This window comes from Paraclostridium sp. (genome assembly GCF_051657365.1).
GTDB lineage: Bacteria > Bacillota > Clostridia > Peptostreptococcales > Peptostreptococcaceae > Paraclostridium.
Map to the genome: position 1 here is coordinate 1 of NZ_JBOFKN010000153.1, position 57,671 is coordinate 57,671.

Genomic DNA, 57,671 nt, shown 5'->3' on the forward strand with positions numbered 1-57,671 from the left:
AAATCCAAAGGGCATTCTTAGTACAATTAGAACTGTAACTAGTATTGATATTAATGTAAGTTTAGTTTTTGATTTATATTTGTAAGTATAGCCCCTTTTTTTCATTAATACTAAAAAACAAGTTATAAATATAGCCATATTTATCATTCCTAAAACGCAAAAATAATCTAACATAACTTGTCCTCTATTAAGTCGAAAAATCTATCTTTTGTATCTTTAAATCTATATCTGCTTATAGGTATTTCCTCACTATTTACAAGTATTGCAACATATTGTTTTATACTTTTTATATGCTCTAGGTTAACTAAAAAACTCTTGTGACATCTAAAAAATCTACTACAATCTATCTCCTTTTCAATATTGTTCATTGTCCCCTTTGTTTTATAAACTTCATTTAAGGTATGTATAGTTATAGTTTCTTTTTGCACTTCTATATAGGTTATTTCATTTACATCTAATTTAATTTGATTACCTTCTTCTTTTACTATAATATATTTATTTTTTATATATACTTCTTTTACACAGTTTATTATATTTGATTTTAAATTTTCATATTTTACTGGTTTTATTAAATATCTATAAGCATTTACCTCATAACCGTCTAGTGCATATTCTATTAATGATGTAATAAATATAATTTCTACTTTTTCATCTATCGTTCTAATTTTTCTTGCAGTGTCCATTCCATTGATTTGTCCCATTTGTATATCTAATAAAAGTATATCAATATCTTTTGGGTAACTTTCAAGTAACTCTTCTCCTGAATTAAATACTTCCATTTTATATTGAACAGATAATCCTTCAAATATTTGATCTATATATGTTTTCAACAACTCTTGTTGTTCTTTTTCATCTTCACATACTACTATTTTTATCAACTCATTCCACCTCATACCCTATTATATTGCTTAAATTCTCATTTTTTGATTTTTACATCTACAATTATAACAAATTTCCAAAGTATATGCGATATTTGATTTATATAGATTAGAATAGATTATATAGATAAATTTTTTAGTGTTACCAAATAACGTAACCTATAACTTATTTACGAATTAGACATATATTATAGCTTATATTGCCTAATTTAGCACTTTATACAGATATTCATCAACTTCGACAACACTACGTTCAAAGTATTGAATTCACTACATATAAGCGTTACCGAATCCTGTTGTCGTAAGTGTTGCCCTAATTTTTCCGGTAACACCTACTTACCTCTTATAAAGCCTATTTAAACGTTATAATGTTTAAATTAAAAAACACATCAACAAAATTGTCAATGTGTTTTTTAATTTAATAATCTTATTCTCTTAACAATTATAACTTTCATCTTCATTATTTATTTTAGATATTAATCTAAAACAAGTTATTCCTGCAATTACAATCCCAAATCCTCCTATAATTCCAATAGGCATAGGTCCTATAAATGGATTAGGATTATCAATAGATATAAACATAATACCTACAGCTGAAAACCCATTTATCATTGCATGACCTATAACTGCAGGTATGCAACTTTTAGTTTTAATTGTTACATATGAAAATAATGATCCTAAGCATACACAAAATATTGTCATTGCAAATATTCCACCCCATGGGGCTGTTATATACCCAAGTCCATAGTTGTGTCCCATTGCAATCATAGGAGCATGCCATATTCCCCATATAACCCCAGTGATTAAAGTTGCTTTAACTAAAGAATATTTTTTTGAAAGATTAGGTAGTAAATATCCTCTCCATCCAAGTTCCTCTCCCAAACATGGTATGAAATTTACTACAGGTGCAATGAATATAGAAGTAATTATTTGTACTATTAGCATAAGTTTTATCTGGCTATTGGTAGGAACTGATTTTCCAAGACCTATTAGTTGATTCTTTGTGCTATTTATCATATTACTCATACTTCCATCAAATTGAGATGGGAATATTAAATAGTATATTACAACCCCAACTACAATTAGTAAAACTGGTACAAGCCATGCAATTATATAGTATTTTATATTTCCTTTTAAGTTAGGTTTTATCCATACATCTTTAAATTTTTCTTTTGAAATTAATGTAGTTATTATTGTAGCTATAGCTGGCATAAACATACATCCAACTATCACCAAACTTGCATATTGGTTTTGATACCCCCCATTTAACATTAACCCAAACGCCATAATCCAAGTTAATAAAAAAGTTATTCCAATAAAAGTATTCACTTTTTTCATAATCATCCCCCTAATTTTAGTAATATCTGTTATATTTAAACTATAACAGATGATAATTTTCAGCGCAATATATTATATTTTTTTATATTATGTTTATTCATAAGTTTTACCATTTTATTTAAATAAATTAAAGGCAAGTTAATATAATTAACCTGCCCTGTATATTAAAACTTATATATTAAAATCTTCATCTTCAAGCTCTTCATATACTCCTTTTTGATATCCATTTCCCTTAGTTGAGAAAAAATCATGTGATTTAGTTTCTGTACTTAATCCATTTAATACAATAGGATTTATATCCCCAACTTTATAATAAGATTCAAATCCTAAATTCTCTAAAGATCTATTTGCATTATACTGTAAAAAAGTTATAACTTCATCTTCAAGCCCACTACCTTCATAAATCTTTTTAGTATACTCTATTTCATTTTCCATAAGCTCTTCAAATATTTCATACATCTTAACTTTCAACTTAAATTTCTCATTTTCCTCGAACCCTTGATATATTTCTTGAGCTAAAAGCCCTATATATTTTCCATGTAATGATTCATCTCTAAGTATAAGCGATATTATCTCTCCACTTGCTACCATTTTGCCTTGCCCCGATAAGTATAATGGATAGAAAAATCCTGAGTAAAATAAAAAACTTTCTAAAAATACACTAGTGACCATCGACAAATATAGACTTCTTTGATCTTTAGTATTTTCATATTGAGAAAGTATTAAATCAGCTTTTTTTTGTAGTGTAGATTCAGTTTCTATCCACTTAAATAACTCATCAATTTGAGAATTAGATAACAATGTCATAAATATAGAGGAGTAGCTCTTTGCATGTATCTCTTCCATAGTTCCCATGAAAGATAGTACTGCTTTTCTTTGAAGATTATCAGTTAAACTCATCATAGATGGAACTCCGTTATTACCTTGTTTTGTATCAAGTAATGTAAGTCCTGCTAATACCTTTTTGTATAATTCTTTTTCATCATTAGTTAAATCATTCCAAGTTTTTAAATCCTTGGACACAGATATTTCTTCTGGTAACCAAAATTGCTTTACATTTTGTTCCCAAAAAGCCTGTGTAAAACCATCATCTTCCACATTCCAGTTAACTGCCTTATGTATTGTTTTTAAATTAAATGTCATAAAATCTCCCTCCTAAACTGAACACATTAAACATTCATTATTGTCTCTAGTCATTTTTGTTCTTGTATAATATAAACTTTTCAAACCTTTCTTATATGCATATATATAATATCTTGCTATATCTCTAGTTGTCTTATCATCTGTAACAAATAATGTAGTTGATATACCTTGGTCAACATGTTCTTGGACTGTTGCTACTATATCTATAACATTTTTCATATCCATCCTATATGCAGATTGATAGTAAATCATATTTTCATTGGTTAAAAATGGCATAGGGTATATGGTAGTAGAATCTCCATAAGTTCTAACTTCAACAGGTTCCATAATAGGCATTATACTTGATGTTGCATTTTGTACATAACTTATACTTTGTGTAGGTGCTATTGCTGTTAAATATGCATTATAGATTCCATTTTCTTTAACTTTATCAAGTAGTTCAGCCCAATCTTTAGTAGTTGGTATAAATATGTCTTCAAATAATTTAGATACTTTTTCTGTTTTTGGTAAATAAGATTTTATATAATATTTTGAAAGCACACTACTGTTTTTACCTTTAGCATATTCAGACTTTTCAAATCCTTCAAACCTAGTATTTTTCTCTATAGCTATTTCCATAGATGCTTTAATCGCATAATATCTAATCATGGCAAAGAACACATTAGAAAAATCTATTGCTTCTTCAGATGTATATAAAATATTTTCTCTTACTAAATATCCATGTAAGTTCATAGCTCCAAGACCAATTGCATGAGATGATTTATTCCCATTTTTTATAGTAGGTACTTCCTTAATATCTGTTTTTTCAGATACAAAAGATAAAGCTCTTATAGCTGTATTTACTGTACCTTCTATATCTTTATTATCCATAACATTAGCGATATTTAATGACCCAAGATTACAACTTATATCTTGTCCCCATATGTTTTCACCGCCATAACCTTTTATATCCGATGGTGTTTGGTATTGGAAAATTTCACAGCAAAGATTTGACATTTTAATTGTTCCAACATCTTTTAAACTATGTTCTTTATTCACTGTATCTATAAATACTACATATGGATAACCACTTTCTTGTTGCATCTGTGCTATTTTAGTTAACATTTGTCTAGGATTTATTTCTTTTTTCAATATATCTTTATCAGATGCTAACTTATCGTACCACTCGTCCATTTTTATATCATCCAAATGAACTTTATATTTTTTATAAATTGAGTGTGGATAAAATGCATAAGCTTTTTTATTTTTTTCTGCTAATTCCATAAATTTGTCTGGTATTATAGCTCCTAGAGATAAGGATGCTAATCTTATTTTTTCATCTGCATTTATTTTTTTAGTATCCATTAAAAGTTCAAAATCTGGGTGGAACACACTTAAATAAACTGCTCCTGCTCCTTGTCTAGCTCCCATTTGGTTAAAGTATGTGAATGACTGTTCTAACATTTTAGCTACTCCAACTATTCCACCAGCAGCACCCTCTATATCTTTTATAGGTTCTCCACTAGCTCTTAGCTTTGATAAATTTAATGCTACTCCTCCACCTATTTTTGATAAATGATTTGAAGATGATACAGCATAAGATATGCCTTCTGTACTATCTTCTACTGATAATAAAAAGCAAGAAACCATCTCTCCAGCTCGTTCTCTACCTGCATTTAAAAAAGTTGGCGTGGCTGGTTGAAACTCTTGTTTTATTAATTTTTCGGCTAAGTTTGTTGCTATTTTTTCATCTCCATTAGCTAATGTTAAAGATACTATTAAAACCTTATCGTTGTAGTTTTCTAATATCTCTTCTGAATCATTAGTTTTTAGCGCATAGTTTTGATAAAACTTATTTGCACTCATATATGATTTAAAATTAAAGTTTTCTTTTTCTATAGATTTATAAGTTTTATTTATAAAATCCATAGAGTATTTATCTATTACTTCTTTTGAATAATATTTATTTTCTATTAAGTAATTTAATCTTTCTTCTATGTTATTAAACTCTTTAATTCTAGGGTTTATATATTCTTCTATATAACTTTTAAGTGCTTCTTTGTCTTTTTCTAGCTGATATTTTCCTTGGTTGTCCTTTATTATCACTTGGTTGTTGAGTTTTATATACTTCATTTTTTCCCACCTTTTCAAAATAAATAAATAATTCTTTCAAATAAAAAATACAATATATAGTTATTGTTTCACTTCCATCGTACTACATATTGTATATACACCATTTTTTTATTCTTTAATCGTTTATTATTCATCTTATTTTTTTAAAGCTAATATATTCAGTTATTGCAAGGTTTTTAGTTTTCTAAAAATTTCAAATAAATATTTAATGTTTACAATAGTCATTTATTGTAGTATAATAAATATCAGTGGGAACTTATGCTCAGACATAAGTATACGCTAGCCCATAAAAGCATCTATCTTTTGATAGATGCTTTTTTAGTTATATAAAATAAAATAAATATTTTTGTTTACAATAGTCATTTATTGTAGTATAGTAAATATCAGTGGAAGCTTATGCTCAGACATAAGTATACGCTAGCCCATAAAAGCATCTATCTCTTGATAGATGCTTTTTTAGTTAACTAAATAAATTAAGTATTTACTTAATAGTCTAAATGCTACAAATGCCCCATAAAACGTTATAAATATTAATTGTGCTAATATGTGATTATCATATATCTAGCTAATCCTGATAGCTTTTATAGCCTTGTAGTCATTAATACCCTAGTTTTAAATATATAAAAAATACCCTACTTATTAAAATTACCAGTAGGGTATCAATTGTATCATTATTTAATTTTCATTACTAATCCTTCTATATCCATCATTCTATCTAAATAATACCACTTACATTGAGTTCCAAGATTTGCATACTTATCTTTTTTATCATAATTAGGGGCTTTTTTATTATAGAATTTAAATTCTTTTTTACCATCTTTGTTAGTTATAGTTTCATATCTTAACCCATCTATAAACTTAGATTCTAAATATCCATATACTTGAACTCTATTTATATCGTATATATTTTTAACTAAGTACTTTTTAACAGGACGTTTTTTATCTTCTACCTGTAAATTTAAATGTACTCCTACATAATAATTTGCTTTATTTTTTGAATCAAATTCATTCTGATCTATTATAAGTCTATTGTGTATATCTTTATCTACACATGTTTTTACTCCGATTTTTTTATTTTTTAAAATTTCAGGCTTCACACCTCTATATTTAAAATAATTTAAAGCTCCACACTCACCTATTTTATTTGCAAATATTATTTGTTCACCTATTTGTTTTTGTAGATTTTCATCTTTTATAGATGTTGGGACTAGTTTTTTATAATCATTAGATTCTTCTACACATTTTTTTGCATAATCTCTACATTCTGCAACTTGTTCTTCTGTAACATTTACAGACTTAGTTACTAATCTATCGAATTTATGTTTTATATTAATATTTTTTACATTTATTAGGTATTTGCTCTTTGCATTTATATATGTCACTTTTATTTCTCCTTAAACTTTATTCTTAAAATTTCCACATAGTAATACATTACATTAAAATAGTTTTATTTTCAAGAACTATGTTCATTTATGATATTATATTTATATAATAAAAATTTACTTTTTAGGAGGTATTTTATGGCTTATTTATTAGTTTTTTTAATGTTATTATCCTTAGTAGTTCTTTTATACTTCACCTACAGACCTTATAAAAATTTTAGAGGTATTTTTAAAATTATAACTAGTTTGCTATTTATATCTATAGCTGTAAGTGGGTATATAGAATCTAATAATAATTTCACTTATTTTATTTTTATATTCATAGGTCTTGTATTTTCCCTTTTAGGAGATGTATTTCTCATATTTGAAAAAGGTAATGACGCTTCTATGAGCAAAGCTTTTGTATATGGTCTTTTAAGCTTTAGTATGGCTCATATATTTTTTTCAATAGCCTTTATATATCTTAGTTATTTCAGTATTTATAATATATTATTCACATTATTACTATCAATTATATCTCTAATTGTTTTAAAATCTATTAAATCTTTTGACTTTAAAGGTGCTTTTTTTTATGTAGCTTTTTATTCAATTGTAATTAGTTTTATGTTTATTCAATCTTTAACTCTATATTATTATATTGGCTCTTCAAATCCTTATACAATTTGGATTATGATTGGAGCATTATTATTTGTTTTATCAGATTTAATATTGGCATTTGATTATTTTCATATAAATTGCCCTAAGTTTATGCCCGTTCTTAATCTTTTAGTTTACTATATAGCACAATTACTTTTAGCTTTAAGTGTTCTTTATATATAGAAAAAGCTTCTTTGGATCTATTATTTCCAAAGAAGCTTTTTCTATTTTATACATGAATTAATTTGTTAACCTCAGTGTAATATACACCTACATTTGGTAAACTTCTTTGATTCAATTTCTTTAATCTTAAGTTCATACGTAATTTAAAGTGTACAATCCCTAATCCACAAATATATAATATAACTATTATTAAATTTTCTATATATATTAATTTATCATTAGTTTGCATACTTTCTGTGTGTATCTTGGGTAAACTAAAAAATGAATCATATTCTTGTTTTTTTTCATAATTATTTATTGAAATTTCTTTCACTTCATTTTCTATGTTTTCATCTATACTTGCACTTGATTGCCAATTATTATAATTGTATCCATTTACATAATACTTCACATTTCCATCATCCGTTTCTAATTGAGAATATAGTTTGTCATTTACTACTATAACATATAGCCCCACACCTTTTGGAAGTACTTTACCTTCAGCTATACCCTTTACCTTTAAATCGTATAACCCTACTCCAAATTCTGTAAACTTATTTATTTTTTTTCTATATTTTTCATCATCAAATCTAGGTATTATTAACGTTTCATTTTTATTTAATTTCACAGTTTTTAAATTTAATTCTTTTGATATTTTATTGTACTGAGAGTTTTTTATTACATATTTACCTTCATTATTTATATTTAACATTTCAAATGTAGTCTTTTTATAATCATATCCACCTTGATTTAAATTACTCTCTATAACTTCTATTTGTTGATTTTTAACAGAATTATAACTTGACGACATATAATTTATTACAAATGGATAGTCAGAGCTTTTAACTTCCACTCTATCAGTTATTATCCTAAATATTATAATTATAGAAGCTGTAGTTGCGAATAAAATAGTAATAGTTAAAAATAATAATTTTGAATTTTCTTTTATCTTTAAAATGCTATTATCTTCATAATTCTTTGATATATTATTTATTTTTAATATTTCCATATTTATCTCCAACCTTTCTTTTTATTATGTAATAATAATATCTTAGTTAGAGTTTTTTTTGTATTTATATAAATTACATTAAAATTACTATTTTGTAAGGTAGAATTTCGCATATAAAAAAGCTTATTTAGAAAATGTTATAAGTTTTCTAAATAAGCTTTTTTATATTTTTTAATTGTCACTTAATTTTTTTATATACCACATATCACAAGCATAATGTTTCGTTTCAATTAATGGTTTTTCTAATTTTTCAAATCCATGTTTTGTATAAAATTTATTAGCAGCGATCATATTTTCAAAAGTTTCAAGATAACATAATTTATAATACTTTTTTGCAAACTCCATACATAAATCTAGAAGTTCAGTTGCTACACCACTACCTCGGAATTCTTTAAATGAGTACATTTTTTGAAGTTCACATACATCAGAAACTCCTTCTAATTGTCCTATCCCACATCCTGCTACTATTTTATCATTATGTTCTACTACCCAGTACCTAGTTTTTTCACTTTGATATAATTGGTAAAATCTCCCCAAGTCTGGGTCACTCCACGCACATCCTTGTTTATTGGCTCCAAACTCTATTAAACAAGTTCTAATTAAATATTCTACTTGCTCATTATCTTGTTCTTCTATCTCTCTTATTAACATAATTCCCCCTGAAATTTTTAATTATCTATATTTCAAAGAATTCTTTAGAATATACTACTATTCCTTCTCCATCTTTAAGACTATTTTTTACTTAAAATTTCAAATAGTGATTTTACACAAAAGTCGATTTCCTCTTTAAAACCAAACTTAGAATATTATTGTTATCTACCAATAAAAAATATTACATAAAGTATATTAATCACAACTTACTCTATTATTTTTTTTCCATCCACTATGTGAATAACTCTATCAGCTTTTTTAGCAATATTTTCATCATGCGTTATCATAATAAGTGTTTGATTAAACTGCTTACTAGACATTTTCAAAAGATCCATTACTTCTTCAGTAGTTTTACTATCTAGATTTCCAGTTGGTTCATCGGCTAAAATTATACTTGGCTTTGTAGCTAAAGCTCGTCCTATTGCAACCCTCTGCTGTTGTCCTCCTGATAATTGACTTGGAAGATGATTTTTTCTTTCATCAAGTCCTAAAGTATTTATAAGTTCATCTATATAATTTTCATCTATGTTTTCTTCACCTATCATTAATGGTAGCTCTATATTCTCTTTAACATTAAGTATAGGAATTAAATTAAATTGTTGAAATACAAACCCAACCTCTGTTCTTCTATACTCTGCAAGTTGCTTATCTGATAAAGTACTTATATCTATACCATTTACATTTATAGTACCATTAGTAGCTCTTTCTAGTCCTCCTAGCAAATGAAGCATTGTAGATTTTCCACTGCCACTAGGACCTATTATTGAAATAAATTCTCCTTTATTTATATTAATATTTATATTTTTTAACGCCTCTACTTTTGTATCTTTGTTTCCATATACTTTACATAAATTTTTAGTTTCTAATATAACCATCTTATCCATCCCTTATATTTATATTTATTAATCTAAATTACTTATGTTCTCAACAATACTAGTATTTTTAATTTTATTAGCCTTAAAGTAAGTTACTGAAATAATCAAAATTAAATTGATTAATATGACTATCCCGTAATCTACAAAGTTTATATTGAATTTGATTCCTATCAAACTTATATTTAGGTGTTTATACATTCCTATTTGTAAAAAGGTAGACATTATTACTATTACAACACTTGATATAATCCAATATAAAACACCTTCAAATACTATCATTTTCTTTAAGTCTATTTCATTTAAACCAACTGCTCTTAACATACCAAATTCATTAATTCTAGATACTATATTGTTATTTACATTATTGATCAAATTGATTATAACTATAGTAAATATAATTAATGTTATACCTATACTATATACTTTGCTTTTTTCATAAAGAGCTCTTGTATTTTCTCTTTCTTGAACTAAATTTCTAAGTACTATATTTTTACCTTTAGATGTTATTTTAGATATTTCTTTCTCTAACTTTTTATCACTATATCCATCTTTCATATCTACATTTATAGTGTAATAATCATCTATTCCTGTAGCTTTTTTAAACGTATTTTCACTTACTATTACATTTGAGCTAGGTTCACTTCTTTCAAATGCATCAGACATGTAATTATATGAAATTATAGCCCCTACCTTGAATGTTTTATATATATACTTTTCATTTTTATCTTCTAATTTATAATACTTATCATCTAATGTTTTATTTTCTCTAAACTTTACAGTTACTTTATCTCCCGGTTTTATATTTAAAACACTTTTCCCCTCAGGTAATGCACTCATACTATCTTCATTAGTTTGGGGCACATATAAAACAGCTATATCTTCTTCGTTCATTTTTTTTTTATCTATGTTTCCATCTATCACATAATTTTTTAATTTATTTAATGCAGCATCATTATATCCTCTAAAGCTATTTTTTAATAAAAGTTCATTAGTGTTTTTATCTTTACTTAAATATGAATTAAAGTACATATCACTAGCACCTTCATTTAAGTTATCAAAGTATTTTTTATTAGATATATCACTCTCATTTAAAATCAACTTAGATGGCACTAATTGATTAGTCTCTAAATTTTTTACTCCATCTAATTTAGAAATATCTTCCTTATATTTATTAGGTATTCCTTTGCTTTTGTCATCACTATAAACATCCATTTGTAAATCTGAGTTAGAATGCAGTTCCCAATTCATATGATTACCTCTTTTTTCTACAATGGAAAGCTTATAACTCGACAATATGAAAAATATTCCGCATATACTTAAAGATAAAGTTATTATTGTAAATGTCTTTTTATTTCTAAATATATTTTTAAAAGATAAAGCTGCATAAGTCTTCATAAATTTTCTTAAATCAGTAACTGATATAATATTTTTTTTAAGGTTGTTAGTATTAAAATTTTTCTTTATTCCATCTATAATTGATATTTTTTTTATTTGTCGATAAAGTAAATATGATATTAATATCATAATAATCCCAATAAATATTATTGATATGACTATTATCGATATAGGAATTATTATATTTAATTTTACTAATTCTCCATGTAATATTATGTCAGTAGCAATATTTTTAGAAATATTATTAGCTACCATAGCTCCAGCGAATCCTGTTATAACTCCTATAGGAACTGAAATTATATATAATATTCCTAGTTCTTGTATAACCATCTTAAATATATCAAAATTATTAGATCCTACAGCCCTTAATAAACTATATTCTCTAATCCTACTATATATTGAAATATTAAATATTCCATATATAACAAACCCACATACTAAACTGATTAATAATATAAACTGTATATCATCCATGCTTGTTGTATTTTTTATATTTTCTAAACCTAGCATATCATCTTGTATATGTACATTTTCTTTTGGAATACCTATTTCCTTAGAAATTTTATTTATTTCACTCTCTATATTTATACCTTTTTTAAATTCTACATTTGCAAATAATACATCAGTATTATTTATATCTGACTTTATATATAAATTTCTTCTACCATTAAGCTTGTTTACAGCTATATCGTTTAATATTCCTACTAATTTAAAAGTTTCAACACTATATCCCTTATTTCCATTTTCAACTTTTAATGTAATTTGTTGATTTGGTTTTAAGTCAAGTCCTAAAAGATTCAAAACCCATTCTTCTGCTACAATTTCATTTTTATTTTTTGGAAGTCTTCCTTCTTTTACTTTTGAACTACTCAGTATATAGTCATTATTAGCACCCATTATATCAATATTTTGTCTTTCTTCTTTTGATGTTTTTTTGTATAAATACTGTACTCCTACATGTTCTATATTCTTACTTGAACTTAATTTTTCAAGCTGTTTATTATTAATTCCATTAAATAAAACTTGATATGGACCCGTCTTATACTTCATAGATTGTAATTCTATATTATTGTTAGTCTCTCTAAGTGTTCCAATCCCTACAATTAGGCCTATAGAAAATATCATACTTATCATAATTGCTATAGATCTTGACTTATATGCTTTCAAATATTTTTTTACTAGCTTTAAACTCTTCATTATTAAGCCACCCCTTTTGCCCTATACTCATTTATTAATTGATTTAACTTATATAACAAAAACAACTTGCATACTATTTTCTCTGTTTATACAACTTGTTTTTTACCAATTTTATTAATAAAATATAGTGGTTGAAAATAGCAGTCCTGCTATAACTTTTGACCAAATCAGTTTTCTTTTTCCATTTTTAGAACTGAAAACTATAGTTATTGTGTTGCTTTGATAATCATTACTAAATATTGTCGATATAGATACTATTATTAAAACAGCTATCAGTATAAGTTTTACAAAAAATTCAGTGGCTTGTTCCCATCCAAATTTAAAGTAATATTTTGGAGTTTCTTTTTTATCAATCAAACTTTGTATATATTTAATATTTTTATATTCATATGTATTAATTTCGCCTTCTTTTTCCATCCTAGCTATTTCTTTTTTTATATCCTTAACTTTATAATGTTTACCATTTATGATATACTCAGGATTTAAATTTATCCAATAATCATACATAAAAAAAGTAGTTGTTTTTTCAATATTAGTTACATACTCTCCCTCATCATACAACTTGTTTTTTGCCAAATTTATTAATAAGATATAATATTATAGGTATACTAACAATTCCTATTGTAACTATAACATTTAAATATAATGTAGGCTTTCCAAATATATTATATGTGCTTGTGGATCCAAACATCATAATTGGTCCCATTAAGTTTGCTATATTTAACTCCATAAAAATTTTGGTTAGATTATATGTAGGCATAAATCTAGCTAAAAATTCAGGCCCAAGTAGTATAGCAACACTTACCGCAAAAGAAATCATGTTACTTTTACTTATTAAAGATATTAGCATTATTAATAATGTAAATAATATAACCCCTATAAAGCTAACTAGTAATCCCGTAATAAAAAATTCACCTATATTTAGGGTATATGGTGTCCTTACACAATTAGATAAAAAACTCATAGGTACATTCCATCCTTCAAATCCATGCATAGCTAATATTATTACTTGTATTCCATTAACAATTATAAATGTAGATGTAGAAAATAAAAGTCCCGCCACAACCTTAGACCAAGTTAATTTTCTTTGTCCATTTTTAGAACTTAAAACTATAGATGAAGTATTGCTTTGATATTCATTACTAAAAATAGTAGATATAGCAACAATTATTAAAATAGCAATCCATATAGGTTTTATATTAAATTCAGTGGCTTCTCTCCAACCAAACTTAAAATGGTATTTAGGTATTTCTTTTTTATTTTCTAAGTCATATACATATTTAAGCTCTTTATACTTATATGTATTACTTGCTCCATCTTTCTCTAACCTTGACAATTCATTTTTAATATCTTTAACCTTATAAAAACGGCCACCTATCATATGTTCATACTCGCTTTTTAAACCTATAAAATAATCATACATACCATAAGTTATAACTTTTTCTTTATCAGTTATAGTTTCTCTATTATTATATCTTACCCTTGCAGCATTCCCCTTTTCTTCTAATTCTGCTTTACTTTTTTCAGTTATAATAGTTCCTTCATACTGTTGTGCTATTTTTTTTATATTATCGTAGCTTTCAAGCCCTTTTTCCCTTATATCTAAATAATCAGTTATAGTTGATGATATTGATGTTATAATGCATATTAACAACAATACCAATACTGATTTTTTTGAAAATATCTTATATAGCTCAAATTTGATTAACTCTTTCATAATAGCTCCCCCTATAAACTTATACAATCATCAAAGTAATATAAAAACAAATCTTCTAAATTAGGATTTTCATCTATAACTTCAATTCCATCTATAAATGGACTTTCATCTCCTACAATCCTAACTAGAATATGTTCATGATCTCTTATAATATTTGAAACCTTAAATTTACTTTGGACTTTATGTAATAAATCTTCTTTTATTTTTAAACTATGGACTTTCCCTCTAATACTATTTAATATTTCAGCCGGAGTAGCTTTTTCAACCAACTCTCCATTCCTCATTATTAATATTTCATTAGCTATAAACTCAACATCAGATACTATATGTGTTGATAATATTACAATCTTATCTCTTGATATCTCTGCTATTAAGTTTTTAAACCTTATTCTTTCATTGGGATCTAGTCCTGCTGTTGGCTCATCTAATATTAATATTTTAGGATTATTCAAAAGAGCCTGAGCTATTCCTAATCTTTGTTTCATTCCCCCTGAAAACTTACCTATTTTCCTTTTTCTATCCTTTTCTAAGTTTACAAATTTTAAAAGTTCATCAATTTTAACACTAGCTATTTCCTTATCTATTCCTTTTAATGTTGCTACATATTCTAAAAATTTTTGAGCTGTAAAACTTTTATAAAATCCTACATCTTGTGGCAAATATCCTAAAATATCTCTATAGTCTGGACCTAGTTCATCTTTACTTTTTCCATTTAAATAAACCTCTCCACTGGTAGCATTAGATACATCTGCAATAATTCTCAGAAGTGATGTTTTCCCTGCTCCATTAGGTCCTAATAACCCATATATTCCACTAGTTAAAGTTGCATTAAAATCATTTACAGCAACCTTATCCTTAAATGATTTTGTTATATTTTTTAAAGTTAGTTCCATATTTGCTCTCCCTTAAAAATCAAATTTCTTACAATCTATAAATCTTATACTTTTCTTATAAAATACTTTTAATGAAATTCCAGTTAATATCCCAAGTATTACTACTATAGATACCAACTTTAAGTTGCTTACATTTGCAATATTTTTAAAAGTATTACTATCTACCATGTTTGAACATATTATCCATACTCCAGCAGATAATGCTATACTATTCATACTTCTATATACTGATGCTGTTATTAGTGAAACAATAGATATAAAGCAAATTGGAATTAAACTTGTGTTAATTATTTTCAATAAATTAACTTCTGAATATGTATTTGCTAGTATAAAGCTCATAAGCAAACTTATACCTATTGAAGTTATGCCTATTATTGTTAATTTAGCAAATACTATTTCTCTAAAAGAATATCTATAGCTAAGTTCCAGTTCCCAAACTCCTTCTTCTTTTCCTCTCAAAACCTCTACTAATCCTAGTAATACTGGTATAGGAGATATTGTATAGGAAGATAAATATGGATTTAAGTTATACTTCATGGTTCCAATTAAAGCTCCTAAAGTAAGTATTAAGGATGCTATTATATACATTTTATTAAATAGTATAAATTGCATTTTTAATATTTCTACATTTGCATTTATCTTGTTTAATATACAATTTTTTTTACTTTCTATTAAACATTCCCCTGCTTTTTTCGGCATATAACCTCTTAGTGTTTCTATAGTTAAATCAATTTTTTCTTCATCAACTTTTTTTACAATATAATTATCTAAAAAACTTTCTATATCTAATAAATCTTCTTCTAGTAAATTTTCAAATTCATAATCATTTATATTATCATATTTCATGTTGTTTATTTTTGATGGTGTCTTGTTCATAGTTCTCACCTCCAAGTAATTTTTTCAAACTTTTTACTCCATTGAATAATCTTGACTTTATCGTATTTTCATTATGACCTGTAATACTACTTATCTCTTTGATTTTCAAATCATTGTAGTACTTTAGTATTACAGCTTCTCTTTGAAGCTTAGGTAATTGCTCTATAGCATTTTTTATTTTAACTGCTTCTTCTTTTTTAGATAAAATATCTACTACATTAGTTTTATCTTCTATCTCATGACCTGAAATGTCACAACTTGTTCGCCTTTGATTATATGCCTTACTTTTAAAATAATCTTTAGTTGTATTTATAGATATTTTTAAAAGCCAATTTTTAAAATTGCCACTTTCTATTTTATACTTGTCTATATTTTTCATCATCTTTATAAATACATCTTGAGTTATGTCATAAGCAATGTTATAGTCACTAGTATTTCTATATATAAAGTTATGTACCAAATCATAATATCGCTTAACTAATATTTCCATAGCACTTTCATTTCCTTTTAATATTTCTTTTATTAACTTTTCATCTGTCTGAGCCAATTTTATCCCTCCTTTCACTTATATAACGAGTTTTATTTATAAAAGGTTTTATATTTTGTAAAATTTTTCCTATATGATTATATCAAATAAAAAAAATTTATACATAAAAGGCCGATTAACATAAAGTTAAAATTTTATGTTAATCGGCCTAATTTTAATTTTTATTAAATTTAATCTAAGTATCCTGGTATTTCTTTTGCTATTTCTTTTATATATTTTGATTTTAAAACTATAAAGTAGACAAAGTATATTAAAAAGAATATAAATGATACAGCTAGCCCTTTAACTCCAACATTCATACCTTTAGCTGAACTTAACATTATTACACTAAATATGGCATTTAAAAATCCTACTGCATAAGGAATAAAGAACATAGCACCTATTTCAACATTTAAAGATTTTTTCATCTCAGTGTATGATAATCCTATTTTAGATAAATTTTTATATTTCTCTTTATCTGAAATTAAATCTGTATAGAATCTAAAATATAAGAAACTACAAGCACAAATAAAGAATATAATTCCTATAAATGTTCCTATAAATAATAAAGATTTATTTAATTGAACCTCATCTTTATAAACATCTGGCAAATTAGAAAAATACTCATAATACTCACCTTTTGCATAATTATTTTGAGAATTCTTTTTAACTTCATCAGTTATTTTGCTTGATGTTTTAAAACTTGATTCCCAATTATCATAATCATAGCCAATTACGTTATAGTTAACATTAGTTCTATCTTTTTCTAGTTTAGAATAAAGTTTATCATTTACTACTAAAAAAGATTGCATCATTGCTTCATCAGTTATCCTACCTGAAGCAATTCCTTTTACTTTAAGTTCGTTAATTCCAGCATTTATTTTAGTTAATTTTTTCAATCCATCTATATATTTTGTTGTGTAAAATCTTGGTATTATTACTGTTTCATTTTCTTTTACACTTACATTTTTTACTCCTAATTTATTTGCTACCTTATTAAATTCCGAGTTGCTTACTACATATTTTCTACTATCTCCTATTTTTAATATACCAAATGATGTTTTATCGAATTTGTATCCATCTTTAGTTAATGTATCCTCGATAGCTTTAATTTGTTTATTTTCCGATTTATTATTTTCAGATGATGTAAGATTTAGTACAAATGGATACATAGATTTAGTATCTTCTAATTGAGTCGTCACTACTGTAGACAACGCACTTACTGCAACTAATGTTCCTGATAAAAGCATTGTAACTAAAAATAATAATCTTGAATTATCTTTAACCTTATAAACTAAATTACTTATCCATAATATATGAGTTTTATTCATATAATAACTTTTCTTTGATTTCATTATGTTTAATATAAGTATACTAAATTGAGAGAAAAATAAATATGTTCCCACTATTACACTAGCAATTACAATATATTCAGTACCTTCAAACATAGTACCCCCATATCCAATAGCTAGTATAACTATACTTAATAATGCTAATATTTTAGAATTTTTAGGTTCTGATTTTGGCTTTTTACTTCCATTTAAAAGTTCTATTATACTCTTATTTTTTACAATAACTATTGTAAGAGGACTTGCTATACTAAATAATATAGTAAAAACTACAATTGTTATTATTAGTGCCTTTATTGGTAAATACATACCTACAGCATTTACCTCAAATATATTACTTACTAAAGATAAAAATGGTTTTGAAAATATAAATCCTAATATTATTCCTGATATTATAGATAGTCCTCCAATTGTTAAACCTTCTAAAAGCATTAATTTTTTAAATTGTTTATCCGATATTCCTATTATTTTAAGTGTTCCAAATTCTTTAAATCTGCTTTTCATAAAAGTTCCTAATGAATACATTATAAATAGTAAAGATACTAATGTAATTACAATTTCAGTAGTTAAAAGTGAAAAGTATAAGGTTGTTCCTGATTGTATTCCTAAACTAACTACAGTTGGATGAAATAAACTCATTGCAAATGCAAAAAATATCATTATAGATATAGTAGAACTTAAATAATATCCTAAATATGATTTAAAGTTTCTAATTACACTATTATATGCAAATTTCTTAAAATCCACTATCTAGCACCTCCTATTTGAGATAAAACTGATAGTATTTCTTCATAGAATTCTTCTCTTGTTCCTTTTTTATTAAGTTCTTTATATATTTCTCCATCTTTTATAAATATAATCCTATTGCAAAAACTTGCGGTATAAGGTTCATGTGTTACCATAAGCGTTGTCATCTTATTTTCTTGATTTATCTTAGTAAATAAGTCCATAACATCATCAGTTGATTTTGAATCCAAGTTACCAGTAGGTTCATCTGCTAATAATATTGATGGTTTATTTATTATACCTCTTGCTATAGCAGCTCTTTGAGTTTGTCCACCTGATACTTCAAATGTTCTTTTGTTTATTATTGGTTCTATACCTAATTTTTTAGCGATAACCTTTAATCTATCACTCATTTCTTTAACAGATACTCCATCTAATGTTAAAGGAAGAACTATGTTTTCTCCTATGGTTAATGTATCTAATAAATTGAAATTTTGAAATACAAATCCTAACTCATTTCTTCTAAAGTTTGCTAGATCTTGTCCTTTTAAATCATGAGGTTTTTTAGAATTTAATACTACATCTCCGGTACTTGGTTTATCTATTGTAGATATTACATTTAATAAAGTTGACTTACCACTACCACTTGGTCCCATTACTGCAACAAACTCACCCTCTTTTATAGATAAGTTTATGTTTTTTAAAGCTTGATATGAAATTTTACCTTCATAAGTTTTAGATAAATTGTTAATTTTTAATATTTCCATATTTACACGACCTTTCGTTTTTATTATGTATATATAATAACTTAGGTCTTATTTTTTTAGTATTTATTTACATTACATATAAATTACGATTTTGTAAGATAAGAAAAACCTCAAAATGATTATAAAATCAAATTGAGGTTCTTTAATTTAAAATATAATTTATTCTTTAGCCTTTTTCACACAAACTTTTGCAAGTATACTAGTTGGATCTATAAAATTCCCTTCAATACCTAACATTGAAACTCCTACTGGTAATTCTGTACACCCAAGTATTACATTTGATATATTATTTTCTTTAAAATATTCAAATACATTTATTATAGCTTCTTTATCAAAATTAACTTTGCCTTCTTTTATCCCATATATAAAGTCCATTATAACTCTTTGCCCATAATAATTAGGCGTTATAATTTCTATATCATATTTACTAAATATACTTTCATAAACACTAGCCTTTATAGTTCCGGTCGTAGCTAGTAATCCAACTTTATCAATTTTATTTAACTTTATTGATTTAGCTGTTTCTTCTATCATGTTGAGAATATCTATTTTTACATTTAATTTTATAGTTTCATAGAAATAGTGTGCCGTATTACAAGGAATAGCTAAAAAATCTGCCCCAATTTTTTCTAGATTTTTAGCTGATTTTAAAATTTCATTAGTTGGGTCTTCTCCTTTTCCTAATATAAAACTTGTTCTATCTGGTATTTGTGTGTTGTTATCTATTAATATATGAATATGTTCTTTATCACTCTTTGCATTAGTTTCAAGAACTATTTTATTAAATAAATCAATAGTAGCTACTGTTCCCATACCACCTATAATTCCAACTGTTTTCATATATCCCCCCTATTGATTAGCCATTACTCATAAGTTCCAAATATTTTTATTTTTTTATCTTTAACCATTATTTTACCTCTCGCGATAACTGAGTCTATCTCTAAGTTTTTATCTAATAAAACCATATCTGCATCAGAATTTTCTTTTAAAACTCCTTTTTTAGGATAAAGGTCCAATGCTTTTGCTACATTGGTAGTTGCATATTTAAGAGCATCTTCAATGTTCATTTTTTCTTCTATTACCATAGCTTTAAATTCTTTGTATAAAGCATCTACACTAGATACTCCTATCTTAACTAAGTTTCCTTGCTCATCATAATTAGACCAACTACCGTATCCATCCGAACTTATAGTTATATTTTCTATTGGAACTTCTTTTTGTATAGCTTCTTTTATAACTTTTTTTGGACTTAATTCATCGTATATTCCACAAGTTAAATCTATTACTCCACCTTTTTTAGCAAATTCAAAACTTTGTTCAAGTAAACTTTTACTTCTATTTACATGGGTTGGTCTAAAAGTTCTAATTGGTATATCGCTATTTTCTAGAGATTCATTTATTGGATTTAAACCTCTTTTTCCATCTCCCATATGACAAATAAGTATTCCCGCTTTACCACTTATCATTCCAGCAACTCTAACATCTGATGCTACTCTTTGTAACTCTTCATTTGTTAAAGTTGATGATCTATGATCTGATAGTGCTATTTTACACCCTATAATTTCATCTATAAATACTATATCCTTTCTAACAGATTGTGTCAGTGTAACTGTTGGATATTCATAAGACCCTGTATGAGTATAAACACTTAAACCTTCTTCTTTTAAAGCTTTTGCTTTTGACACTAAGTTCTCAACACTTCTTGTGCTTGCATCTGTTCCTAAAAGACCAACTACTGTTGTAATTCCTGACGAGGTTAATTTACTAAGCATTATTTCAGGAACCCTAGTTTTAAAGCTTCCTTCTCCACCACCTCCTGTTATATGAACATGTTGATCTATAAATCCTGGTACTAATATTTTATTACTTCCATCTATTACTGTTACCTTATTATTATTTAAATTTATATCATCTTCTATTAAAGTTATTTTATCTCCACATACAAAAACGTCTTTTTTTCCTATATTATCTGGTGAATATATATATACATTTTTAATTAATATCATAATCTAATTCCCCTCTACATTGAACTTTTATATTTTATTTATTTGCAACTTCTTCTTTATTATCTATTTTAGCTATTCCAAATCCTGTAGCTGCTAATATTATTGCAAATATTATACCTGTATAGTTAAGCACTGCCCATGGTAAGTATTCCATTGTTGATACACCAAGTGTTGAGGCCATATATGCACCTGCTGCTGACCAAGGTACTAATGGCACAATTACAGTTCCTGAATCCTCTAATGTTCTTGATAAGTTTTTAGGAGCTAGCCCTTTTTTAGGGTATACATCTTTAAATAGTTCTCCCGGTATAAGTATTGATAAATATGAACTACCTGTTACGAAAGCTACTGTAAAACAAGATATTATCGTTGCTAGTATTATTCCAAAAGTCGACTTTACCTTTGACATTAAAAGTTCTAATACTACATCTAACATTCCAGATACACTTACTATTCCTGCAAATCCCATAGCGCAGAAAATCAATACTGTTGTGCTTGTTACAGATGCTACTCCACCTCTATTTATCAGCTTTAATACTTCCTCTGCTACAGTTCCTGTATATCCTGTCATGCTTACATCAAATCCACCTACTAGTGCTGTAAATCCATCAACTAAGCTAAATCCTTGTATAACTACGCCTAATACAACTGTAAGTATGCTAGTTCCTAACATCGTTGGTATTGTAGGCCATTTTTTAACTGAACCTATTATTACAAGTACTATTGGTAATAGTAGTATTATGTTAAAATTGAACATTGAATCTAATTGAGTTGTCATTGTTGTTACTAATTCTGGTGTTGCCATATCTGCCCCAGTTGTTTTAAATCCTACAATTAAATATACTATTAGAGAAACTATTGCAGCTGGTACTGTTGTATATAGCATATGTTTTATGTGATCGTATAAATCACTTCCTGCTGCCATTGGAGCTAAGTTTGTAGTATCTGATAAAGGTGATAGTTTATCTCCAAAGAATGCTCCTGCTACTACCGCTCCTGCTGTTGCAGGTAGTGATACTCCAAGTCCTCCTGCAATCCCCATCATTGCAACTCCTATAGTTCCCGCTGCTCCCCAAGATGTTCCTGTAACAAGTGATAATATTGCCGAAGATATAAATGCTGTAACTAATATAAATTTAGGATTTATAAGTTGTACTCCATAATAAATTATCATAGGTACTGTTCCTGCAAACATAAGTGATCCTATTAAAAATCCTACACTCCAAAGTATTAAAGTAGCAGGAAGTGCACTCGCTATCTTATCTATTATAGATTTTTGCATCTCTTCCCATGTATAACCAAGCTTAAGTGCAATCATAGCTGCAAAGAATGCTGATATTACCATTATTGGTTCTATCTTCATTTTGAAATATCCATATCCTATTGCTAATGCTAGTATCATGAAAATTATTGGTATTATAGCTTGTACTACTGTTGGCTTTTTTCTTTCATGTTTAATATTGCTCATATTCTTACCCCCATTATTTTAATTTTTTATCAGTTCATTTTTATATTAACTTTTATAAAGCAATATCCATGCCAAAAAATATGAATAAGTGTTTTTATTTTGAAAATTCTTTAAATTCTATAAATTCCTTTATTTTATTTTGATTTTTTATTATTTTTTATGTTTTTTTATTATTCTTTAATATTTTTATGGATATTACTCTTTCATATTTATACTCAAAAAGGGCTAATACATTTGAGTATTAGCCCTTTTATATCCCATTAACTATTATTTTTATCCCTTTGTCAAGAATTTTTGTCCCTTTTATCCCTTTATTAACCTCTATGTATCCATTTTCTCTTAATTTGTTTAATATTCCTCTTATACGCCCTTCACCTAAATCTATTTCTTCATCCTTTGCTAATTTACATAATGCCCTTCGTCCTATGTTCGAATTTATATATATTTTATTTAGTATCCATATTTCATTTTCAGTTAATTTATTGTTATCGTATATATATTTATCATTAACAAATTCTAGGTTATCTTCATTATCACTATTATATCTAAACTTGTTAATATTTTCATTTTCGCTTTTATTATATATACTATTCTCCTCATTAATATTTCTAAACATATACTTTGGTAAATCTTCCATTTTGATAGCTATATTTTCTTCTTTTATATTAACTAAAAACTCAACTATATTTACAAGTTCTCTTATATTACCAGGCCAGTTATATTTCTTAAGAAAATGTAATACCTCATCTTCTATAAATTCTTTTAAAGACATAAATACTTTTTGCTTTTTTAAATAATATTTAAAAAGTATTTCTATATCATCTTTCCGATTTCTTAGGGTTATAGTATACAACGGCATTACGTTAATTCTATAAAATAAATCTTCTCTAAATCTATTATGCTTTACTTCTTCTACTAAATCTTTATTAGTAGCAGCAATTACTCTAACATCTATAGGAATAGCTTCACAACTTCCTACTTGAGTTACTTCTCTTTCTTGTAGTACTCTTAAAAGTCTAGTTTGAAAGTGATACGGTGCATCTCCTATTTCATCTAAGAATATAGTTCCTTTATGGGCTTTTTTAAATAGACCTACTTTACCACCTTTTTGAGCTCCTGTAAAAGCCCCTTCTTCGTAACCAAATAGTTCACTTTCTAATAAATTTTCAGATAAAGCTGAAAAATTTATAGCTACAAATTGATTATTTTTTCTATCCGATTCATTATGTATAGATTGTGCTAAAATTTCTTTTCCTGTTCCACTCTCGCCTTGTATCAATACTGTTGAATTAGTTTTAGATATTTTTTTTGATAACTTTATCATTTTAGTAACTTTATCATTTTTTCCTATCATATCGTCAAATGTATATTTCACACTAGTTTTATTATATTTTTTCTTTCTTCTGCGCTCTTCATCTAACTTCTCTATTACTGAAGCTGTTTCAAGTATTATCATATATCCCATTAACTCACTTTTAGAATATATTTTTTTTATAGATATAAATATCTCATTGTCATTTATTACAGTTAATTCATCATTTATTCCTGGAAATAATTCATATATATTTTTACCTATTATATCTTCCTTAAATCCTAATGTCTCCATAGAAACTTTATTATAAACTAATACTTCATTATTTGTGTTAGTATAAATAATACCCTCTGCACCATTATCTAATATATCTTTTAGTATCTTCGTTAATTTAATGCTTTTGTTAGAAAGATTTATATATTTTTTGTATTGTCTAACTATTTTTCTATAAAAGTAAGATGATAATAAATCTTGATATTTCTCTAAATCTCCTAAATGTATAATAATTTCCATTATACTTATAATATCTATTTCTCTAGTTCCTATATTTATAATTTTTTTTACTTCTTTAGGAACAAATGCTTCTTCGCCTGGTGTTATTGCTATTTTTTGAATATCATAATTGTCTATACCTGGATAATAAGAATAATATTCTAAGTGTTCTACTCCATGGGCTATAAGTTGTTTTATAGTTATTTCACAAGTATCTTTAGTATCGTTTACTAATAATACACGAGTTCCATTTTCTAAAGTAAATAACTTATCTAGTAATTCATATTGTATAACGCGCTTTACTATAACATATTTTTGTATAACGTTTTCCTTAGATAAATATAAATTTGCAACATCTTCACTTGAAAATACAATCAGGTCAGATTCTGTAAGATTTATTATTTTATCATATATGGAGAAATAATCTATTTCAATATTTTCCTTTAGAACACTTTCAAGTTGTGTCTTCAAGGAAATTCCTGTTTCAGCGCCTAAACTTATTATTGTGATTTTTTTCATATATACCTCTCCCTAATTTGCAAATTCATATTATTGTATAATTAAAATAATATAACAAAAGCCTACCAATGTACATATTTTTAATGTACTTTAATAGGCTTTTATCCTGTTTTTTAAATTTTATAATCCAGATTCTCTAAATTTATCATTCATAAATTCAGTAGCATGATGGAATGTCTTTTTAAATATTACTAAAGCTAAGAATATTACAAAGAATATACCTAACATTGTTAAATCGTGATATACAGCAGGCATACTAGGTCCAGCTATTGCTTCTCTAAATCCATCTATAGCATAAGTAAACGGCCAGAATGGCTGTAGCACTTCAAATATCTTAGGATTTGTTTGTATAGGATATATACCTCCTGCCCCAGCTATTTGGAATACCATTATAACTATAGCAATAGCTTTACCAATATTTCCAAACAATGAAACTAAAGTGAATATTATTGTAGTAAATAATATTGAAGATACTATTGTAAATACAAATAATAAAGGTACACTTACAGGTGCTTGGAATATAAATATATCTCCTATTGCAATTATTAATGATTGTATTAAGGATATAGTCATAAATGTAAGCATTTTTCCAAAGTGCTTTTGAACTAGGTTTGTATGCTCTCCTTGTAACTCTTCACATTCTGTAGTAAGTAGTGATGTTGATAAAAGAGCACCTACCCATATTGCAAGTACTGAGTAAAATGGCATTAGTGCAACTCCAAATATTCCAGCTTTATATAACTCTACTGTTTTCACGTTAACGGGAGATGCTATAAATGATGCTATATCTTTTGAATTTTTATTAAGTGTTGAAATTAATTTATCTAAATTTTTATCGGTTAATACTTTGGTTTTATCAATTAGTTTATCTAAATCTTTTTCAAACTTATCAAGTTCTTTAGATATATTATTTGCTTGTTTTACTGCAACATCACTGCTTGATATACCAAAGTTTGAAAGTGCATTTAACTGTGGCACGATAACATTTATACTATCTAAAACACTGTTCATATCACTCGCACTAGATGTAGTAGCATTTGAAACACTATTTAAAGTATTTGATATATTTGAAGTAAATCCGTTACTTACTAAGTTTAATTTATTATTAAATGAATTTGATAGTTCAGATAATGAATTAAGTTGCTCATTTATCTGATCTTTACTTGCTCCACTTTCAATTAGTGATTTTATGTTATTTAACTTATCACTTTCTGAAGAAAGTATAGATTTTAAAGAATTTAATGAATCTATCATATTTCCTATTTTATCAATACTATGAATATCATTTAATTTTTCAAGTCCCTCTATTAATTTATCTATATTCGTTTGCATAGAAGATATTGAATTTGTAATAGATTCAATAGTTTTTTGAGTTGTATCAGTAGATACTCCATCATTTAAATTTTTTAAATTATTAATTTCATTTTGTAATTTGCTATTTAAATCATTTACAGAAGCCATGCTATTGTTTAAATTTTGTGAGGCATTATCTACACTATTTTGTGCTGATATAACTACATCTTTACTGTTATTTACCACAGACTTAAGATCATTTACTTCATTTGTTATTTGAGGAAGATTCCCTTTTGTATCCTTCAAATATTTTTTAAGAGTATCTGCATGTTTATTTGCTTCTTCTACATAGTTATCAATTTTTTCTAAATTGGTAGCAGTGCTATTTAAAGCATCTTTTAGCTCTATTATTTGTGGTTTATTGTCTTCTAATTTAACTCCTAATGTTGATAAAAATTCAAATGCTTCTTTATTTACATTATCTACGAAATTTGATTTTATTTCTTCTACCAATTTATCTTTAGCCACATCTGTAATTTTTGTAGCTATAGCATTTGCTTTTTCATTAGCCTTATATATTATATTAGGCTTTTGCGGATCTTGTGTTGTAAGTGTTGCTAAGTCTTTTGAAAAATCGCTAGGTATTTCAATTAATGCATAATACTTTCCTTCATTTAATTGATAGTTACCTTGCCATTCATCAACGAACTTCCAACCTATATCATGATTTTTTTTAAGGTTGTCAACTATTTCATTACCTACATTTACAAATTTTCCATCAACTGAAGCTCCTTCATCTTGATTAACTACAGCTACTGGAAGATTTCCTGTATTTACATATGGATTCCAACAGGCTTTTATATTTACCCATGCATATAGCGATGGTATTAAACAAAGCCCACCTATTATTATAAAGGCTGCTGGAATAGTTACTATATGTTTTAAGTCTCTTAGATAAATTTTAAAAACTTTTTTCATATCCTCACCTCTATAATTATTCTGATAATCCAGATTCTTCAAATTCTCTTTCAAATTTTCTAACTGCCTTATTAAGTCTTTCTTTTAAGAAATATCCGATTAATATAGTTGTACATCCAAATATTATTAGGATTACTACATTAAACATAACAGTGCTTAAAAGTGGACCTGCTATTGCTTCCCTTAAATTGCTTAGTGTGTATGTAAACGGGAAAAATGGTTGTAAAATTCTAAATATTAATGGATCTACTTGTATTGGATAAGTTCCTCCAGATCCTGCTATTTGTATAACCATAAGTACTATACCTATAGCCTTACCTATATTTCCAAACAATGATACTAAAGTGTATAAAATAGATGCAAATACAGCTGACGATAGCACTGTTGTAAATATAAACAATCCTAAGCTTTCTGTTTGCACTCCAAGTACAAATTTATCTCCAAGTCCTACTATAAGACCTTGTATCATCGCTAAAAATACAAAAGTTATCATTTTACCAAGATACTTTTCTTTTATTGTTAGTTCCTCAAAACCAGATGCTTCAGTTGTAAGTAATGATGCAAGTACTAATCCTCCAACCCATAAAGCAAGTGTTGTATATATTGGTGCCATTCCTGAACCATAGTTTGCTATTGGATATATTGGTTCTGATTTTAAATTAAATGGATTTGATATATAATTACCCATAAGCTGTGGCTTACTCTGAAGTATGGCTATTATCGAATCTAAATCATTATCATTAACTTTTTTTAATTCTGTGCTTAATAAACTTATAGTACTTTTAAATTCATTTAACTTTGAATCTAAATCTTTAGTCATTTCTGCTGTTAAATTACTTCCTTTTGATGCATATCCTAACATATCATTAACAGCTTGTACTAATCCTTTAGAGCTTTCTACTAATGTAGATGCATCTTTAGTTGAAGTTACTAGACTATCTGCTGTTTTATTAAGTGCAGGTCTAACTTCTGAATCATAAGAATCTATTGAACTATTTACATTATTAGATATCTGACTTGCTGTTGAATTTATAGATTCTAATGTGTCTTTCATTGATTCTGCAGAATTACCTAATTGATTTTTTAAAGAATCTAATTGATCTTGTTCTGTACTAATTCCATCTTTTATTTTATTTAAATCATCAATTAATTTATCAATTTTGTCATTAGGCTTAACTTTATTAAACTCATTTAAATATTTAATAGCTGCATCTATTTGTGTCTTACTATTATTAATTTGACTATCAATTTGAGATATAGCTGTTTTTATCGTATCTGTTGATACAGAATCTGAATTTTTTAAATTACTTACTATATCCTTTATTTGATTATTTTCACTATTGATCTGATTTAAAGTTGATTTAATACCATCAAAAGAATCATTTAAGTTATTTTTTATGTTCTCTATATTTTTACTTGTATTCATATTAGCATTAGAAACAGAATCTATACCACTTGCCACCTGTGGAAGAGTACTTTGTATACTTTTTAGATATTCTGTTAAATTTGTTGAATTATTATTTACACTATCAAGCGCAAATGTTATAAGGTCCATATGTTCATCAAGTGCTATTATAGCTTTTTTAAGTTCTATTATTTTATCTTTACTATCTGCTATGTCTTTTCCATATGTGTTTAGTGATGAGAAAATAGTTTTATTAACTGTAGCTATAAAATTCGAATTAATTTGGTTTACAAGAGTTTCCTCTGCTACCTCTGTTATTTTCCCTGCAACTGGATTTGATTTTGTATTAACCTTATATAAAATAGTTGGTTTTTTTGGTTCTCCAGTTGTAACACTAGTTAAATCTTTCGTAAAATCACTAGGTATTTCTATCATTGCATAATATCGTCCATCTAGTACTCCTTGACTTCCTTGTTTATCATTTACAAATTTCCAACCTATTGATTTATTTTTTCTAAGATCACTTATAACGTCATTTCCTACATTTAATTTTTTACCATCTAAACTAGCCCCTTTATCATTATTTACTATTGCAATTGGAACAGTGCTAGTATTTTCGTAAGGATTCCAACAAGCTTTAATATTTATCCAAGCATAAAGAGATGGTATAAAGCATAACCCTATAATTATAATTAATGCTATAGGGTTTTTAGATAGATTCTTCATATCTCTTTTGAAAACCTTAATCGCCTTTTTCATGTTTACCTCCAGTCATTTCGACATTTTGTTAGAATTCTAAGCATCAACGTATATATTATAACATTTTTTTACATATAAATTAACAAGTATTGTAATTTATTTAATATTAAAATAATTAATATTACTAAATATTTTTTTAAAATAATCTTAATATTCTTACATTAACGCAATTAGTTTACAATTACAGTTTTATGTGTATCATTTTCTTTAATTCCAATAAAAAAACAGACATATTGTCTGTTTTTCATTTTTATCTAATTTTACTTAAACATATATATCCGAAAATTCGATATTCATTCTATTTGAATTATTTAAGTATTTTTCACCAACAATTGCATGCTGATTTTGATTTGATACTAATATATCAGGTAATGTAATTATAAATTCACTACCTTCTCCTAATTTACTTTTCACCTCTATACTTCCATTATGCATCTCTATTATTGATTTAACTAAATTAAGACCTATTCCACTTCCTTCTCTTTCATTTTTAAACTTATTTTTTACTTGTTCAAATCTTCCAAATATGCTTTCTAATTTATTTTCTGGAATCCCTATGCCTTTATCTTTAACACTTATTTTAACTTTATCAGTACAATTTATATTTACTTCTATTTGTCCCCCTGGTTTATTAAACTTTATAGCATTTGATATTAAATTTAACATTACTCTTTCAATATTATCTTGATCAAATCCAATTATTTTTTCTTCTGCATTTGTATCAAATATTATACTCATTTTATTATTTTCAATAAAATGGCTAACAGAATCACAAATTTCTTCAATAAAATTAATTATATTATTATTTGTAGGTAAATAATCAAAATGCCCAGCATCTAATTTAGTAGTATCAATTAAATTGTTAACCAATTTTAACAATCGTTTTCCATTTTGAGAAATTATATTTAAATATGTATTAAAATAATCCATATTAACTTTATCTAAATTATCTATTTTCAAATTAAGTACTTGAAGTGAACTAATTATTAAATTTATAGGAGTTCTAAGCTCATGAGATAAATTTGCAAAGAAATCCATTCTTAGTTTTTCAATTTCCATTTCTAATTTTTTATTCTGAGTAATATCACTAATAACAATTACTTTTTTTAATATGTTGCTATTTCCATCTAATAAAGAAACTACTCTACACCAAAACCATCTATCCTCACTACCACTTTTAATTAATTTAAAATTAAAGCTATATGTATCTTTAAAGTTATAGTCTTTAATATCTCCTTCATATTCAATTTGCACAGATTTATCGTTCCAATTATTTATATCTTCATATAAATCATCTGGTTTTGTTTCAAATATTTTTTCAAATGATGGACTTATATATTGAGCTTTTTTTTCATCTTTTATAATAATGACTTCTTCTATGTTATTTGCTATTTCTAAAAATATCTTTTCATTTTTTTCTATATTTTTTAATAACTCTATTTTATTAGTTATCTCTATTGATATTCCTATAGTGCCTAAATTTACATCATTTCCTTCTTCATTATGTGTCCATTTAGCAGTTTGTAAATATACTTGATTATTTTTATCAACTTCTATAAATTCTTCATATATATGTAATTTATTGCTTTTTAGAACTTTTTCATCATTTTTATTTACTTCCTTAGCAATATTTTGTGGAAATATATCAAAATCAGTTTTTCCAATTATTTCTTCATAAGTTTTATCAAAAAACTTCATAAAATTCTCATTTACATCTACGTAAAATCCATTAATATCCTTTATCCAAGCCATAAATGGAGAGTTTTTTAATATTGAAGACAACTTCATATATTGCTTACTTATTTTATTAAATCTCATACAAAATTCTTCGTTTTCACTATGGTATATTTCTACGTAAAAATATGATCCTACTTTTTTTTCATATATTTCAGTAGTATATTTTTTACTTTCAATTGCTTTTTTTAATAAAACTTTAGTTTTCAATTTTATGTCATCATCTAAAATATATGTTTTATTTGTATCTATATCACTTATTCCAAAAAAACATTCATATGCTTTATTAAAATTTTTTATCTCTACCCCTATATATTCCGACTTATCATCTTTTATAAAATTCAAATGTATAAATGCAAGTGGACTATCCTCTATCATTTCTCTATATATGCAATTCCTCATAATTCCCCCCATTAATTTTATCCCTACTATAATTTTATAATGTGCAACTTACTTTTGCAACTTTTTACCATATTTTATGTAAAATTTTGGTATTTATTTTTATATTTCATAAAAAAAATAAATCTTAACAATAATATTGTTAAGACTTATATATAAATTGTAAATTCAGTACCTTCTCCTACAGTACTTTTAACATTTATTGATCCTTCATGAATAGTAATTATTTTTTTTACTATAGATAGTCCAAGTCCACTACCTTCTACTCTTCTAGATTCTTCAGCTTGATAAAATCTATCAAAAATTTGATTCATTTCTTCTCTATTAATACCTATGCCATAATCTCTTATACTTACTTTAACTTCATTATTAACACGCTTAACTTCTACATCAATATCACAATAATCATTACTAAACTTTATAGCATTGCCTATTAAATTGATCCATACTTGTTCCATCAAATCTTTATCTGCATAAATTTTAACTTTAGATAATTCTACATTAAAATTCAAATTTTTCTTAGTCCATTGACTTTCCATCATAAGTATCACTCTTCTTATTTGTTCATCTAGATAAAAGTTCTCTTTTTTTATAGTGTTTTGTTCATTATCTAAGGAAGTTAATTTAAGTAAGTTCTCACTTAACTTTGATAATCTTCGACTTTCTTCTTCTATTATCTTAGCATACATAACTTTATCTTCTTCACTTAAACAATCACTTTGTAAAAGTGTTGAAAAACCCATTATAGATGTTATAGGTGATTGAATTTCATGTGACACATTAGCTACAAATTCCTGTCTCATAATTTCAGTCTTATCTATTTTTACAATCATAGAATTAAAATTTTCACTAAGATTTGATATTTCATCTTTTCCATTATCATTTATTCTAACACTATAATCTCCTTCTTCAACTTTTTTAGATGCCAAAGTAATATTTTTCACTCTACTTACAATTGTTTTTGCTACTGCACTAAATAAAACTATTCCGGTAAAAATTATAATTATAAAATTTATCTTTAATGGTATGCTTATATCAAAGAAATGATCAATCATATTTAGTGTTATAAATATATAATAATTATTATTTTCAAATTCAAATGGATATCCTACTATTGGCATATTTTTTATAGGTACTTTTCCTAATTCCATAGGTTTAATATATATCTTATTTGAGCTAACAGTATTTATAGCATCTTGGTTAACATCAAAATACTTTTGTTTATCTCCAAAGCTTTTTAAAACTTCCCCATTTTTATATATTTTTATATAGTAAGCAGAAAAAACATCAGTTTTAAGTATATTATCAAAGTTTTCATTTTTCTCTTCTTCATAAAGTAATGATATATCTTTAGCTGTACTTACTAGCCTATTGCTTATATTATTATATATCTTGTCGAAATATAGTCCATAAGTTAATTTAAAACTCAAAAATAAGCCTATAATTATAGTTAATATAAACACAATTACTAACTTAAAATAAATACTTTTTCTCATTTACTTACCTCTAATTTGTATCCTAGCCCTCTTACTGTATTTATTTTAATATTTGAACTTTGTAGTTTTTCTCTAAGCCTTTTTATATGCACGTCTACAGTTCTATCATCACCTTCATAGTCTATTCCCCATAAGTCTTCAATTAGCTCATTTCTTGTAAATATTCGTCCTTCAAAACTACTCATTTTAAATAAAACTTGAAATTCCTTCAAAGCTATAGGAATATCTATATTTTTTAATTTTAGTGTACATTTATCATAATCTAGTTCTATATCTCCAATACTTATAATATTTTTTGAAAATATCTTATATCTTCTTAACATAGCCTTAACTCTAGCTACTAGCTCTAATAAGTCAAAGGGCTTGACAATATAATCGTCAACCCCTAAGTCAAATCCTTTTAATTTATCTTGTGATTCTCCTTTTGCTGTTACCATAAGAATTGGAAAGTCAAAGTTTTTTCTTATATCCTCTGTTAAAGAGTATCCATCTTTTATAGGCATCATAATATCTATAATACTTAAATCTATTTTATTGTCTTCTATAATATTTAACGCTTCTTGTCCATTACTAGCTTCGTAAATATTATAGTTTTCTTTTTTAAGTACCACTGCTATAAGGGTCCTTATATTTTTATCATCATCTACAACAAGAACATTGACCATAAATTAATCCTTTCATAATAAAATCACTCACTTCTTAATGCTTGAATTGGTTGAAGTTTTGAAGCTTTATTAGCTGGAAGTATTCCAAATACTACCCCTACAAATATAGAAAATCCTAGTGCAATTCCTACAACACTCCAAGATATAGCTCCATTTATACCCATTATAGAGTAAATTATTTTAGCTCCTATTATTCCAATTCCTGCTCCTACTACCCCTCCTAATAAACTAACTATTATAGACTCTATTAAAAATTGAATTAATATAGTCTTTCGCTTAGCACCTAGTGCTTTTCTTATACCAATTTCTTTAGTTCTCTCTGTAACTGATACTAACATTATATTCATTATTCCAATTCCTGCAACTACTAAAGATATTCCCGCTATGCTACCTAGAACTATAGTCATAGTACCTTGAATAGATTCCATAGTATCTAATATTGCTTGTTGATTAAATACTGAGTATAAATCTTTATCCCCAAATATATCATATAACTTATCTTCTGTTTTATCTACTATATATTGTGTATCTTCTGAAGATTTAGCACTTATATACATAGCTTCTACTCCAGTATTTTTAAGTAATCTTTGTCCACTTGTTATTGGAACAAATATACTATCTCCCATAGATGTCATCATGGCATTTTCAGATTTCTCCATAACACCTATTACCTTGTATGGGATAGAATTTATGTTAATATACTCACCAATAGGATTCTTGTCTTTAAATAGTGTTTTTGCTATATCATTTCCTAATACAACAACCTTACTATTATAATCTAAGTCTATAGGAAGTATAAATCTCCCCTCACTAATTTTAATGTCTTGAGCTTCTTTATAATTTTCTGTTGTTGCAATAGCCGATACATCTTCATTTTTATTATTAGCTACCACATTTACTTTTCCACTTGTTGTCTGTGCTACATAGTTTACTCCATTTATATTTTCAAATGCTTTACTATCTTTATAATCTAAGATTTTATTTTGTGTATTTGGCATCATATTTACAGTTACAAGGTTTGAACCAAGCCCGCTCATTTGTTCATTTACACTTGCCTGCATTCCTTGAGCTACAGATACTAATAAAGTTATACTGGCAACCCCTATTATTATACCAAGCATTGTAAGTAATGTTCTCATTTTATTAGATACTAGTTGTCTAAATGCCATTTTAAAACTTTCATAAAAGTCCATATACTTCCTCCTTTACTCGTAAAGTCTTCCATCTTTTATACGAATTTTTCTATGCGCTTGGTCTGCTATATCATTATCATGCGTTATCATTATTATTGTTCTACCTTCATTGTTTAAATCTTTTATTATATTTAATATTTCCTCACTAGTTTTACTGTCTAGGGCTCCAGTTGGTTCATCTGCCAAAAGTATTTGAGGATTTGTTGCTATTGCCCTAGCTATTGCTACTCTTTGTTGCTGTCCTCCAGATAATTGATTTGGCATATGACCTTTTCTACTTTCAAGCCCTACTCTTTTTAAGGCTTGTGTTGCTAATTCTCTTCTTTTAGTTACTGATACTCCTTGGTACAATAATGGAAGTTCTACATTTTCTAATGCACTTAATTTATTTAATAAATTAAATTGTTGAAAAATAAATCCTATTTTTTTATTTCTTATTTCACTTAAGTCATCATCATTTAAATCTTTTATATTCTCACTATCGAGCAAATATTTTCCTTCATCTGCTAAGTCAAGACATCCAAGTACATTCATAAATGTTGATTTACCTGACCCTGATGGTCCTACTATTGCTACAAATTCACCTTTTTTTATTTTTAAAGATATATCATCTAGTACAGTTAATTTTTCTTCTGCTAACTGATATCTTTTATATACATGCTCTACATCTATAACATAATCACTCATAACTTTCCTCCAAATTAATTAGACATATTAGATGGCATCATCCCAAATGGAGATTGTGGTAGCTTAACTTCTTTTTCGGGTAACTTTATTTTATCTCCTTCATTTAATCCATCTATTACTTCTATATAGTCTTCATTATGTATTCCTACATTTATATCTTTTTCTTTATCATCATTAGGTAGTACTACATAGTAATCATCTATATTTTCTTTATTAACCGATTCAATTGGAACATATAATATATTTTCTTTTTGTTCTACTAATATACTTGCACTAGCATTCATTCCAGGTTTTATCTTTTGAGTATTAATATTTTTAGTTTCTATATATCCTTCTTTATTATTACTTAATTTCACTTTATACCAATCATCATTTTCTTCAAGTATTTCTACACTATCTCCTTTTATTAGCTTAACTATAGTATCTGAATCATTTGATGTTTTAGCTTTCACATTGACTACATCTTTATTTACTGTTCCTGTTTGATTTGATTTGATTTTTTTATCAGTTATATAACTTTCCTCTATCCACCCTTGTTCATTATCTTTTGTAGCTACTTTATAGTAATCCCCATCTTTATCTAAAATCTCTATCGTATCACCTTTTTCTATCTTTGCTATACTCATATAATCATCTGATTGACCTTTTCTTATTTCCCCATCTTTATTCATTTTACCTACTTCTTTTATAGAGTTTGGCATAGATACATTAATCATAAAGTTAGATACTCCATTTACTACTGTTCCTTGTGGTGCTACCTCGGTTACAGTTCCATAAAATACTTCATCTGGAAAAGGATCTAGCTGTATTTCTACACTTTGATTAGCTTTTACCTTATCTATATCTAACTCGTCTATCTCAACTTGTAAATCTAGATTATCACTATCTTGATTTTTTTGTACAACTGTTCCACTTCCTGACACAGTTACTTTTAAATCTCCTTTTTTAACTTTAGTAGTCTGATTTTTGGCTTCATTTAATATTAATTTTGATTCATCTAATTTTGATTTAACTATAAATCCTCCAATTGCTGTTATTGCTCCTATAATTACTACAACTGTTATTATGATTTTTGTAGGTTTTTTCATTTTATCAGTCCCTTCAATTAGTTTTTATATAAATTTATTGTATTTTTAAATTATGAACTGTATATGAACAAAAAATACTTTTCTATTCTTAAACTATAAAAAAGATGAATCCTATAAATATAGGACTCATCTTTTAACATTTCGTATTTATTTTTTATTTAAATCTAATTTTGGATATATTAAGCTTAATATTATAGCAATTATAATACCTAATAACATCCCAAAATACATCATTGAAAAAAATGCAATTGAAGTTATAATACAAAAATTATCAGCTTCTTTTTCAATTTTATTTAACTCACCTTCATTATATTTCCCCTTAACTTTTAATTCTTCTTTACTTCGCTTTAATTGTCTCGGTTTATATAATTTTTTCATTATAAAGTAAAATATGACCGAAACAAATATAGCATAAATTAGCCTAGACATAACTATTCCTCCCTTAACCCCTTTACTTTAATAATATATCATAATTATTCTATAGTATATTAATTTCTAACTTGGAAGTTAACATTTTTGTCCTTGCCTAATTTATACCTCAAATATAGGAATAACTATTTCTATAGATATCATATTATCTTCTGAATTTTTAGCTTCTATCTTCCAATCTAACTTTTCTATAAGCACTTTTACTATGTACAATCCTATCCCCGTACCCTGATTAGATCTAGATTTATCAATTCTGTAAAATCTATCAAAAATGCGACTTATTTCTTCTTGATCAATACCATCGACTCTATTACTTATACTAAAATAGCAATACCCTTCTTTTAAATGAACATTTATATCTACACTTTCCTTAGTATATTTAATAGAATTAGATATTAAGTTTTGTACTATTCTCTGACAACCTACTTTATCACCCAATATATAAATTGGTTTATCTTCTATATTTATAGTTGGTACTATATCTTTATTTTTAAAATCCTCATAGTTATCCATAACTACATCTAACATAAAGCTATTGAAATTTATTTTTTCTAAATTTAATTCATATTCATTAGAGTCATATATAGATAGTTCAAAAAAATCATTTATAAGTTTATTTAGAGTTACAATCTTGTCATTTATCACCCTTAAGTAGTAATTTCTTTCGTTTAAGTTTAACTCCTTATCTCTTATTAATTGTATATATCCCTTTATAGATGTGAGAGGCGTTCTTAAGTCGTGAGAAATACTAGCTATAAACACTTTTAATTTATCTTCTTGTTCTCTTGTACTTTCAATAATTTCTTGTTTATCTTTTATAACTGTATTAACTTTAATCGCCAAATTTTCAATTTCTTTATTATTGAAAGTTACTTCTAATTTACTTCTTGTCTTATAATTATCAATATTATCTAAATAATTAGTTATGTTTTTGACTTGTCTTTTTATAGATATATTATGTAAATGCAAAGCAATTATAATTATTATTAAAACTGTTATTAAAATTTGTATTCCTATAATGTAGTATCTCCCCTCGCTATTTTATTTCTTGATTTTTAAGTAATGAATAAGATATAAATCCACCTACAATAATAGCTATTAAAAAATAAATTATAGTTTCATTTATTATATTATTATTTAAATTATATGCACATATAGTCGACCAGTAATACATTGGATTTGTTTTAATATAAGCTTTCATTAATAATGATTGTGCATCCATATTAAACCAAATAGTCATATATACTAATGGACAAGTAACTATATAAAAACACATTATACCATTTACCGCTCCTATATTTTTTATTATCATAGATATTATCAATATAATTAAAATAAATATCTCCATAACTAAAAAATTTAAAGTAGTTAACTTAAATAACATAAAAACATCTGATATATTTGGTGTAAATTTCATAGTTACAGATGCATGAATAAATATAAAAAAAGTAAACAAGTAATATAATATAAATGAATATAAACTTATTATAATAAATTTAGATAAAAATAATTTAAATCTATTTTCTCCATAAGCAACAGCTAACTTTATAGTATTTTCCGAATACTCTTTTGTAAAAAATGAAGATGAGAAAATCAAAATTACTAACCATATAAAAGCAGTATACGATAATACAGTTCTAATTATCTCTCCAGCTAAAGGATTGTCTATATCCTTATACATATTTGATACAAACCCTATTCCTTGCCCAAGTAAATCTACTTCATTAAAATCGTGACTACCACTATACACAAAAGATGCATCGCCTGCTGACATATAAATAACAAATAAGACAATGACAGATAAAAGAGAAATAAACCATGACTTAGACCACTTAAGCTTTAGTATATCGGATTTTAATAAATTAAACATTACTTTGCACACCTTATTAATCTCATGAAATATTCTTCTAAGTTTTCATCTTTTGAACTTATACTTTCTATTCCTACGCCATTTGTAACTAAATCATTAGCCACTATCTTCACATTATCTACATAATCATATAATTTAATTTCATTATTGTATAAAACAGTAAATTTATTTGTTTTTAAGTTATTTTCAATTATGTTAGCAGCTTTTGCAGTATTATCTACTTTCAGACTAATATGCTTCCTACATCTTTCATCTAACTCTTTTACACTAATTTCTTCTATAAGTTTTCCTTTATGAATAATACCATAATACGTGGCTAGTTGATGTAACTCCCCTAAAAGATGACTGGATATAAGTATTGTAATATTTTTTTCTTTATTAAGTTTTTTAATTAATTCTCTAAATTCGATTATCCCACCTGGATCAAGACCATTTAAAGGTTCATCTAAAACTAAAAAATCTGGTTCTCCTAAAAGTGCAATCGCCAAAGCTAGTCTTTGTCTCATACCTAATGAAAAATTTTTAACTTTCTTATTTTTAGTATCACTAAGTTTTACAAGTTTTAAAACTTCATCTATGCAGCCACATCCCGGAATACCTCTTTGAATTCTTATTGTTTCTAAATTTTGCTTTGCCGTCATATCTTTGTACAGAACCGGACTTTCAATAATACAGCCTATACGTTTTCTTTGATTATTAAGTTTTGTTATATCAGATTCTCCAAATAGTTCAATTTCTCCTTTACTAGGAAATCCAAGCCCCGTAATAATCCTTATACAAGTAGTTTTTCCTGATCCATTCTCACCTATAAATCCATATATCTCTCCTTTTTTTATATTCATATTTATACTATCCAAGGCTAAACCATTTTTATATTGTTTAGATAAGTCCCTTATTTTTAATGTATAATTTTCCATATCATCACCCCTTTGATAATAATTTTATAATTTGAATATAAAGAAAATCTTAAATTAATTCTTAAGTAAAGCTTAAATTTTATGTTAATTTATAGCCCATTCCCCATATAGTTTCTATATAATCTTCTTTCTCATTTATTTTTTTTAATTTATTTCGTATATTACTCATGTGTACATTTATAGTATTATCATCACAGGCATATTCTTCATTCCATACAGTTTCAAATAAATTTGCTTTAGAAAATATCTTAGTTTTATTTGATACCATTAATTCAAGTATCTTATATTCTTTACTTGTGACAGATAAAGGTTTTGATCCAACTGTAATAACTCTTGATGTTTTATTTATGGTAATATCTTTAAATTTAAGTTCCTCTATATCATTTGTCCTTTGCAAATTATACCTTCTTAAATTGGTTATAACTCTTGCTAAAACTTCTTCATTTTCAAAAGGTTTAGTTATATAATCATCTGCTCCAAGTCTTAATAGATTTGATTTTAACTTAACTTCATTTTTTGCAGAAATTATTATAACAGGTACTGAACTTTTACTTCTTATATAATTTAAAATTTTTTCTCCATCCATTCCAGGTAGCATTAAGTCTAGCAATATCATATCAAATTTTATTTTATCTAAATAGATAATAGCTTCTGTCCCAGAATATGCTGAAATTATGTTATATTCATTACTTTTTAATATTTCTTGTAAAATTCTATTTATATCCCCATCATCTTCAACTATAAGTATATTTTTCAATTTTGTTTTCCCCCTTTTACCATAAAAAATGTCCTTATTATTTATATTTACAAGGACATTTTCATCTTAATTTATATTTTTAATATTATCATAATTATCTTTTATTTTCTAAGCATTTTTCAGGTTTTAAATATATAACTTCCCATTTGCCATCTTTATTTTTTTTATAATCAGCTATTTTTATATCATACCCATTTGTTAATTGATAAAAAAGAACATAATATTCATTTTTATTTTTATCTTTAAAGTATACCTTTTTCTCATATCCATCAGTTTTAACTTGCATATCACTATCTACCAATGAACACCACTCTTTATATTTAATCTCTACAATTGATTCTGCATCATAGTTCCATCCATGATATGGAGCACATAAATAATTTTCAGGTGCATATTGCATATCTTTTATCTTGTATACTCCATCTTCTTCAGTTACATAAATATATCCATAGTAATATCCGAAAACACCTCTATTTTCATTAGTTCCTTCTATAATTTCTAACTCAACAAAATACTTCCTATCTTCTAAATTTTTTTCATCTCTAGGAACTTCCTTTAATTTGATTAAATTAGTATGTAACTTATTTTCAAAAGATTTTAAATATTCTTTATAACTATTATTTTTCTTATACGAACTTGATAAGAAATTATATGCTACAGGATACGGTCCTCTAGTATCTCCTAAAGATCCACAACCTGTTTCATTTTCATCGGTTGGATTTGCAGCTTCTCTTAAAACACTAAAGTAATTTATTATCATATCTTCAGGAGTTTTTAAAAGTTCACTAGGTATCTTCAAATCTAATACTTTACTTCCATACATATCATATAGCGAAGATTCAATTTTATCATTTAATACGGGCATACTTGATGGTCTAAAAAATCGTTCTATTGTATTATATTGATCAAAATTGTCAGTTCTTTTATCATGCTTTTCTTCACACTGTCTTAAATAGCTTCCTCCTAATATTAAACTTTCCTTACTATCTGCTGATACTGTGGTTCCCATTAAAGCTACTAACATTAAAGTTATCATTTTTATTTTTACCATAGTTAATCTCCTTTTACTTTTGGTATACTTACTTATTATAATTATTTACTTTAAAATCACATTTATGTAAAATAATAAAATTCAGTAATTTAAAATTACAAAACTACCAATAATAAAAGAGTTTTACATTATATAAAAAACTTAATTAAATTTAAAAATAAAATAGGATATTTCAAGTTAGTAGCGATTAATAATTGTTTAAATTCGCAACTAACTGAAACATCCTATTTTTTTATATTTTAAATATTGATATTAATAAATTCAAATTTATTGATAATATATACTTGTTCTTGGATATAATGTAGTTCCCCAAATTGAAACATTTATATCATTAGCTAAAGGAAGGTTATACTCATCAATAACAGTTCTCCACCACTCCCAAGCAAGACCTGTACACTCTCTAGCTAAAACTCTTATATTTTTGCTATTTGGTGGTAGAGGTATTACTGTAGAAAAATGAGCTGTTCTATCATTATAGTTACCATCCCAAGTCTTATGTGTTAAAACCTCATTTCCATTATCATCAAAAGAAACTTCATCCCACTCTATGCCAAACTGGGCAACATATGCTCCACTATGATCTAAATTTATTTTTCCTTTAGAGTATTCAGTAGATGTAGTTTCTATATAATCCGTTTTATTATGTACAGCTGCAATTGAGTTATCCTTTAAAAAAGTGCTTGTATATGAAATTGGATATGCAGGGTTTTTCAAGCTAAATGTTGCATTATCTTTAATCACATTTCTTATCTCATCAAAGTCTTTTGTTATAATTTTATTATGTTCTTGTGCATCTCCACCTAAAACCACAGCAGTAAATGAACTATCTTCAAAAATATCTTTATATTGAGTACTATTACTTGCACTATTATTTTTTATTAAAGCCTTAAATGCTGATTGAACATCTTTGCTCTTCGATGTAGTTTCTAATTTAACATAAATAGTTCTTCCATAAGCCACATTAGATACCATAAGCGGAGGTGTTTCATTACTTACACCTTTTCGAGTTAACGCTTTAAAGCTAACACTATTATCAAAAATATCTGAAGGATTATTTGGCAATTGAGCACTTACAGTATAAAAAATCTGTTTGTATGCTGCAATCATAACCTTTTTTTCTCCATTGGCTATTGCATTAAAATCTATTCCAAGAGAATTATCAAGTACTTTAGCATTAACATTAAGTGCATTTGATATCTGTGATTTGCTATAAACCATAGACTCTACATATTGTGTTCTTGCCGGTAAGGTATGTGTGCTTGAATTTTTTTCACTCCAATTTGACACCAACTCATCTACTGCTCCGGATACATTTCCATAAGTAGGATTTTCTACAGTTTTAGTATTTTCTTTTTTCATACCTGGTAAATCTATACTAATATTTATAGGTTCTCTCTTACACATTAAAATATTTGGTCTATTTTCAACAAAAGCATCGTCTGCAAGTTGTAATGCCCCTGGATATGTGCGATCCGTCACAGAATCAATAATAGAAATGTCTACTGGAGATGTTGTAAGTGTTTTTTTCTTACGTTCTACTACTACGAATTTATCATTTGATTTTAAACCTTCTTTTGGAATTACATTTTCTATGTTGTCACCCTTTGTAGCTAAAACTTCATTTCGATTATAATTTAAATTAGCTATTCCTGTATCAATTTCTTCTTTGTTGTTATTAGTTTCTTGTGCAAAACTATTAACTGAGAATATGCTCATACTTAATATGATGCTTAAACATATTAACCCCGTTGTTATTTTATTTTTTCTAGTATTTTTCATAAAACTCCTCCTATCTACTATCTTAATACGGACAAATGTTATTAAATTCAATAGGATTATACAAATTTTGTAATAAATACTAAAAAAAAGCAAGAATTATATTAAACTTAATTCTTGCTTTATATATCTATTTAAAAAACTTTCCATAAGGTCTAAATTGTTTTAATTCATAAATAGTTTCATCTAATAGATTAGTGTTTTTTTCAAATGTTTCTCCTGTAAGTGCTAAAAGGTAGTTATATAATTTTTCTCCACTTCCTTGCATGGTAAATCCTGATAAATTAATATTATCTTCACTTTCTAAAGTTATCACTATTAATTTTCCTGTACTAATTTTATTCATAAATTCCATACATACTTCATCTACATTATCTTTATCTAATCCATTTTTTCTAAAATGCTCTATAGTTATCAATATTTCTTCTTTTTCACTCCTACTAAGTAAACTTTCTATTATATTTTCATCATTTATAATGTATATTTTTGTTGTATTTTTATCAATATCCTCATAAATGCATTCACTTTGTTTTACTAATTCTTCAGATGTAATTTCAGTTGCATTAAATTCAGTTATTAATTCTTTACTTATATCAGCTATACTACAATTAAATTTTTCCATAATCTACCCCTTTAATATGTTTTGTGTATAATTATCTCTATATTAATATTATACACAAAAAAGATTTCTCCTTTGAGAAATCTTTTAACTATCTACCTAAAATTCTAAATTTTAATTTACTATGTGCATAGTCTTTTATAGGTGCATTTCTAAGCATTAAATAAGCTAATGATATTGATATTGTACTTACTACTAACTCTACAAAATAAAATACAATTGGATTTCTTATAAAATACTCTACTATTAATAATAGATTCTCCCCTATTAATTTTATTATAGGTGCATTTATATAACTTAACCTAGTTATATATAATGCTAATACAATTGGTAAAGCTATAAATAAAATTAAACTAGTTTTTATATCAATTCTATAAAATATAGCCCCAAACATAAACCCTATTAAGCTAAATGATATTTGACTTATAAATAGCCCTAAAAAGCTACCTACTATACCTTGATCTCCTATAATTAACTTTACTATTTCAGACTCATTCCCTGCTATAAAATTATCTGTATTGCAAGTAATTAAAATCACAATTTCTGCAAGATTTACTAATATTAATATAGAAAAATTAAAAACTATTATGAAAATTATTGAGGCTTTCAAGAAGGCAATTCTATCTGCTCTTATGCTCATCGCCCCTGAGAATTCTTTTATAGATAAACTTAAAGAAAATATCATAGGAAAGAAAATACCCATCATTTTAAGTTGTGATCTATATACCATAAACTGATTCGCTATATCTTCTCCTGTAAATGCTCCTTGCAATAAAATTATACCCATCTGTACTCCTATAAAAAACAATACAAATATCATGCAATATTGGTAATAATGCTTTAAAAACATAAGATGTGGTTTTATACTATTCATAAAGATTTACCTCCTTTTTATTAATATTTATAAATAAATCTTGAAGCGTCATACTATCTAGTTCTATATCACATTCATTTATAAACTTCATATCACTGCTATTTATTTTGCCATAATAAAAATAAGTTTCTGAACTTCCAAAGGAGTTTACTCTCTTCATAGAATTTATAATCTCTAAATTTTTTAAATCTTCTTTTTTCCCACTAATATAATAGGACTTTGTATTTACATTTTCTACATAGTCATTTACTAAAACTTCACAGTCTTTTATTATAGCTACCTTCTCTAAAAGATCTCCCACCTCATCAATTAAATGCGTAGATATAATTATAGTCCTATTTTGATTTATATAACTTTCTAGTAAAATATCATAAAAAGCTTTCCTATTAGATGGATCAAGACCTATTGTAGGTTCATCAAATATAGTTATTTTGGCATTAGAACATATACCAATAATATTAGAAACTGACGTCTTCATACCTCTTGATAACTTCTTATATACAGCCTTTCTATCTATCTCAAATATTTCACAAAGCTTTGTTTCTAGATTTTTATCATAATTACTATAGTAACTTGAATACATACTAAATATAGTTTTCACCTTAGAATCTAAATTATAAAACTCTTTTTCTCTAACCACACATACATTTTCTAAGACATTTGGATTTTTTCTTGGATCTAATCCAAATATTTTTATATCTCCACTTTTACTTACTAGTTGATTAGTTATTATATTTATCAACGTAGTTTTACCTGCTCCATTTTTCCCAAGCAACCCATAGATTTTATTTTCTTCAAAATCTATATTTAAATTATTAAATACCAACTTATCCTTAAACTCATAGTTAAGATTTTTAATTTCTACTGCCCTATTCAAATTCATCACCCTTTACAAATATTTATTAATTATTTCTACTAATTCTTGCTTATCAATACCTATCTTTTTAGCTTCTTCTAAAAACTCTTTAATGTAAATATTCTTAAAACTATCTTTTCTACTTTCACTTATAATTTTTTTTGCCCCTTCACATACAAACATACCAATCCCTCTTTTTTTGTATAAAATATTTTTTTCAACCAACATATTGACCCCTTTAAGTATAGTGGCTGGGTTTATTTTGTATAGTTTTGATAACTCTGTAGTCGATGGAATTTGATTATTTTCCATTATACCATCAGATATTATCTCATCTTCTAGTGCTTTTGCTATTTGCACAAATATTGGTTCATTGTCATTAAGTATTAATTTCAAGTTATCACCTCACTCACCTAGTTAGTTACTTGAGTAATTAACTATATATCTACATAGTATACATCTTCATTTGAAATTGCAACCCTTTTTTAATATAAAAAGTGGATATCTTCAAATTAATTTTTGAGACATCCACTTTTATATTTTAACAATATTTATATTTTATCTAAATACACCTTTTTTACCTTCAAAAAAATCCTGCACTGCATCTTCATGCTGATTTATAAATAACCTTGGAATTTCTTCTTTTGAAAAAAACTTCAAATCAAAAGTTTCATAATTGTCAATATATAATTCTCCACCACAGATGCTAGCTTTAAATAAATGACATATACTCTGAATTTTATCTCCATTTGGGTATTCTGTAAAATACTTAGAATAAATGCCTAATAAATAATCTATACTTACTTCAAGACCTGTCTCCTCCTTAATTTCCCTTATTGCAGCCTCTTTTACGGATTCTCCAATTTCAATACACCCACCTGGCAACCCCCATATTTTATCATTTCTACTTCGTCTTTGCAATAGTAATTCACCATTTTCATTAGTAATACATGCGCCTGCAAAATTTAAAATTACCATATCATGTCCAACTTTGTTTCTTATCCATTTTATATAGTCACTCATCCCCAATTTCCCCTTATATATAAATTTAGAGGGTAATGTTTTATTACCCTCTACCAAAATAAACTATTTAATATCTTACACATAATTATAAATCAAACGTAAAAAGTCCATATACATATAATAATTACTACAATTAATCATATTTAATCTATTTATTTTCATTTATGTATTCTAGTTCATCCTTATTCTCTATCCATATTTCAGTATATCCACATTTAGTACAAATATAGTAATAAGGATTTAAATATTTTGGAATAATACCATTTTGCATTTGGATCTGTACTGATTTAACTTTTTTTATTTTTCTAGAGTTACATTTAGGACAAATGTTAGTATCTTTCATATATTTTTCCCACCTATAATTTAAATTATATTCTATACAATTATACAATCATAGTCTATTTTCCTCTTTATAATGATATAAATAAAGTGACTATTTCTTTCTTATAAATTTAGGTATAAAAAAAAATCCCCTAAGGGATTTTTCCGAATCAATCTATATATTATAATATAGTTATGTTTTCTGCTTGAGGACCTCTAGCACCTTTAACTATATTAAAGCTTACTTTTTGACCTTCTTCTAATGATTTGAATCCGTCACCTTGTATAGCTGAGAAATGAGCGAATACATCGTCTCCACCTTCAACTGATATAAATCCAAATCCTTTTTCGTTATTGAACCATTTTACTATTCCATTAGTCATTTTGACTGTCTCCTATAAACCATATCAAGTTTAACTTGATTTACTTTTGTAGTAACGTCTTGCGCTTCTACAAGTTCTATTATATCACCTTTTTTACGTAATGTATATAGTTTTTTTATTTTTATTTTTTATAAAAAAAAATCCCCTAAGGGATCTTTTCCGAATCAATCTATATATTATAATATAGTTATGTTTTCTGCTTGAGGACCTCTAGCACCTTCAACTATATTAAAGCTTACTTTTTGACCTTCTTCTAATGATTTAAATCCATCTCTTTGTATAGCTGAGAAATGAGCGAATACATCGTCTCCACCTTCAACTGATATAAATCCAAATCCTTTTTCGTTATTGAACCATTTTACTATTCCATTAGTCATTTTGACTGTCTCCTATAAACCGATCAAGATTACTCCTGATTTAATATTGTATAAACGTGTTACGTTTTTACATAATTTATTATATCATCTTTTTTTAAAAATGTATATATTTTTTTATTTTTTTAATTAATTACTTTGTTTGTTTTTTATAATCACTTAAAAACTTATCTATTCCTATATCTGTTAGTGGATGCTTTGCCATTTGCTCTAACACCTTAAATGGTATAGTAGATATATGAGATCCAGCCATGGCACATTCTGATACATGTATCGGGTTTCTTATACTAGCTGATATTATCTCAGTTTGTATATCGTGAACTTCAAATATAGTAGCTATTTCATTTATAAGTTCAACTCCTCTAAATCCTATATCATCTAATCTCCCCACAAATGGACTTACATAAGTTGCTCCTGATTTTGCTGCAAGTAATGCTTGTTGAGATGAAAATATTAACGTTACATTAGTCTTTATACCTTTTTCATTTAGTACTTTAACCGCTTTTAATCCTTCTATACACATAGGTATTTTTATAACTATATTCTTATGTAATTTAACTAATTCCATAGCTTCTTCAACCATCTTATCAGATTCTAAGCTTATTACCTCTGCACTTATTGGTCCATCAACTATTGAACATATTTCATTTATAACTTCTTGAAGATTTCTTCCTTCCTTAGCTATAAGAGATGGATTTGTAGTTACTCCATCTATAATTCCCCAAGTATTAGCTTCTCTTATTTCATTTATATTTGCTGTATCTATAAATATTTTCATTGTCTTAATCTCCTTTTGGTTATATATTTATTTTATAAAGCTACTATAGCTCCTACTATCAATGCACTTAAAACACTTACGCAAAATCCACCTATCATACCTCTAAATGCAAGTTCTGCTAATTGTCCTCTTTTTTCAGGACAAAATACTGATATTCCTGATATACATATACCCATACTAGATATATTTGCAAATCCTGTTAAAGATATTGCCATCATAAGTCCAGTTCTATAATCTAAATTGTGTAACATTGGTCCTAATTCACCAAAAGCAACAAATTCATTAAGCGCTAATTTACTTCCAAGTAATTGTCCTGCTGTTAATATGTGTTCTTTAGGTATTCCCATAAAGAACCCTATAGGTGCAAATACATAAGATAGTATACCTTCTAATGATAATCCAATCATTGCCAGTCCACCATTTACAAGTGCTACCAAAGCTATTATAGCTATAAGTGATGCCCCTATACCTAGTGCCATATTAAGTCCGTCCGTAGCTCCTTGAGATATAGCTTCCATTATATTACTATTATTACCCTTGTTATCTATAGTTACTTCATCACTAGTTATAGTAGTTGCAGCACATTCAACAGATGCTAAAGTATCAACTTCATCTCCATCTTCTACAATTACAGTGTTTACAGTTGCAACTTCTAGTATTTTTTCTGGTAATATAATCTTTGATATTATTATACTTCCTAAAGGAACTAAAGCTCCTCCTATTAAAAGATATTGCATAGGTATTCCTAATCCTGCATATCCACCTAAAACTGTAGCTGACATACTTCCCATACCAGATATTAAAACTAACATAATTTCACTTTCACTCATTCCACCTAAATACTTACTTACAAGTATAGGTGATTCAGTTTGCCCTAAAAACATATTAGCAACTGCAACAAAACTTTCTACCTTGCTTGTTCCTAGTACTTTTTCTATAGCCCCACCGATAATCTTTACAACAAACCCTATAAGTCCTATATAATAAAGTGCTGCCACTAATGCTGATATAAATATTATATTTCCTAAAACTTGTATACCAAATATCATTCCTGTTGGAGCTCCTGCATCTGCTAGTGGACCAAACATAAATCCTAATCCTTGTGCTCCATATCCTAAAACTTTAGTTACAAAATCTGATATTTTTTCAATACCCATTCTTCCAAGTGGAAACTTTAATAATAAAAATGCTAATACTACCTGAATTCCTAAAGCTTTTAATATCATCTTTTTGTTAACATCTTTTTTATTAGGTGATACTAAATATAATCCACCTAATAGAAGTGCTATCCCCACTATATTTAATATTATTGACATTTTTCTCGCCCTCATTTTTCTATATGATAATTTCTAATGATATGATATTTAGTTAATTAGCTATAATAAGTAATTCTCCCTATAACTAATTAACTAAATTTTAAGTTTATCAAATATGAACTTAATTATATGTTGTGAACTATACTTTTAACTAGATTTAAGAATTGTTGTTTAACTCTTTGAGTAGTTTCAATTACTTCTTCATGATTTAAAGGTTGATTAAGTATCCCTGCTGCCATATTAGTTATGCATGAAATACCTACAACATTTAAATTGCTATGAGATGCAACTATCACCTCTGGAACAGTTGACATACCAACTGCATCCGCACCTAATATTTGAGCCATCTTAACTTCAGCTGGAGTTTCATAAGTAGGTCCTGTAAAGAATGCGTATACCCCTTCTTTTATATCTATATTTAACTGTTTTGCACAATGCTTAGCTAAATCTATATATTTTGGTGTATATGCAGTAGACATATCAGGGAATCTTACTCCTAATCTATCGTCATTTTTGCCTATTAAAGGATTGTTCCCTCCTAAGTTTAGATGATCTTTTATTATCATTAAATCTCCCGGTTTAAAAGATTTATTAGCTCCACCAGCCGCATTAGTTACAAATACAGTTTCTACTCCAAGTGCTTTCATAACCCTTACTGGAAAAGTTGTTTCTTGCATTTGATATCCTTCATAAAAGTGGAATCTACCTTGCATAGCTACAACATCCTTGCCTTCTAGTTGTCCAATTACTAATTGTCCTTTATGACCTTCAACTGTTGATACAGGAAAGTTTGGTATTTCATCATAACTTATCGTTACTGGGTTTTCTATTTCATCTCCTAAAACTCCAAGACCTGAACCTAATATAAGTCCAATAGTAGGCTCTATAGTAGTTTTTGATTTTATGTAATTTGCACTTTCTATTATTTTTTCATATAAATTATTCATGATAATTACCTCTCATTTTATATTATATTTTTTAAAATCGTTTTCCCTAGTTTTAAATTTTAATATCCATTTACTTCTTCATTATTAATAATTTTTATTATTGAGCTTGTTCCAAGTCGTTTTGCACCATTTTCAATAAATATTTTAGCAGTATCAAGATCTTTTATTCCTCCTGCTGCTTTTATTGAAACATCACAACCTATATTTTCTTTAAATAATATTATATCTTCTACTGTAGCTCCATTTGTACTAAATCCAGTTGAAGTTTTTATAAAATCTGCTTTAGCATCAGTTACACACTTACACATTTTTATTTTTTCATCTTCACTTAAAAGACAAGTTTCTATTATTACTTTTAATACTGTATCTTTACAAGCTTTTTTTATAGCTTTTATTTCACTTGTTATATCTTCAAATTTATTTTCTTTTACCATTCCTAGGTTTATAACCATATCAATTTCATCCGCACCATTTTGTATAGCATCTGTTGTTTCAAATACTTTTACATCTGTAGTATTGTATCCATTTGGAAACCCTATAACTGTGCAAACCTTCATATTGTCTCCTACAAACTCTTTAGCTTGTTTCACAAATGATGGAGGTATACAAACTGATGCTACATCATATTTCATTGCATCTTCACATATTAATTTTATATCTTCCCATTTAGCTGTCTGCTTTAATAAAGTATGATCTACCATACTTAAAATTGTTTTATTATCCATAATCAATTCCTCCTTGCCTAATTTTTATGTATTAATATTATTCTATAATTTCATGTATTATAAAACTTTTTACTGGAGCTTTTCCTTGTATGTCATAAGCTGATTGTAATTCTTCTTCTGCTTTTTCAAACTTAGATTCATCACTTAAGTATAATGTAGCTAATATATCGCCTTCTTTTACATAGTCTCCCATTTTCTTTTCAAGTATAATTCCTGCTCCATAATCTAGTGCATCATCTTTAGTATGTCTTCCTGCTCCTGTAAGTAGTGATGCTATTCCTACTTTTTCTGCATTTAAATCATATATATATCCCTCTTTATTAGCTTTTACTTGGTGAGTAAGCGGTGCTATTTCAAATAATTCTGGATTATCTATAACTTTTGGATCTCCACCTTGAAGTACTGCTAGTTCTCTTAATTTTCCTAAAGCTGAATTATCTTTTAATACTTTTTCAAGCATTTCTCTACCTTTTTTAACATCTAATTCTATCTGACCTATTTTAAGCATTTGAGCTCCTAATTGTAAGCATAGTTCTCTTAAATCTTCTGGTCCTTCACCTTTTAATATTTCTATAACTTCTTTTAACTCAAGAGCATTTCCTATTGCATATCCTAATGGTTCTCCATTTAAAGTTATTGCTGCAGATGTTTTTCTTCCTAAACTATTACCTATGTTAACCATGGCAGTTGCTAATTTATTTGCATCTTCTGCTGTTTTCATAAATGCACCTTCACCGTATTTAACATCTAATAATATTGCATCTGAACCTGAAGCTATTTTTTTACTCATTATACTTGCAGCTATTAAAGGTATACTATCAACTGTTGCAGTTACATCTCTTAGTGCATATATTTTTTTATCTGCTGGTACTAAGTTTTGAGTTTGACCTGCTATAACTAGTCCTGCATTTTTAACCATATCTTTAAATTTCTCTTCTTCTACTGATATATTAAATCCTGGTATAGATTCTAATTTATCTAATGTTCCACCAGTATGTCCAAGTCCTCTTCCTGATAATTTTGCAACTTTTCCTCCAGCTGCACAGACCATAGGTACTAATATAAGAGATGTTTTATCTCCAACGCCTCCTGTACTATGTTTGTCTAGTTTTATTCCTTCTATCATACTTAAATCTACTACATCTCCTGAGTTAACCATTGCCATAGTAAGATTTGCTGTTTCTTCTTTAGTAAATCCATTTAAATATATTGCCATCAATAATGCAGAAGCTTGATAATCAGGTATTTCGCCTTTAGTATACTGTTCTATAAAAAATTCTATTTCTTCTTTAGATAATTCTTTCTTATCTCTTTTTTTAGATATTATATCGTATAGTCTCATTTTAACTCTCCCCTTATCTATTAGCTTTATATTGATTTGACTTAACCCATATGTTTAATTCTTCAGGAGTTGTAGGTATTTTTATTTCTTTATTTATTATAGACTTTTTAATTTTTTCAACATTTTCAATTATAGTTGAATCAACTTCTACATTAGAACCCTCTCTCGTATAGTCGATAACGTTTTCTCCAAGTCCAATTTTATGCACTCCTGGTTTCCACGAGTTATTTTTTATAACTTCTATTTCTTTGTAAATTATATCATTAGCATATCTTGTTGCTGTTGATACTATATTATCTGGTGCAAAAGAATTTTGATTGCTATCTACTCCAAATGCATATTTATCTACTTGCTTTGCAGCTAAAAATACACCTAGTCCCGATTGACCTGATAATTGTTGAATATACTCTGCACCTTTGTTATACATTGAAAGTGCAATTTCTTTTGCTTTTGCAGGATCTGAAAAATCATTTACTACAGCTTTCATGACTTTTATATCAGGATTAATATACTTAATGCCAGCTTCAAATCCTATAGCTCCTTCATTTAAGTAAGGTAGGTTTTTTCCTAATATAACACCTACCGCTTTATCATCACTTGATTCTTGTGAAAGTGATAACCCCGCCATTACTCCATTTAAAAAAGTTTGTTGTGCCCAATTTGTACTTATAGAACTTACATTTGGTAAGTCTAATTTTGAATCTATTATTGAGAATTTTTGATTTGAAAATTCTTTAGAAACCTTGCTTACAGCCTCTTCTTGTTCTCCTCCAACAGAGATTATAAGATCGTAATTTTTAGTTTCAGCATACTTTTTAGCCAATTTATAATAATCAAATTTATCCTTAGATTGAGAATAATCAAATTCAACTCCCAACTTTTCTTGTGCTTTTAGTATGCCATCATAGCACAAATCATTAAAAGCTTTATCTCCTAATCCAGCTTCATTAAAAATAATTCCAATCTTTATGATATTATCATTTTTAATTACTATATTGTTCTGGTTGTTTTGTTGTAAATAAGCAACTATCATAATTAATATTAAACTTGTTAATACTATTATTTTCTTATAGTTTAATTTCATATATTAATTATTCCCTTCTGCTTTAATAATATTATATTAAATAAAACGTTTTCATTCCATAAACCCTATTGATATATACTTTAATAATTTTGATATTTTTCAATGTGAAATCTTGCTTATTTAAAAATATATTGATATTTTTTGTAATATATTGACATAAGCAAGATTATATATTTAATTTTATCTATCTTCTTCTGGTGATATTCCTTTATATTTTTTATAACTTTTAGAAAAATAACTTGCATTTGAATAACCTACTTCTATAGCTACTTGAGCTATTTTCATATCTGTAGTTTTTAAAAGTTTTTCCGCTTTTTTCATTCGGTAATTAGTTAAATATGAACTAAAATTTTCTCCAACTTCATCTTTGAATAATCTAGAAAAATATTCATGCGATAAATAAACATAACTTGATATATCCTGTAATGATATATGTTCTTTGTAGTTTTTAGTTATATATTCTATAGCTTTATTTACAGATTTAGAATATTTTTCATTATTATTGTTATCATTAATTTCTTTTATTTCATTATTTTTAGTTATTATTAAATCTTGAATTTTTTCTAAAACTTCTTTTAATTCTTTAGGTCTTATATCTGATTTTATCAAGTATTCATACACTCCACAGCTTATGGCTTCCTTTGCATAGGAAAACTCTGCATAATTGGTTAATAAAACTATATATATATCCGAAAAAATTTTTTTAATTTCTTTTGTAAGCTCAATTCCTCCCATTATAGGCATTTTTATATCACTTATAATAACTTGTGGCTTTAAATTAATTGCCAGTTCATAAGCTTCTTTACCATTTGATGCACTAGCTACTACATTGAAATCTGTAGAAATATTTGAAATAGTGTATGCTATCCAGTCTCTTATAGGTGCTTCATCTTCTACTACTAATATATCTAACATATTATTCCTCCTAATTTGGAAGTATAAAAGTAATCTTAGTCCCCTTACCTTCTATACTTTCTATTTTTAATCCATAGTCTTGTCCATAATTTAATTGTATTCTTTCATGTACATTTATAACTCCTACTCTATTTATACTTGCTTCTTTATTTAATACATGTTCTAACTTATCTTTAGACATTCCTATCCCATTGTCTTTTATAATTATTCGTATGCTATTTTCATTATTATAAGCTTCTACGCTTATTATCCCTTTATTATTTTCTTTTTCCATACTATATAAAATAGCATTTTCTATTATAGGCTGTAGTATAAATGAAGGTACTTTAAAATCATTTATTTCTTTGCTTATCTTGTAACTTATTTCAAAACAATTAGGATATCTCATTTTTTGAAGCTCTACATAGTTTTTTATATTTTCTATCTCTTCTTCTAATGTTATCATTTCACTAGCCTTTGGTAGTAAACTTCTTAGTAACTTAGTAAATCTATAAAGCATTTCCTCTGCTATTTCAGTTTTATTCATAGACACTAAAAACCTTATCCCGCTTAACGTGTTATATAAAAAATGTGGATTTATTTGAGCTTGTAAGAAACTTAATTCTGCTACACGCTTTTGTTTTTCATATTTTTTTATATCTTCAATTGAAGAGTCTAGCCTATTTACCATAGTATTAAAAGATTTTTGAAGTTGTCCTATTTCATCATCTCTATCCACCTCTACCTTAGCTTTTAAATTTCCATTCATAACTTCATCCATTTTATTTTTAATATTTAGAATTGGTTTTGTTATCCAAAATGATATTTTATAGGTAATTATTAAAGCCGGAATACTTATTAATGCTATTATATAGAATGTCCTTTGAGCTATTTTATTAGATACTTCTGACATTATGTTAGAAGGTATTTCTTGAATTATATTCCATCCATATTCATCTATATCAGATGTTATTTCTATGTTATTTTTACTATGTGAGTTTATGTTGTTTGAATTTTTATTAGTTTTATAATTGGTTCCTATTAATCTCTTGTCCTTACTTGATATTATATTTCCTGAAGAATCTACTATATAAATTGATGTTCCACTTTCTAAAAGATCTGCATATCTATCATAGAGCATGGTTTCACTTATATCTATTATTAATATCCCTAAAGTTTCATTAGTTATTAAATCTTTTATAACTTTACCCATTTTTAGTATATTTTTATATGGTCCTATCCCATCTTCATCTCTATATGTGTTTATAAGAACTGTTTTTCCATCAGCTTTTATTATCTTTTCATACCAACTTTCATTTTTTATACTATTTAAGTCATATTTATTTTTAGAGTAAGTTCCATAACTTAAACCGTTTTCTCCTACTATGTATAGTTCTGGTTTCATATTAAATTTACCATACTTAAAAACCTGATCCATAAGTAAGTTTTCTACGTAATCATAGTTTTCTTTTGATTTATTTTCATTTGTATAAACATTGGCCTTGGAAGTAGATAGTATATCTATCAATTTGCTATCTACCACAATATTATTGCCTATGCTTTCTACATTGGAAAGTAATATTGAAACGTTATTTGAAACTTCTTCTAATACTTGGCTTCTCATAACTTTTATTTCTTCTTGAACAATTTTATTGCTATCATTTATAACCCAAGCACTAATAATTCCTGTTATAAAAACTATTAAAACAAATATTAATAAGAACAATTTAAATGTAATACTATTTGTTTTTATGGCAATCACCCTTTCTTGCTTAGATTTCCAACTAATAATTTTATCTTATGTAGGTTTTTAAATCAATATATTTGTAGTAAAAAACATAGAGTATATAAAAAATAAGCATAGTATTATCTTTGCTATAAAGACTTTTATGCTTATTTTTTATATACAAATTCTATTTATTTTTTATAAAAAATTTAACTATGGTCTTCTAGCTCCCTTATAATGAGTACTATAATACCCCGTTAGCTTAGATTTTTTAATTCCATCATTTTCATTTGCTGCATGTACAAATTCATTGTTACCTACATACATTCCAACATGACTTACTCTTCCTTTTCCCATAGTATCAAAGAATACTAAATCTCCTACCTGTAAATTTTGTTTATCTACTGATTGCCCAAATTTGCTTTGTTCATATGATGTTCTTGGTATATTTTTTCCTAGAGCATTTTTGTAAACATATTGAAC

At 26.5% G+C, this 57,671-nt stretch carries 53 protein-coding genes (1 of these 53 running past the window's edge); 1 reads left to right on the top strand and 52 read right to left on the bottom strand.

From position 1 onward, the window contains the following. Positions 1-167: 167 nt before the first annotated feature. The 5 genes from ACRCYC_RS10795 to ACRCYC_RS10815 form a co-directional block, all read right to left on the bottom strand. Complete coding sequence (locus ACRCYC_RS10795; RefSeq protein WP_438619143.1) at positions 168-878, bottom strand: LytR/AlgR family response regulator transcription factor; 711 nt, start codon at positions 876-878, stop codon at positions 168-170. A 435-nt stretch (positions 879-1,313) separates the two neighbouring features. Beyond that, positions 1,314-2,216 (bottom strand): CPBP family intramembrane glutamic endopeptidase, encoded by a 903-nt coding sequence (locus ACRCYC_RS10800; RefSeq protein WP_438619144.1) that lies wholly within the window; start codon positions 2,214-2,216, stop codon positions 1,314-1,316. Positions 2,217-2,387: 171 nt separating this feature from the next. Next, positions 2,388-3,359: a class 1b ribonucleoside-diphosphate reductase subunit beta gene (gene nrdF / locus ACRCYC_RS10805; RefSeq protein WP_438619145.1), complete on the bottom strand. Its 972-nt coding sequence runs from the start codon at positions 3,357-3,359 to the stop codon at positions 2,388-2,390. Positions 3,360-3,371: 12 nt separating this feature from the next. Beyond that, positions 3,372-5,471 carry a class 1b ribonucleoside-diphosphate reductase subunit alpha gene (nrdE, locus tag ACRCYC_RS10810; protein WP_438619146.1) on the bottom strand — a complete coding sequence of 700 codons (2,100 nt, stop codon included), beginning with the start codon at positions 5,469-5,471 and terminating at the stop codon, positions 3,372-3,374. A 671-nt stretch (positions 5,472-6,142) separates the two neighbouring features. After that, positions 6,143-6,853, bottom strand: coding sequence for a hypothetical protein (locus ACRCYC_RS10815; RefSeq protein WP_438619147.1), 711 nt, complete (start codon positions 6,851-6,853; stop codon positions 6,143-6,145). Positions 6,854-6,991: 138 nt separating this feature from the next. Here ACRCYC_RS10815 and ACRCYC_RS10820 point away from each other — a divergent pair, with 138 nt between their 5' ends. Next, positions 6,992-7,672 carry a lysoplasmalogenase gene (locus ACRCYC_RS10820; RefSeq protein ID WP_438619148.1) on the top strand — a complete coding sequence of 227 codons (681 nt, stop codon included), beginning with the start codon at positions 6,992-6,994 and terminating at the stop codon, positions 7,670-7,672. Positions 7,673-7,718: 46 nt separating this feature from the next. On the opposite strand, the gene ACRCYC_RS10825 is transcribed toward ACRCYC_RS10820, so the two are convergent. The 47 genes from ACRCYC_RS10825 to ACRCYC_RS11055 form a co-directional block, all read right to left on the bottom strand. After that, the gene (locus tag ACRCYC_RS10825; RefSeq protein WP_438619149.1) at positions 7,719-8,660 is read right to left on the bottom strand and encodes a hypothetical protein; all 942 of its coding nucleotides are present in this window, start codon (positions 8,658-8,660) and stop codon (positions 7,719-7,721) included. A gap of 171 nt (positions 8,661-8,831) precedes the next feature. After that, entirely contained in the window at positions 8,832-9,311 is a 480-nt protein-coding gene (locus tag ACRCYC_RS10830) for a GNAT family N-acetyltransferase (protein WP_438619150.1), read from the bottom strand. A gap of 206 nt (positions 9,312-9,517) precedes the next feature. Then, complete coding sequence (locus tag ACRCYC_RS10835) at positions 9,518-10,186, bottom strand: ABC transporter ATP-binding protein (RefSeq protein WP_438619151.1); 669 nt, start codon at positions 10,184-10,186, stop codon at positions 9,518-9,520. A gap of 27 nt (positions 10,187-10,213) precedes the next feature. Further along, on the bottom strand, positions 10,214-12,778 hold the full coding sequence (locus ACRCYC_RS10840; RefSeq protein WP_438619152.1) for an FtsX-like permease family protein: 2,565 nt from the start codon (positions 12,776-12,778) through the stop codon (positions 10,214-10,216). Positions 12,779-12,892: 114 nt separating this feature from the next. Continuing rightward, entirely contained in the window at positions 12,893-13,354 is a 462-nt protein-coding gene (locus tag ACRCYC_RS10845) for a hypothetical protein (RefSeq protein ID WP_438619153.1), read from the bottom strand. Beyond that, the gene (locus ACRCYC_RS10850) at positions 13,332-14,495 is read right to left on the bottom strand and encodes a hypothetical protein (RefSeq protein WP_438619154.1); all 1,164 of its coding nucleotides are present in this window, start codon (positions 14,493-14,495) and stop codon (positions 13,332-13,334) included. The genes ACRCYC_RS10845 and ACRCYC_RS10850 overlap by 23 nt, the downstream gene beginning before the upstream one ends. An 11-nt stretch (positions 14,496-14,506) precedes the next feature. Next, positions 14,507-15,388, bottom strand: a complete 882-nt coding sequence (locus ACRCYC_RS10855) for an ABC transporter ATP-binding protein (protein ID WP_438619155.1) — start codon at positions 15,386-15,388, stop codon at positions 14,507-14,509. A gap of 12 nt (positions 15,389-15,400) precedes the next feature. Continuing rightward, on the bottom strand, positions 15,401-16,264 hold the full coding sequence (locus ACRCYC_RS10860; RefSeq protein ID WP_438619156.1) for a hypothetical protein: 864 nt from the start codon (positions 16,262-16,264) through the stop codon (positions 15,401-15,403). Beyond that, complete coding sequence (locus tag ACRCYC_RS10865; protein WP_438619157.1) at positions 16,224-16,811, bottom strand: RNA polymerase sigma factor; 588 nt, start codon at positions 16,809-16,811, stop codon at positions 16,224-16,226. Before ACRCYC_RS10865 ends, ACRCYC_RS10860 begins: the two co-directional genes overlap by 41 nt. Before the next feature lie 170 nt (positions 16,812-16,981). Then, positions 16,982-18,886 (bottom strand): FtsX-like permease family protein, encoded by a 1,905-nt coding sequence (locus ACRCYC_RS10870; RefSeq protein WP_438619158.1) that lies wholly within the window; start codon positions 18,884-18,886, stop codon positions 16,982-16,984. Continuing rightward, positions 18,886-19,632 (bottom strand): ABC transporter ATP-binding protein, encoded by a 747-nt coding sequence (locus ACRCYC_RS10875; RefSeq protein ID WP_438619159.1) that lies wholly within the window; start codon positions 19,630-19,632, stop codon positions 18,886-18,888. Before ACRCYC_RS10875 ends, ACRCYC_RS10870 begins: the two co-directional genes overlap by 1 nt. A 159-nt stretch (positions 19,633-19,791) precedes the next feature. Next, positions 19,792-20,472: an aspartate/glutamate racemase family protein gene (locus ACRCYC_RS10880; protein WP_438619160.1), complete on the bottom strand. Its 681-nt coding sequence runs from the start codon at positions 20,470-20,472 to the stop codon at positions 19,792-19,794. A gap of 23 nt (positions 20,473-20,495) precedes the next feature. Beyond that, positions 20,496-21,638, bottom strand: coding sequence for a beta-aspartyl-peptidase (iadA, locus tag ACRCYC_RS10885; protein ID WP_438619161.1), 1,143 nt, complete (start codon positions 21,636-21,638; stop codon positions 20,496-20,498). Between the two features lie 34 nt (positions 21,639-21,672). Continuing rightward, complete coding sequence (gene nhaC / locus ACRCYC_RS10890) at positions 21,673-23,106, bottom strand: Na+/H+ antiporter NhaC (protein ID WP_438619162.1); 1,434 nt, start codon at positions 23,104-23,106, stop codon at positions 21,673-21,675. A 250-nt stretch (positions 23,107-23,356) separates the two neighbouring features. Next, on the bottom strand, positions 23,357-25,429 hold the full coding sequence (locus ACRCYC_RS10895; RefSeq protein WP_438619163.1) for a sigma-54 interaction domain-containing protein: 2,073 nt from the start codon (positions 25,427-25,429) through the stop codon (positions 23,357-23,359). 120 nt (positions 25,430-25,549) lie between these two features. Then, entirely contained in the window at positions 25,550-27,700 is a 2,151-nt protein-coding gene (locus ACRCYC_RS10900; protein WP_438619164.1) for a YhgE/Pip family protein, read from the bottom strand. Between the two features lie 16 nt (positions 27,701-27,716). Further along, complete coding sequence (locus tag ACRCYC_RS10905) at positions 27,717-29,864, bottom strand: YhgE/Pip family protein (RefSeq protein ID WP_438619165.1); 2,148 nt, start codon at positions 29,862-29,864, stop codon at positions 27,717-27,719. A gap of 264 nt (positions 29,865-30,128) precedes the next feature. After that, entirely contained in the window at positions 30,129-32,000 is a 1,872-nt protein-coding gene (locus ACRCYC_RS10910; protein ID WP_438619166.1) for a PAS domain-containing sensor histidine kinase, read from the bottom strand. Between the two features lie 146 nt (positions 32,001-32,146). Beyond that, the gene (locus ACRCYC_RS10915; RefSeq protein WP_438619167.1) at positions 32,147-33,493 is read right to left on the bottom strand and encodes an ATP-binding protein; all 1,347 of its coding nucleotides are present in this window, start codon (positions 33,491-33,493) and stop codon (positions 32,147-32,149) included. After that, positions 33,490-34,158, bottom strand: a complete 669-nt coding sequence (locus tag ACRCYC_RS10920; RefSeq protein ID WP_438619168.1) for a response regulator transcription factor — start codon at positions 34,156-34,158, stop codon at positions 33,490-33,492. The genes ACRCYC_RS10915 and ACRCYC_RS10920 overlap by 4 nt, the downstream gene beginning before the upstream one ends. A 23-nt stretch (positions 34,159-34,181) precedes the next feature. Next, a complete protein-coding gene (locus ACRCYC_RS10925) occupies positions 34,182-35,351 on the bottom strand; it encodes an ABC transporter permease (RefSeq protein ID WP_438619169.1) in 1,170 nt (389 codons plus the stop codon). Between the two features lie 12 nt (positions 35,352-35,363). Continuing rightward, complete coding sequence (locus ACRCYC_RS10930; protein WP_438619170.1) at positions 35,364-36,038, bottom strand: ABC transporter ATP-binding protein; 675 nt, start codon at positions 36,036-36,038, stop codon at positions 35,364-35,366. Between the two features lie 14 nt (positions 36,039-36,052). Further along, a complete protein-coding gene (locus tag ACRCYC_RS10935; RefSeq protein ID WP_438619171.1) occupies positions 36,053-37,126 on the bottom strand; it encodes an SH3 domain-containing protein in 1,074 nt (357 codons plus the stop codon). A gap of 147 nt (positions 37,127-37,273) precedes the next feature. Further along, complete coding sequence (locus ACRCYC_RS10940) at positions 37,274-37,555, bottom strand: hypothetical protein (protein ID WP_438619172.1); 282 nt, start codon at positions 37,553-37,555, stop codon at positions 37,274-37,276. A gap of 102 nt (positions 37,556-37,657) precedes the next feature. Next, a complete protein-coding gene (locus ACRCYC_RS10945) occupies positions 37,658-38,524 on the bottom strand; it encodes a sensor histidine kinase (RefSeq protein WP_438619173.1) in 867 nt (288 codons plus the stop codon). Between the two features lie 67 nt (positions 38,525-38,591). Then, a complete protein-coding gene (locus ACRCYC_RS10950; RefSeq protein ID WP_438619174.1) occupies positions 38,592-39,425 on the bottom strand; it encodes an ABC transporter permease subunit in 834 nt (277 codons plus the stop codon). Further along, the gene (locus ACRCYC_RS10955; RefSeq protein WP_438619175.1) at positions 39,425-40,342 is read right to left on the bottom strand and encodes an ABC transporter ATP-binding protein; all 918 of its coding nucleotides are present in this window, start codon (positions 40,340-40,342) and stop codon (positions 39,425-39,427) included. The genes ACRCYC_RS10950 and ACRCYC_RS10955 overlap by 1 nt, the downstream gene beginning before the upstream one ends. Positions 40,343-40,421: 79 nt before the next feature. Then, positions 40,422-41,099: a response regulator transcription factor gene (locus tag ACRCYC_RS10960; RefSeq protein ID WP_438619176.1), complete on the bottom strand. Its 678-nt coding sequence runs from the start codon at positions 41,097-41,099 to the stop codon at positions 40,422-40,424. A gap of 94 nt (positions 41,100-41,193) precedes the next feature. Continuing rightward, positions 41,194-42,150 carry a hypothetical protein gene (locus ACRCYC_RS10965; RefSeq protein WP_438619177.1) on the bottom strand — a complete coding sequence of 319 codons (957 nt, stop codon included), beginning with the start codon at positions 42,148-42,150 and terminating at the stop codon, positions 41,194-41,196. A 267-nt stretch (positions 42,151-42,417) separates the two neighbouring features. Beyond that, positions 42,418-43,929, bottom strand: coding sequence for a thiol-activated cytolysin family protein (locus ACRCYC_RS10970; RefSeq protein ID WP_438619178.1), 1,512 nt, complete (start codon positions 43,927-43,929; stop codon positions 42,418-42,420). 127 nt (positions 43,930-44,056) lie between these two features. Next, positions 44,057-44,548, bottom strand: coding sequence for a hypothetical protein (locus tag ACRCYC_RS10975; protein ID WP_438619179.1), 492 nt, complete (start codon positions 44,546-44,548; stop codon positions 44,057-44,059). Between the two features lie 88 nt (positions 44,549-44,636). Next, on the bottom strand, positions 44,637-45,419 hold the full coding sequence (locus tag ACRCYC_RS10980; protein ID WP_438619180.1) for a hypothetical protein: 783 nt from the start codon (positions 45,417-45,419) through the stop codon (positions 44,637-44,639). Next, positions 45,412-46,296, bottom strand: a complete 885-nt coding sequence (locus ACRCYC_RS10985; protein WP_438619181.1) for an ATP-binding cassette domain-containing protein — start codon at positions 46,294-46,296, stop codon at positions 45,412-45,414. Before ACRCYC_RS10985 ends, ACRCYC_RS10980 begins: the two co-directional genes overlap by 8 nt. Before the next feature lie 12 nt (positions 46,297-46,308). After that, complete coding sequence (locus ACRCYC_RS10990) at positions 46,309-46,671, bottom strand: GntR family transcriptional regulator (RefSeq protein ID WP_438619182.1); 363 nt, start codon at positions 46,669-46,671, stop codon at positions 46,309-46,311. A gap of 162 nt (positions 46,672-46,833) precedes the next feature. Beyond that, positions 46,834-47,298, bottom strand: coding sequence for an NUDIX hydrolase (locus ACRCYC_RS10995; protein WP_438619183.1), 465 nt, complete (start codon positions 47,296-47,298; stop codon positions 46,834-46,836). A gap of 148 nt (positions 47,299-47,446) precedes the next feature. Next, on the bottom strand, positions 47,447-47,641 hold the full coding sequence (locus ACRCYC_RS11000) for a hypothetical protein (RefSeq protein ID WP_438619184.1): 195 nt from the start codon (positions 47,639-47,641) through the stop codon (positions 47,447-47,449). 160 nt (positions 47,642-47,801) lie between these two features. After that, positions 47,802-48,002, bottom strand: a complete 201-nt coding sequence (locus ACRCYC_RS11005) for a cold-shock protein (RefSeq protein ID WP_438619185.1) — start codon at positions 48,000-48,002, stop codon at positions 47,802-47,804. Between the two features lie 176 nt (positions 48,003-48,178). After that, entirely contained in the window at positions 48,179-48,379 is a 201-nt protein-coding gene (locus ACRCYC_RS11010) for a cold-shock protein (protein ID WP_438619186.1), read from the bottom strand. A gap of 130 nt (positions 48,380-48,509) precedes the next feature. Continuing rightward, positions 48,510-49,154, bottom strand: a complete 645-nt coding sequence (fsa, locus tag ACRCYC_RS11015; RefSeq protein WP_438619187.1) for a fructose-6-phosphate aldolase — start codon at positions 49,152-49,154, stop codon at positions 48,510-48,512. Positions 49,155-49,186: 32 nt separating this feature from the next. Beyond that, on the bottom strand, positions 49,187-50,470 hold the full coding sequence (locus tag ACRCYC_RS11020) for a NupC/NupG family nucleoside CNT transporter (RefSeq protein ID WP_438619188.1): 1,284 nt from the start codon (positions 50,468-50,470) through the stop codon (positions 49,187-49,189). A 125-nt stretch (positions 50,471-50,595) separates the two neighbouring features. Beyond that, complete coding sequence (locus tag ACRCYC_RS11025) at positions 50,596-51,417, bottom strand: purine-nucleoside phosphorylase (protein ID WP_438619189.1); 822 nt, start codon at positions 51,415-51,417, stop codon at positions 50,596-50,598. A 59-nt stretch (positions 51,418-51,476) separates the two neighbouring features. Then, positions 51,477-52,142 carry a deoxyribose-phosphate aldolase gene (gene deoC, locus ACRCYC_RS11030; protein WP_438619190.1) on the bottom strand — a complete coding sequence of 222 codons (666 nt, stop codon included), beginning with the start codon at positions 52,140-52,142 and terminating at the stop codon, positions 51,477-51,479. Positions 52,143-52,179: 37 nt separating this feature from the next. Continuing rightward, a complete protein-coding gene (locus ACRCYC_RS11035; protein ID WP_438619191.1) occupies positions 52,180-53,484 on the bottom strand; it encodes a pyrimidine-nucleoside phosphorylase in 1,305 nt (434 codons plus the stop codon). A gap of 13 nt (positions 53,485-53,497) precedes the next feature. Beyond that, positions 53,498-54,568 carry a BMP family lipoprotein gene (locus ACRCYC_RS11040; RefSeq protein WP_438619192.1) on the bottom strand — a complete coding sequence of 357 codons (1,071 nt, stop codon included), beginning with the start codon at positions 54,566-54,568 and terminating at the stop codon, positions 53,498-53,500. A gap of 180 nt (positions 54,569-54,748) precedes the next feature. Continuing rightward, the gene (locus tag ACRCYC_RS11045) at positions 54,749-55,483 is read right to left on the bottom strand and encodes a response regulator transcription factor (protein ID WP_438619193.1); all 735 of its coding nucleotides are present in this window, start codon (positions 55,481-55,483) and stop codon (positions 54,749-54,751) included. Between the two features lie 10 nt (positions 55,484-55,493). Then, positions 55,494-57,188 (bottom strand): sensor histidine kinase, encoded by a 1,695-nt coding sequence (locus ACRCYC_RS11050; RefSeq protein WP_438619194.1) that lies wholly within the window; start codon positions 57,186-57,188, stop codon positions 55,494-55,496. A 213-nt stretch (positions 57,189-57,401) separates the two neighbouring features. Continuing rightward, on the bottom strand, positions 57,402-57,671 hold the 3' end of the coding sequence (locus ACRCYC_RS11055; RefSeq protein WP_438619195.1) for a C40 family peptidase. Its footprint extends 459 nt past the window's final position; only the last 270 of its 729 coding nucleotides appear in the window; its start codon lies beyond the right edge, outside the window — the gene reads right to left on this strand; its stop codon occupies positions 57,402-57,404.

What these genes read in the sequence shown, in the direction of transcription:
- ACRCYC_RS11035 (WP_438619191.1), bottom strand. Translation starts at nt 53,484, where the DNA reads ATGAGACTATACGATATAATATCTAAAAAAAGAGATAAGAAAGAATTA.
- ACRCYC_RS10995 (WP_438619183.1), bottom strand. Translation starts at nt 47,298, where the DNA reads ATGAGTGACTATATAAAATGGATAAGAAACAAAGTTGGACATGATATG.
- ACRCYC_RS10875 (WP_438619159.1), bottom strand. Translation starts at nt 19,632, where the DNA reads ATGGAAATATTAAAAATTAACAATTTATCTAAAACTTATGAAGGTAAA.
- ACRCYC_RS11040 (WP_438619192.1), bottom strand. Translation starts at nt 54,568, where the DNA reads ATGAAATTAAACTATAAGAAAATAATAGTATTAACAAGTTTAATATTA.
- ACRCYC_RS11010 (WP_438619186.1), bottom strand. Translation starts at nt 48,379, where the DNA reads ATGACTAATGGAATAGTAAAATGGTTCAATAACGAAAAAGGATTTGGA.
- ACRCYC_RS10800 (WP_438619144.1), bottom strand. Translation starts at nt 2,216, where the DNA reads ATGAAAAAAGTGAATACTTTTATTGGAATAACTTTTTTATTAACTTGG.
- nrdE (WP_438619146.1), bottom strand. Translation starts at nt 5,471, where the DNA reads ATGAAGTATATAAAACTCAACAACCAAGTGATAATAAAGGACAACCAA.
- ACRCYC_RS11025 (WP_438619189.1), bottom strand. Translation starts at nt 51,417, where the DNA reads ATGAATAATTTATATGAAAAAATAATAGAAAGTGCAAATTACATAAAA.
- ACRCYC_RS11000 (WP_438619184.1), bottom strand. Translation starts at nt 47,641, where the DNA reads ATGAAAGATACTAACATTTGTCCTAAATGTAACTCTAGAAAAATAAAA.
- ACRCYC_RS10970 (WP_438619178.1), bottom strand. Translation starts at nt 43,929, where the DNA reads ATGAAAAATACTAGAAAAAATAAAATAACAACGGGGTTAATATGTTTA.
- ACRCYC_RS11045 (WP_438619193.1), bottom strand. Translation starts at nt 55,483, where the DNA reads ATGTTAGATATATTAGTAGTAGAAGATGAAGCACCTATAAGAGACTGG.
- ACRCYC_RS10905 (WP_438619165.1), bottom strand. Translation starts at nt 29,864, where the DNA reads ATGAAAAAGGCGATTAAGGTTTTCAAAAGAGATATGAAGAATCTATCT.
- ACRCYC_RS10860 (WP_438619156.1), bottom strand. Translation starts at nt 16,264, where the DNA reads ATGAACAAGACACCATCAAAAATAAACAACATGAAATATGATAATATA.
- nrdF (WP_438619145.1), bottom strand. Translation starts at nt 3,359, where the DNA reads ATGACATTTAATTTAAAAACAATACATAAGGCAGTTAACTGGAATGTG.
- ACRCYC_RS10930 (WP_438619170.1), bottom strand. Translation starts at nt 36,038, where the DNA reads ATGAGTGATTATGTTATAGATGTAGAGCATGTATATAAAAGATATCAG.
- ACRCYC_RS10900 (WP_438619164.1), bottom strand. Translation starts at nt 27,700, where the DNA reads ATGAAAAAAGTTTTTAAAATTTATCTAAGAGACTTAAAACATATAGTA.
- ACRCYC_RS10940 (WP_438619172.1), bottom strand. Translation starts at nt 37,555, where the DNA reads ATGTCTAGGCTAATTTATGCTATATTTGTTTCGGTCATATTTTACTTT.
- ACRCYC_RS10850 (WP_438619154.1), bottom strand. Translation starts at nt 14,495, where the DNA reads ATGAAAGAGTTAATCAAATTTGAGCTATATAAGATATTTTCAAAAAAA.
- ACRCYC_RS10920 (WP_438619168.1), bottom strand. Translation starts at nt 34,158, where the DNA reads ATGGTCAATGTTCTTGTTGTAGATGATGATAAAAATATAAGGACCCTT.
- ACRCYC_RS10835 (WP_438619151.1), bottom strand. Translation starts at nt 10,186, where the DNA reads ATGGTTATATTAGAAACTAAAAATTTATGTAAAGTATATGGAAACAAA.
- ACRCYC_RS10955 (WP_438619175.1), bottom strand. Translation starts at nt 40,342, where the DNA reads ATGGAAAATTATACATTAAAAATAAGGGACTTATCTAAACAATATAAA.
- ACRCYC_RS10935 (WP_438619171.1), bottom strand. Translation starts at nt 37,126, where the DNA reads ATGAAAAAACCTACAAAAATCATAATAACAGTTGTAGTAATTATAGGA.
- ACRCYC_RS10895 (WP_438619163.1), bottom strand. Translation starts at nt 25,429, where the DNA reads ATGAAAAAAATCACAATAATAAGTTTAGGCGCTGAAACAGGAATTTCC.
- deoC (WP_438619190.1), bottom strand. Translation starts at nt 52,142, where the DNA reads ATGGATAATAAAACAATTTTAAGTATGGTAGATCATACTTTATTAAAG.
- ACRCYC_RS10910 (WP_438619166.1), bottom strand. Translation starts at nt 32,000, where the DNA reads ATGAGGAATTGCATATATAGAGAAATGATAGAGGATAGTCCACTTGCA.
- ACRCYC_RS10950 (WP_438619174.1), bottom strand. Translation starts at nt 39,425, where the DNA reads ATGTTTAATTTATTAAAATCCGATATACTAAAGCTTAAGTGGTCTAAG.
- ACRCYC_RS10925 (WP_438619169.1), bottom strand. Translation starts at nt 35,351, where the DNA reads ATGGACTTTTATGAAAGTTTTAAAATGGCATTTAGACAACTAGTATCT.
- ACRCYC_RS10820 (WP_438619148.1), top strand. Translation starts at nt 6,992, where the DNA reads ATGGCTTATTTATTAGTTTTTTTAATGTTATTATCCTTAGTAGTTCTT.
- ACRCYC_RS11020 (WP_438619188.1), bottom strand. Translation starts at nt 50,470, where the DNA reads ATGTCAATAATATTAAATATAGTGGGGATAGCACTTCTATTAGGTGGA.
- ACRCYC_RS10975 (WP_438619179.1), bottom strand. Translation starts at nt 44,548, where the DNA reads ATGGAAAAATTTAATTGTAGTATAGCTGATATAAGTAAAGAATTAATA.
- ACRCYC_RS10840 (WP_438619152.1), bottom strand. Translation starts at nt 12,778, where the DNA reads ATGAAGAGTTTAAAGCTAGTAAAAAAATATTTGAAAGCATATAAGTCA.
- ACRCYC_RS10855 (WP_438619155.1), bottom strand. Translation starts at nt 15,388, where the DNA reads ATGGAACTAACTTTAAAAAATATAACAAAATCATTTAAGGATAAGGTT.
- iadA (WP_438619161.1), bottom strand. Translation starts at nt 21,638, where the DNA reads ATGATATTAATTAAAAATGTATATATATATTCACCAGATAATATAGGA.
- nhaC (WP_438619162.1), bottom strand. Translation starts at nt 23,106, where the DNA reads ATGAGCAATATTAAACATGAAAGAAAAAAGCCAACAGTAGTACAAGCT.
- ACRCYC_RS11005 (WP_438619185.1), bottom strand. Translation starts at nt 48,002, where the DNA reads ATGACTAATGGAATAGTAAAATGGTTCAATAACGAAAAAGGATTTGGA.
- ACRCYC_RS10830 (WP_438619150.1), bottom strand. Translation starts at nt 9,311, where the DNA reads ATGTTAATAAGAGAGATAGAAGAACAAGATAATGAGCAAGTAGAATAT.
- ACRCYC_RS10980 (WP_438619180.1), bottom strand. Translation starts at nt 45,419, where the DNA reads ATGAATAGTATAAAACCACATCTTATGTTTTTAAAGCATTATTACCAA.
- ACRCYC_RS10825 (WP_438619149.1), bottom strand. Translation starts at nt 8,660, where the DNA reads ATGGAAATATTAAAAATAAATAATATATCAAAGAATTATGAAGATAAT.
- ACRCYC_RS10965 (WP_438619177.1), bottom strand. Translation starts at nt 42,150, where the DNA reads ATGGTAAAAATAAAAATGATAACTTTAATGTTAGTAGCTTTAATGGGA.
- ACRCYC_RS10880 (WP_438619160.1), bottom strand. Translation starts at nt 20,472, where the DNA reads ATGAAAACAGTTGGAATTATAGGTGGTATGGGAACAGTAGCTACTATT.
- ACRCYC_RS10915 (WP_438619167.1), bottom strand. Translation starts at nt 33,493, where the DNA reads ATGAGAAAAAGTATTTATTTTAAGTTAGTAATTGTGTTTATATTAACT.
- fsa (WP_438619187.1), bottom strand. Translation starts at nt 49,154, where the DNA reads ATGAAAATATTTATAGATACAGCAAATATAAATGAAATAAGAGAAGCT.